Origin of the sequence: Paenibacillus barengoltzii NBRC 101215, assembly GCF_004000745.1 — a bacterium.
Classification (GTDB): Bacteria; Bacillota; Bacilli; order Paenibacillales; family Paenibacillaceae; genus Fontibacillus; species Fontibacillus barengoltzii.
Map to the genome: position 1 here is coordinate 114,899 of NZ_BILV01000002.1, position 50,311 is coordinate 165,209.

40 protein-coding genes and 1 riboswitch (1 of these 41 only partly in view) are annotated in these 50,311 nt (G+C 48.9%); of the genes, 14 read left to right on the forward strand and 26 right to left on the reverse strand.

The features are described from left to right. From PBA01S_RS01570 to xerS, 5 genes are all read left to right on the forward strand, one after another. A protein-coding gene (locus tag PBA01S_RS01570) for a 5'-nucleotidase C-terminal domain-containing protein (RefSeq protein WP_127575149.1) crosses the window boundary here: on the forward strand, positions 1-1,311 show its 3' portion. Its footprint begins 852 nt before the window's first position; 1,311 of the gene's 2,163 nt are visible here — the last part of the coding sequence; its start codon lies beyond the left edge, outside the window; the stop codon is at positions 1,309-1,311. A 186-nt stretch (positions 1,312-1,497) separates the two neighbouring features. Beyond that, positions 1,498-1,691, forward strand: a riboswitch (cobalamin riboswitch). 160 nt (positions 1,692-1,851) lie between these two features. Further along, positions 1,852-2,232: a class Ib ribonucleoside-diphosphate reductase assembly flavoprotein NrdI gene (gene nrdI / locus PBA01S_RS01575; RefSeq protein ID WP_127575150.1), complete on the forward strand. Its 381-nt coding sequence runs from the start codon at positions 1,852-1,854 to the stop codon at positions 2,230-2,232. Positions 2,233-2,242: 10 nt separating this feature from the next. Beyond that, entirely contained in the window at positions 2,243-4,297 is a 2,055-nt protein-coding gene (gene nrdE / locus PBA01S_RS01580; protein WP_255315265.1) for a class 1b ribonucleoside-diphosphate reductase subunit alpha, read from the forward strand. A 14-nt stretch (positions 4,298-4,311) separates the two neighbouring features. Next, positions 4,312-5,310 (forward strand): class 1b ribonucleoside-diphosphate reductase subunit beta, encoded by a 999-nt coding sequence (nrdF, locus tag PBA01S_RS01585; protein WP_127575152.1) that lies wholly within the window; start codon positions 4,312-4,314, stop codon positions 5,308-5,310. 134 nt (positions 5,311-5,444) lie between these two features. Next, positions 5,445-6,515, forward strand: a complete 1,071-nt coding sequence (gene xerS / locus PBA01S_RS01590) for a tyrosine recombinase XerS (protein ID WP_127575153.1) — start codon at positions 5,445-5,447, stop codon at positions 6,513-6,515. A 179-nt stretch (positions 6,516-6,694) separates the two neighbouring features. Here xerS and PBA01S_RS01595 read toward each other — a convergent pair whose 3' ends face one another. The 11 genes from PBA01S_RS01595 to PBA01S_RS01645 form a co-directional block, all read right to left on the reverse strand. After that, entirely contained in the window at positions 6,695-7,222 is a 528-nt protein-coding gene (locus PBA01S_RS01595; protein WP_028537633.1) for a GrpB family protein, read from the reverse strand. Positions 7,223-7,370: 148 nt separating this feature from the next. After that, positions 7,371-10,895: a glycoside hydrolase family 2 TIM barrel-domain containing protein gene (locus PBA01S_RS01600; protein ID WP_127575154.1), complete on the reverse strand. Its 3,525-nt coding sequence runs from the start codon at positions 10,893-10,895 to the stop codon at positions 7,371-7,373. A 35-nt stretch (positions 10,896-10,930) separates the two neighbouring features. After that, entirely contained in the window at positions 10,931-13,006 is a 2,076-nt protein-coding gene (locus PBA01S_RS01605; RefSeq protein WP_127575155.1) for an alpha-glucuronidase family glycosyl hydrolase, read from the reverse strand. A 56-nt stretch (positions 13,007-13,062) separates the two neighbouring features. Further along, a complete protein-coding gene (locus PBA01S_RS01610; protein WP_051416805.1) occupies positions 13,063-14,592 on the reverse strand; it encodes an extracellular solute-binding protein in 1,530 nt (509 codons plus the stop codon). Positions 14,593-14,627: 35 nt separating this feature from the next. Beyond that, on the reverse strand, positions 14,628-15,482 hold the full coding sequence (locus tag PBA01S_RS01615; protein ID WP_028537637.1) for a carbohydrate ABC transporter permease: 855 nt from the start codon (positions 15,480-15,482) through the stop codon (positions 14,628-14,630). A 15-nt stretch (positions 15,483-15,497) separates the two neighbouring features. Then, a complete protein-coding gene (locus PBA01S_RS01620) occupies positions 15,498-16,421 on the reverse strand; it encodes an ABC transporter permease (RefSeq protein WP_232228271.1) in 924 nt (307 codons plus the stop codon). Positions 16,422-16,494: 73 nt separating this feature from the next. Next, positions 16,495-17,256 (reverse strand): response regulator transcription factor, encoded by a 762-nt coding sequence (locus PBA01S_RS01625; protein WP_127575156.1) that lies wholly within the window; start codon positions 17,254-17,256, stop codon positions 16,495-16,497. Continuing rightward, positions 17,249-19,042: a sensor histidine kinase gene (locus PBA01S_RS01630; RefSeq protein WP_164744061.1), complete on the reverse strand. Its 1,794-nt coding sequence runs from the start codon at positions 19,040-19,042 to the stop codon at positions 17,249-17,251. Before PBA01S_RS01630 ends, PBA01S_RS01625 begins: the two co-directional genes overlap by 8 nt. Before the next feature lie 236 nt (positions 19,043-19,278). Next, positions 19,279-19,590, reverse strand: coding sequence for a hypothetical protein (locus tag PBA01S_RS01635; protein WP_127575158.1), 312 nt, complete (start codon positions 19,588-19,590; stop codon positions 19,279-19,281). Between the two features lie 98 nt (positions 19,591-19,688). Further along, positions 19,689-20,402 (reverse strand): hypothetical protein, encoded by a 714-nt coding sequence (locus PBA01S_RS01640; RefSeq protein WP_127575159.1) that lies wholly within the window; start codon positions 20,400-20,402, stop codon positions 19,689-19,691. Between the two features lie 22 nt (positions 20,403-20,424). Further along, positions 20,425-21,813, reverse strand: coding sequence for a glycoside hydrolase family 3 N-terminal domain-containing protein (locus PBA01S_RS01645; RefSeq protein ID WP_127575160.1), 1,389 nt, complete (start codon positions 21,811-21,813; stop codon positions 20,425-20,427). A gap of 176 nt (positions 21,814-21,989) precedes the next feature. On the opposite strand from PBA01S_RS01645, the gene PBA01S_RS01650 reads away from it, so the two are divergent. The 3 genes from PBA01S_RS01650 to PBA01S_RS01660 all read left to right on the forward strand — a co-directional run bounded on the left by PBA01S_RS01650 (position 21,990) and on the right by PBA01S_RS01660 (position 23,398). Beyond that, a complete protein-coding gene (locus tag PBA01S_RS01650; protein WP_028537644.1) occupies positions 21,990-22,184 on the forward strand; it encodes a hypothetical protein in 195 nt (64 codons plus the stop codon). Further along, a complete protein-coding gene (gene ymzB, locus PBA01S_RS01655) occupies positions 22,177-22,518 on the forward strand; it encodes a protein YmzB (RefSeq protein ID WP_051134907.1) in 342 nt (113 codons plus the stop codon). Before PBA01S_RS01650 ends, ymzB begins: the two co-directional genes overlap by 8 nt. A gap of 142 nt (positions 22,519-22,660) precedes the next feature. Beyond that, positions 22,661-23,398 carry an EcsC family protein gene (locus tag PBA01S_RS01660; protein WP_127575161.1) on the forward strand — a complete coding sequence of 246 codons (738 nt, stop codon included), beginning with the start codon at positions 22,661-22,663 and terminating at the stop codon, positions 23,396-23,398. Between the two features lie 3 nt (positions 23,399-23,401). Here the strand turns inward: PBA01S_RS01660 and PBA01S_RS01665 are convergent, their stop codons facing one another. The 3 genes from PBA01S_RS01665 to PBA01S_RS01675 form a co-directional block, all read right to left on the reverse strand. Beyond that, entirely contained in the window at positions 23,402-24,382 is a 981-nt protein-coding gene (locus tag PBA01S_RS01665) for an aldo/keto reductase (protein WP_127575162.1), read from the reverse strand. A 101-nt stretch (positions 24,383-24,483) separates the two neighbouring features. Beyond that, complete coding sequence (locus tag PBA01S_RS01670) at positions 24,484-26,178, reverse strand: M3 family oligoendopeptidase (protein ID WP_028537647.1); 1,695 nt, start codon at positions 26,176-26,178, stop codon at positions 24,484-24,486. Between the two features lie 150 nt (positions 26,179-26,328). After that, positions 26,329-27,054, reverse strand: coding sequence for a gamma-glutamyl-gamma-aminobutyrate hydrolase family protein (locus PBA01S_RS01675; RefSeq protein WP_028537648.1), 726 nt, complete (start codon positions 27,052-27,054; stop codon positions 26,329-26,331). A 200-nt stretch (positions 27,055-27,254) separates the two neighbouring features. Here PBA01S_RS01675 and PBA01S_RS01680 point away from each other — a divergent pair, with 200 nt between their 5' ends. After that, positions 27,255-27,767: a DUF2798 domain-containing protein gene (locus tag PBA01S_RS01680; RefSeq protein ID WP_085168890.1), complete on the forward strand. Its 513-nt coding sequence runs from the start codon at positions 27,255-27,257 to the stop codon at positions 27,765-27,767. Between the two features lie 65 nt (positions 27,768-27,832). Here the strand turns inward: PBA01S_RS01680 and PBA01S_RS01685 are convergent, their stop codons facing one another. The 5 genes from PBA01S_RS01685 to PBA01S_RS01705 all read right to left on the reverse strand — a co-directional run bounded on the left by PBA01S_RS01685 (position 27,833) and on the right by PBA01S_RS01705 (position 35,126). After that, entirely contained in the window at positions 27,833-28,927 is a 1,095-nt protein-coding gene (locus tag PBA01S_RS01685) for an ABC transporter substrate-binding protein (protein WP_085168888.1), read from the reverse strand. Between the two features lie 15 nt (positions 28,928-28,942). Next, complete coding sequence (locus tag PBA01S_RS01690; protein ID WP_028537651.1) at positions 28,943-29,704, reverse strand: ABC transporter ATP-binding protein; 762 nt, start codon at positions 29,702-29,704, stop codon at positions 28,943-28,945. Positions 29,705-29,707: 3 nt separating this feature from the next. Beyond that, complete coding sequence (locus PBA01S_RS01695) at positions 29,708-30,799, reverse strand: FecCD family ABC transporter permease (RefSeq protein ID WP_232228266.1); 1,092 nt, start codon at positions 30,797-30,799, stop codon at positions 29,708-29,710. A gap of 131 nt (positions 30,800-30,930) precedes the next feature. Next, entirely contained in the window at positions 30,931-32,409 is a 1,479-nt protein-coding gene (locus PBA01S_RS01700; RefSeq protein WP_127575163.1) for an Lsa family ABC-F type ribosomal protection protein, read from the reverse strand. 311 nt (positions 32,410-32,720) lie between these two features. Continuing rightward, entirely contained in the window at positions 32,721-35,126 is a 2,406-nt protein-coding gene (locus PBA01S_RS01705) for a polyprenyl synthetase family protein (RefSeq protein ID WP_127575164.1), read from the reverse strand. Between the two features lie 328 nt (positions 35,127-35,454). Between PBA01S_RS01705 and sleB the strand changes: the two genes are divergently transcribed. The 3 genes from sleB (at position 35,455) to PBA01S_RS01720 (ending at position 38,196) form a co-directional block, all read left to right on the forward strand. Continuing rightward, the gene (gene sleB, locus PBA01S_RS01710; RefSeq protein WP_127575165.1) at positions 35,455-36,111 is read left to right on the forward strand and encodes a spore cortex-lytic enzyme; all 657 of its coding nucleotides are present in this window, start codon (positions 35,455-35,457) and stop codon (positions 36,109-36,111) included. 127 nt (positions 36,112-36,238) lie between these two features. Then, the gene (locus PBA01S_RS01715) at positions 36,239-37,696 is read left to right on the forward strand and encodes a 4-hydroxyphenylacetate 3-hydroxylase family protein (protein WP_085168880.1); all 1,458 of its coding nucleotides are present in this window, start codon (positions 36,239-36,241) and stop codon (positions 37,694-37,696) included. 95 nt (positions 37,697-37,791) lie between these two features. Further along, entirely contained in the window at positions 37,792-38,196 is a 405-nt protein-coding gene (locus PBA01S_RS01720) for a transporter (protein ID WP_085278979.1), read from the forward strand. 136 nt (positions 38,197-38,332) lie between these two features. On the opposite strand, the gene PBA01S_RS01725 is transcribed toward PBA01S_RS01720, so the two are convergent. After that, on the reverse strand, positions 38,333-39,634 hold the full coding sequence (locus PBA01S_RS01725) for an Nramp family divalent metal transporter (protein WP_085168878.1): 1,302 nt from the start codon (positions 39,632-39,634) through the stop codon (positions 38,333-38,335). 241 nt (positions 39,635-39,875) lie between these two features. Here PBA01S_RS01725 and PBA01S_RS01730 point away from each other — a divergent pair, with 241 nt between their 5' ends. Then, on the forward strand, positions 39,876-40,469 hold the full coding sequence (locus PBA01S_RS01730) for a YjgB family protein (RefSeq protein WP_028537657.1): 594 nt from the start codon (positions 39,876-39,878) through the stop codon (positions 40,467-40,469). 70 nt (positions 40,470-40,539) lie between these two features. Here the strand turns inward: PBA01S_RS01730 and PBA01S_RS01735 are convergent, their stop codons facing one another. From PBA01S_RS01735 to PBA01S_RS22650, 6 genes are all read right to left on the reverse strand, one after another. Beyond that, positions 40,540-42,144, reverse strand: coding sequence for a DUF3502 domain-containing protein (locus PBA01S_RS01735; RefSeq protein ID WP_028537658.1), 1,605 nt, complete (start codon positions 42,142-42,144; stop codon positions 40,540-40,542). A gap of 38 nt (positions 42,145-42,182) precedes the next feature. Further along, on the reverse strand, positions 42,183-43,094 hold the full coding sequence (locus PBA01S_RS01740; RefSeq protein WP_016312166.1) for a carbohydrate ABC transporter permease: 912 nt from the start codon (positions 43,092-43,094) through the stop codon (positions 42,183-42,185). A gap of 12 nt (positions 43,095-43,106) precedes the next feature. After that, positions 43,107-44,030, reverse strand: a complete 924-nt coding sequence (locus tag PBA01S_RS01745) for an ABC transporter permease (RefSeq protein WP_036624835.1) — start codon at positions 44,028-44,030, stop codon at positions 43,107-43,109. A gap of 67 nt (positions 44,031-44,097) precedes the next feature. Further along, the gene (locus PBA01S_RS01750; RefSeq protein WP_127575166.1) at positions 44,098-46,902 is read right to left on the reverse strand and encodes a beta-galactosidase; all 2,805 of its coding nucleotides are present in this window, start codon (positions 46,900-46,902) and stop codon (positions 44,098-44,100) included. A gap of 327 nt (positions 46,903-47,229) precedes the next feature. Continuing rightward, entirely contained in the window at positions 47,230-48,276 is a 1,047-nt protein-coding gene (locus PBA01S_RS01755; RefSeq protein WP_016312169.1) for a LacI family DNA-binding transcriptional regulator, read from the reverse strand. Between the two features lie 151 nt (positions 48,277-48,427). Then, positions 48,428-48,592, reverse strand: coding sequence for a hypothetical protein (locus tag PBA01S_RS22650; RefSeq protein WP_157268743.1), 165 nt, complete (start codon positions 48,590-48,592; stop codon positions 48,428-48,430). Positions 48,593-48,979: 387 nt separating this feature from the next. Here PBA01S_RS22650 and PBA01S_RS01760 point away from each other — a divergent pair. Then, a partial coding sequence (locus tag PBA01S_RS01760) for a GxGYxYP domain-containing protein (protein ID WP_304363566.1) occupies positions 48,980-50,311 on the forward strand: 1,332 nt, incomplete at its 3' end.

Sequence of the window (50,311 nt, forward strand, 5' to 3'; positions counted from 1 at the left end):
ACTTTTGACTCCGAAGGAAAACTAACCGCTTGGAAAGGCGAGTTAATTGCGCTGGATGCCAAAGATGATGCCGGCAACTTTTTGATTAAGAGCGATGCCGCAGCGGAAGCCAAGCTGAAGGAATATGCTGCTCCGCTAGAAGATCTGAAGAAAACGGTGATCGGGAAGACCGAAACGGATTTGGACGGCGAACGCGGCAGCGTACGTAAGCAAGAGACGAATCTTGGTGACTTGATCGCTGATGGCATGCGCTCGAAGGTCATGAGCATCGTCAAAGTGCCTGATGTTAAAGGGTATGTAACCATCCAAAACGGGGGCGGGATTCGTGCTTCGATTAAAGCTGGGGATATTACCCTGGGTGATCTGCTCACCACAATGCCGTTCGGGAACAATTTAACGGCACTGAAGATGACAGGCGCTGAAATTGTGGCTGCACTGGAGAACGGTGTGAGCGGTGTCGAAAATGGGGAAGGGCGGTTCCCGCAAGTTTCGGGCCTGCGCTTCTACTACGATTCGACGAAGCCGGGTGAAGTGATCGACGATGTGACCGGTGAGAAGACGCAATCCGGACAACGCATCGTGAAAGTCCAAATCCAAAACGAAGGTGGAACCTACTCCGATATCGATCCGAAAGCATACTACATTGTGGCGACGAACTCGTTTATGGCGAGCGGCGGGGATTTTTACGCTTCGATGAAGCAAGCGAAGGACGACGGTCGGTTCTATGAGCTGAACCTCGTGGATTATGAAGTGTTCCATGAGTATCTCGACAAAGTGGGTACGGTTAAAGCCACCACTCAAGGACGGATTACCGATCTGAAAGGTGCTCCATTGCCAGCTGAAGCTGGAGGTACGCCAGCAGGCCCAAGCACAAACCCTGAAGCGCCTGCATTTACGGATATTTCCGGAGATCCCAATGCTTCGCTTATCAATGAAGCTGCAGCTGCCGGCATTGTTGAAGGATATGGGGATGGAACCTTCCGACCGCAAGCCGAGGTAATTCGTGCTGAATTTGCGGTCATGATCAGCCGTGCCTTCCAGGTATCGGAATCTTCTGAAGACACGGGATATACCGACATCTCGGAAGTGCCAAGCTGGGCTCTGCCTGCGGTAAGTTCCCTCAAGAAAGCAGGGGCGCTCGAAGTGCTTGGTAAAGAAACGTTCCAACCAAAAAGCACGCTTACCGCAAAACAAGCTGCCGAAGCGATTGCTGTTCTCTCCGGCAAAAAAGCCAATCTGGCTGGACTTGCCGCCGAGGCCAAGGTGACGCGCAGCAGCTTGGTGTTGCTGATTCAGTCTGCGTTGCAATAAAGATTGGCTTGGTGGATTTTGATCGTATTCATCTCGTCCGGGCGAATTATTCATTCGGTGAAAGGGGCCATCCTAATAAGTTAAATACTTTGCCATTTAACTACTTGCTATTCATAAATAAAAAAGGTAGACTTATAAACACAATATATAGTCCATTCCTGGATTTTTCTCACAAAATATTGATGAAATTAATATTTGAAATGATGGTGTCAACAGTGACTTAATAGGGAATCTGGTGTAAACCCAGAGCTGCCCCCGCAACTGTAAGTGTGGACGAGTTGAACATACCACTGTATCGAATCGTGTTCAGCGATGATATGGGAAGGGTTCAAGGAGGATGAAGCACAAGCCAGTAGACCTGCCGCATTTCTTTGGTTTCATATCTTCGGGGTGTGAGAGGGTGAAACGACGCAGCAGAAATCGATGTTGATTTCATGCTTTATTTGGTTGCGCCATTGCGTCGTTCCAAGAGCTCGCCTCAATTTGAGGTGAGCTCTTTCAGGTTAATATGACTAAATAGGCTGATAAAGGAGGGTGCATATGAGAATTGTGTTTGATTCCAAAACGGGAAATGTCAAAAGATTTGTTCAGAAGCTGGGTATGGTATGTGACCAAATCAAGCCGGATCTGCAAATCGACGAACCTTTTATATTGATTACTTATACAACAGGGTTTGGACAAGTGCCGCAGACAACCAAGGAATTCTTGAGCCATAAAGGACAATTACTTCAGGGAGTTGTTTCCAGCGGGAATATGAATTGGGGCAAATTATATGGACATGCGGCTGACCTGATTTCTGAACAATATGATGTGCCGGTATTAATGAAGTTTGAACTAAGTGGAACAAACAAAGATGTCGCTCGATTTAAGCAGGAGGTTGATCAGATTGTCTACTCAAATCGCCAAATGGATTCAGCTTAACAATGAAATTATGGTCCAAAAAAATGGAAGCTTTCAATTTCATAAAGATCTTGAAGCGGCCAGAAGTTACTTTGTAGACCATATCAATCAAAATACCGTATTTTTCCATAACCTGAAAGAAAAGATCGATTACTTAATTGAAAATGATTATTATGAGAAGGAAATTTTCGATCAATATACATTCGAAGAAGTGAAGTTTATTTATGAGTATTTATATGCGAAGAAATTCCGTTTTCCTTCTTTCATGAGTGCATTTAAATTCTATAATAACTATGCCTTATTGACCAATGACGGCTCGAAAGTGCTCGAGAGGTACGAAGATCGAATCGCCATCGTGTCTTTATTTTTGGCAAGGGGAGATTTCGAGAAGGCCAAGAAATATGCGGATATCCTCATTTCGCAGGAATATCAACCCGCAACGCCGACTTTCCTGAATGCAGGGAAGAAGCGTCGCGGGGAGTTGGTCAGCTGTTTTTTGCTTGAGGTTAACGATTCGATGAATTCGATTGGTTTTGCCATTAATTCTGCGCTTCAGCTAAGCAAGATTGGTGGAGGCGTAAGCTTAAATCTGAGCAAGATTCGGGCAGCAGATGAACAGATTAAAGGCTTGGATGGGAAAGCAAGTGGAGTATTGCCTGTCATGAAGCTATTTGAGGATGCATTCTCCTATGCGAATCAATTGGGGCAGCGCGATGGTAGCGGAGTTGTTTACCTCAATATCTTCCATGCTGATATTCAAGAGTTTTTGGATACCAAAAAGATTAACAGTGATGAAAAAATACGCATTAAAACACTTTCCTTGGGTGTTGTTGCGCCGAATATCTTTTTTGAGCTGGTCGAACAGGATAAGGATATGTACTTGTTTTACCCTTTGACCGTTTACAAAGAGTATGGTATTCACCTAGACGATATGGATATAAGCGCCATGTACGAAGAGTTGGTTAACAACCCAAGAATCCGCAAGAAGAAAATCGCTGCACGAGACCTTATTCTCAAGATTGCTCAGACGCAGATGGAGTCCGGATATCCATATATCATGTTCGTTGATAACGCGAATAAAAATCATGCCCTTAAAGAACTGGGGCGGGTTAAATTCTCGAATTTGTGCAGTGAAATTGCCCAACTCAGCGAAGTATCCATCATTAATGATTATGATGAAGAAGATATTATTAATCGGGACATTTCCTGTAACCTTGGCTCTCTCAATATTGTAAATGTGATGAAGAACAAGCGCATGAGAGAAACCGTTCATTATGCGATGGATGCATTGACAGAGGTTAGTGATCGTTCTGATGTCCGGATTGTTCCTTCAGTAGCCAAAGCGAACCGTGAACTACATTCTGTGGGGCTTGGTGCGATGAACCTTCACGGTTTCCTGGCTAAAAACAAGATCGCCTATGAGTCGAAAGAAGCAAGAGACTTCGTTCGCACCTTCTTTATGATGATGAATTATTATTCGATTGAACGGTCCATGCTAATTGCAAAAGAACGTAAAGAAACGTTTGTTGGCTTCGAGAAAAGCGAGTATGCAAATGGTAATTACTTTGATCGATATCTAACAACGGATTATTCTCCAGTAACGGACAAGGTCAAGGAACTGTTTGACGGACATGAGATCCCGACGATTGAAGATTGGAAGAAATTGAAAGAGGATGTGGCAAAATACGGCTTGTACCATGCCTATCGCTTAGCGATTGCTCCAACGGGTTCAATCTCCTATTTGCAATCCTCAACCGCCTCGATCGCGCCGATTACGCAACGAATTGAAGAGCGGGAATACGGTGATTCCAAGACGATATATCCGATGCCGTTCCTGAGTGAGGAAACTTATTTTTACTATAAAGAAGCCTATGATATGGATATGTTTAAATTGATTGACCTGGTTGCTGAGGTACAGGTACATATTGATCAAGCAATATCTACCGTATTGTATGTTAAAGATGATCTTACGACGCGTGATCTTGCCATGTACTATATCTATGCACAGAAGAAAGGGTTAAAGACGCTTTACTATACCCGAACAAAAAAGAAGACGATAGAAGAATGCGTTAGCTGTGTTGTCTGAGGGGGATAACGTGAATGAATAGATACGAAGCTGTAAACTGGAACTCGCCTGAAACAGAATATACTGAGCTCCTGTGGACGCAGAATACCTCGCAATTCTGGCTGGATACCGAAATTCCAGTCTCTAAAGATCTGAAATCATGGGCGAAGATGAGTGCAAAAGAACAGCTCGCTTACATGCGTGTTCTGGGCGGTTTAACGCTGCTGGATACCGAACAGGGGAATGTAGGCATGCCGATGATTGCACAATATGTAGAGGAGAAACAGAAGAAAGCGATACTCATCTTCCAGGCTGCTATGGAAGAAATTCATGCGAAGAGCTACAGCACGATATTTACCACAGTGGCCAGTGCTGAGATGATCAATGACACGTTTGAATGGGTAAAGGAAAATAAACATCTGCAGTATAAGACGTCCGTAATTGATGCCATTTATCGTGATATCAAGCCAGGAGATGGTCTTAGCTTATATAAAGCAATGGTGGCCTCGGTATTCCTTGAAAGCTTTCTGTTCTACTCCGGCTTTTTCTATCCGTTATACTTGGCCGGTCAAGGAAAGATGGTAGCCAGCGGAGAAATAATCAAGCTGATTATTCGGGATGAAAGTGTCCATGGAGTATTTGTCGGCCTGCTTGCACAAGAAGTATTTGAAGGTTTAAGTGAAGAAGAGAAGCATTTGGCAACTGAATTTGTTCCGAAGTTACTGGACGATCTTTATCATAACGAAATCGAATATTCTGAAATGCTGTACGATGATATTGAACTGACCCATGAAGTGAAGAAATATATACGTTATAACGGGAATAAAGCGCTAATGAATCTGGGGCTGGAGCCTCTTTTTGAAGAAGAAGATGTCCATCCCGTCGTCTTGAATGGCATTCGTACGGAAACGAGCACACATGATTTCTTCTCTACGAAAGGCAATGGTTATCAAAAGGGGAAGGTGGAACCGTTGCAGGACAACGATTTCATCATTCTCAATGAAAGAGTCAAGCAATCGAATATCTTTGAATAGAAATAACCGAGTTGATTTCAGGTATTTGTTACAGGGATCAACTCGGTTTTTTTAAAAATTATAATTACGTAAAATAATAATTTGACGAATAATTAGATATGGATTATTCTAGAAACAGGAGGTGCGCGTTCCACATGGATAAAACGACCAAAGCTCATTATATGAGCCGCATTGATGAGAAATTAACGGATTTGCCTTGGTACGTGACTGAATATATCGATACGCGCAAACGGAAACTGTCGCATACCACATTACTGAATTATTGTCATGATTACATCATTTTCTTTGATTGGCTCGTGGCTGAACGATTCGCAGCTCCCAGTCGGAAAGAAGTTGAACTGTCTGTACTCGAAAAATTGACGGTTCGAGAAATCGAAAGCTTTCTGACGTTCCTAGAATATCAGTTAGGCAACTCCAAATTAACGATCAACCGTAAGTTATCAGCGCTCAAATCACTGTTTGATTATTTACAGAATAAAGCGGAAACCGCGGATCTGAAGCCTTATCTTGAGCGTAATGTGATGGCCAAGATTGAATTTAATGCACTGAAAGAAAGCCAAGAAACGATCGCTAACCGGATTGAAGGCAAAATTTTGCGGGCCGATGATTTTGAGCTGTTTCGGCAGTTTGTGGCTTATGATTTTGGTGAGCAAAACCGGGAGAACAAACGATTGAATCAATTTCACGAATTTAATCGCGAACGGGATACTGCTATCGTATCCTTAATTCTGGGATCCGGATTACGATTATCTGAAGTAGCCGGCATCAACCTGGAAGATCTCGATATGAACAAAGGCTTGGTACGAGTCATTCGCAAAGGGAACAAGGAACAATACGTCTATTTCAGTGAACAAGCGAAGTTGGATCTGGAAAATTATTTAAATATTCGTGAAGCGCGGTATAAACCGGAAAAATCCGAAACCTACTTATTTATGGGCGCGCCGATCGGACGTAAAGGCAAAAACCGGCGATTAACGCCAAGATCAATTGAGAAGCTGATCGAGAAATATGCGAAGGCTTTTGGGAAGCCGGCATTAACCGTACACGCACTGCGTCATTCTTTCGCAACGCGTTATCATCAGGAGAATAACGATGTGCCGCGGCTGAAGAACCAGTTAGGCCACGCCTCGATTCAAACTACGATGATCTATACACACTTAACGGATGAAGAGATGCGTAAAGCTGTCATTAATATGGATAAGTAAAATCCAAGCATACAAGATCGCCGGGAAGCAGTTAATCAGGCTCCTGCGGCCTTCTCGTTATGACATCTTCACAAAACCCGTATTTTGTACATATGTATATCGATATCATAATGAACTCTGTCAAAGCTCATGATTAGCTCTTGATTGTCTTTAGTTTGTAATATTTACAATCCAATCACTTAGATTCCATTTCGATTGAATTCTTCTTTCGCCAATGCAATTACGTTCTGAATAAACGGTGCTTTACGCAACGTATACGTTTGTCGATCAGAACAAATCTCGGCTAATTCACGCTTTAAGTTCAAATATTGAGCCGCAACATCCGGATACTTAATTAAATAGTCTCGAAACAAAATCATGTTCTTCCAATCTTCACTTTGATATTCATACACATGGAGATGATGCGTGCCCTTCCCCCACTCGCCTCTTCGAAAGAACAGCCGATAGGGGAACTCCTCTTTCGGAACGTATTCAAAGCCGATCTGGCTAAGCAGCGAGATGGCACTATCATCGATTATAGTCAGTCGCTCTACCGCCACCGCAATATCTATAATCGGCTTCGCCGCCATGCCAGGAATTGATGTGCTGCCTACATGTTCAATTCGCTTCACCTTATCCCCCAGCAAAGTCAGTATGCGATGACGATCTTTCTCAAATTCCTGAGGCCAAAGGCAGCTATAGTTACTGAGTGTGACTTTGTTTGTCATCAATATCCCCCCTCAACGGACAGCAATAAAAAAACGATGGATCGGCTCCACCGCTAACTTTAACTCATTTTATAGGATGAAATCAATCTTTATGAATTGTTCTGCAAAAGTCGATCCATTGTTAACATAATATATATTCTGTTATCTTCTACTTTACAAACTGAAACCAACTGAAATCAAAATGACTGCCCGGCAAAAAGATAAACGTCACATCCTGAACGCCTGTCACGCGCTCTAACGGGAATTCTTTGATCTCGTACCCGTCCGTTTGTGTAAATTCGATTAACTGACGGTGTTCTTTGCCATTTGCAGTGAACTGCACATGGATCGTATTTTTATCAATGGGTGAATGTCCGCAAATCAACAGCTTTGTTGCTCCTTCTTCCTCAAAGTCTAGCTGCTTCATCTCCAGCGACACATTGTTCCCAATCCCTTCCACGTTGGTCCCTTCGATTCGGAAGCTGTCCCCGTAGATATGATCACATTCCGCAGCCGCGTTCTGTTGAAAAGCCCGATTTTGGCGAGTGAATGAGAACCCTTTGAGATGAATTTTCTGCTGCAGCACAAAGCAAATGGAAGAGATGCCGCGAAGCCGCTTCTTCAAACGAAACGTCGCTTCCTGATACACATTCCACCGGGTTTCCTTCTGATATATCACTTCTGCAATCTTCTCGCTGCCCTCTTCATCTGGCATCCCTTCCCAGATTTGAATCAGATAAGGCTCGCTGGTTAATGCAAAGATCGGCAGCGTAATTTCATCCGACCCGTGTAGGCCGAAATCAAGATTCCGGAAGCCGACCCGAGATTCCCCGTCTCTGCTGGTTGCCACGCCTCTTTCATTGCCGTTTCCGATCTCGCCATAGTGATAATCGTACAATCCTGCCGAGATAAAGCCATATGGATCTTTCTGCGCCTCACCCAGCCCCGCTGCTTGAAACTCCAGCTCGGAGATCAGCTTGGTTTTGTCTGTACCGTTGCGGCTCGTGCAACGAACGCGGAAGCGCCCGTCCCCCAGAGCATGTAGTCTCGCTTGACGTCCATCCGCCTCGATTTGAGCAAGGTTAGATGGAATCCCCGCATCGTTAACAACGCTCCACTCCACTTCCGTGTAGGTGGTATTCGCCGGGTAAAGCTTGGCTTCCAGTTGGATTTCGGAAAGCCTGGCCGTCAGCTGTTGTCCGGATAACGTGAGGATCTCGATTTTTCGCAGCGGAATTTCATCCCTATCCCCCATCACAATCGGCAAATTCTGATTTCCAAGGTGAGCGGAAATCCCTGTGATGGAACCCGGATCTACCGGCCGAGATTCAAGACTGATGCTCTGACTTTCCATCCCTTTCGAGCTGACTTTCACGACGATCGTGCCTGGAGTTGGGTTAGCCGCTACGATGGCCATCGCTTTTCCGCTGAACAATCTCCGGCTCGTGCCTTTGTACGGATCGTAGTCCGTGCTGTCTCCGTTATCCAATCCAATGAGCCGCCCGGCTCCCGTGACCTCTACAGTCACTCGGTTGTTCGCATTTTGCACTGGATTAGCTTCTTCATCCTCCATAGAGATTTCAATGAATGCCAGATCAGTACCGTTGGCCAGTAACCATGATTTATCGGATTTAAGTTTGATGCGTGCAGCATCTTTAAAGGATCTTTGTACGTCCGTTGCAATAATTTCGCCCTGCTCATTATAAGCAATCGCTTTAATTTCCCCGGGTTGATAAGGGATTTTCCATGTGGGAACAAGCTCGCGTCCGTGCTGATGATCAATCGTCCTGCTTCCCTGAGAGACCCCATTCCAAAACAACTCGACGTTTGGGGCATTGGAGCAAACTCGAACATCAATGAGTTGACCCGGACTAAAATCCCAGTACGGAAAGAGATGAACCATCGGCCGCTCCCTGTAATCCGTCCATGCCGATTGATAGATGTAATAGGAATCTTTCGGAAAAGTCGCGGTATCCAACTGGCCAAAATAAGCGTTTTTCGTATGATAAGGGGTCGGTTCCCCGATATAATCAAACCCCGTCCACAGAAATTGCCCCATCGAGAAAGGCGTATCCCGTTCTGCCACGATGCAGGCCTCCGCGGATTTGGCTCCCCAGCTGGTTGGGCTGTTGCCTAACGCGGAGCATTGTTCATCGTCATCCGCCAGAATCGACTGCTCCAACGGGAAGTGATAAATCCCCCGGCTCTGCACCACCGATGATGTCTCACTGCCATAAATGATCCAGTCCGGATGTTCGGCATAATGGCGTTCATAGTATTTTTCCGCATAATTATATCCGGCCACTTTCACGATATCCGCGCATTTCTGGGCATTTTCCCAAGGCATGTAGTTTGAACCGATGGTCACCTTCCCGTTCTGTTTAGGGTCGTGCTTATGCACTTCTTCCATCAACATCCGGGTGATTTCCTGCCCTCTCTCATCTGCATGGGTATCATAGATTTCGTTCCCAATGCTCCACATCAACAGGCTGGGGTGGTTCCGATCCCGTCTGACCCAGCTCTCTACATCCCGCAAGGCCCATTCCTTAAAAAAACGGGCATAGTCATACGTCGTTTTCGGTCGCTCCCACGTATCAAACGCTTCTGACACCACAAGCAGCCCCATTTCATCTGCCAGATCCATCCATTCTGGGGCAGGCATGTTGTGAGCGGTACGGACCGCGTTCACGCCCATCTCCTTCAACAGGCGAAACCTGCGTCTTAACGCCTCTTGGTTAAAGGCGCTTCCCAACGCTCCAAGATCATGATGCTCGCAGACCCCGTTAAGCTTCAAGGGAGCTCCGTTGATGAAAAGCCCCTTCTCTGGATCCATGATCACTTCGCGGAACCCCACGGGTTGGGTCACCTTTTCAATAACTAAAGACGCTTCCCTCCCTGCGCTCTCCCCTGACGTTGGTAAGGAAAGCTCCGTAATGAGCGTATACAAATGAGGATCATTAGGGCTCCAAAGCCGAGGAGCAGCCAGCTTCAGGGTTTGAACGTTTTGAATCCCCGTCCCCGGCTGAATTGCAGGTACAAGTGTTGCTGATGAGGTTTGCACGACAACCCCTTTGTAAACCAGGTTGTGTGTCAGCATCAACTCTGGATAGCGCTCTGGTTCGATCCGCACCTCCGTCTCGATTTCCATATGCCATTCCTGCCCCGCGCGTCGGGTAGATACATAGATCCCGTTCGTTTCGATATAAGCGCTGCGGCTGCGGGTCTTCAGCCAAACATTACGGTAGATCCCCGCCCCGGAATACCACCGGCTGTTGGGACGTAAGTGAACGACTTTAACCAGGATTTCGTTTTCCCCAAGCACAAGCGCTTCTGTCATCTCATGTTCAAACGAGGAGTACCCGTACTTCCATTCCCCGATCCGCTTACCGTTCACATAGAGCGTCGAATCCATATATACGCCGTCAAAAGCGAGCACAACCTCCTGTTCTTCCGTACTGCCGGAATAAAAGAAGGTTTTACGGTACCAACCGATGCTGTTCTCATAAAGGTTCAGCGTATCATAGATCAACCAGTCATGGGGCAGATCAACCGGTTCAAACGTAAGCCCCTGCAGCTCCGATCGATTCAGGGTCTCTTGAACCTCAGTTGCCATTGCCGTTTGTTGGACCTCGGAAGGTTCCACACTTCTTTTGGCAAAAGTCCATCCCTCATTAAAAAGAATTTTTGAGTTCATCCCATCTGCTCTCGCTTTCTTATTGCATCATGAATTTAATAAATTGTTCTCCCCTGCTCATCCGGAATCCCGGATTTACGGTAAAAATACGTATTGATCTGATCCCGCCACTCCCGGGCATGCTCCGCTTGTTCCAGAAGACGGCTCCGCCCGTTCTCAAACGCTTCTTCATCCATCTGCCCTTCCAGCGTCAACCAAGCGTCCAGAAACTGTTGCGCCTGCTCCGCGCCAGCGAAGCGGGTGTCATAGATGTGCTGGATCACCGTTTTGCCGGAATGCAGCCGATGGGTATAAGGGACATGGTGAAAAAATAACAGCAGTTCATCCGGGCACGTATCCAGCGATTCATAGCGGCTCGCATTCGGCTCACGATATTGGGCCGTATAGCCCGTGCCTGACTTCACCGTGCGGTCCACCCCGATCCCGTCCCGATCTGCAAAATGGTACGTCCCCCATCTGGAGTATTCATATCCGTCCACATTCGGCCCATAGTGATGATGGGGATTCACCATCCATCCCACGCCAAGCGGGGCGGTATATTGCTCATAAGTCAGCCACGAGGTCATCAAGAGGTTGAGGATCACCTCTGTTCGTTGAGTAGACCCGCTGCCAAACGTAAGCGCAATCCATTCTCGAGCGATCTGCTCCGCTGATAGGTTGCAATTCCAGACCAAACGTCCATACCCGTATAGATTGGCTTGAGCCAGAATATGCCCCGTCCAATTCCGATCATCGCCGATATTGGAAACCGCCGCAACACCGCCTAATTTCCGGCCATACAGCGAACCGGATACGATTTTGGCAACTTCAGATCCTTCGCCTTGAGCATACGTATCAAACGCGAGAATTTCCTTCCATTGCGGAACCAAATAACAGACATGTCTGGCTTGACCCGTATACTCCTGGGTAATTTGCAGCTCCAGCATCTGGTTAGTATCCGGCATGGCACCAAACAGCGGCGATACCGGCTCTCGAACCTGAAAGTCCATCGGACCGTTTTTGATCTGCAAAATCACGTTGTCCTCAAACTGTCCGTCCAGCGGCTTAAAATGGTCATACGCTGCTTTGGCCCGGTCGGTTGTACGGTCTCGCCAATCCTGGAAGCAGTTATAGACGAAGCAGCGCCAAATGACCAGGCCGCCATACGGCTTCAGCGCTTCGGCCAGCATATTGGCTCCGTCGACGTGATTCCGGCCATAGGTGAACGGACCAGGGCGGGACTCAGAATCGGCTTTGACCAGAAAACCACCGAAATCGGGAATGACCTCGTAAATGTCATCGGCTGCCTTTTTCCACCATGCGATCACATCCTCGTCTAGCGGGTCGGCGGTTGGCAGATGTCCCACTACGATCGGACTGGCGAAGTTGATGCTGAGAAAGGTGGTGATCCCATATTTCCGAAAGATGTCCGCAATTCTCGCCACCTCGGCTAACATTGGCTGCTTGATTAACCATGATTCACGCTCATGCACATTCACATTGTTGATGGCGATGGCGTTAATTCCCGTAGAAGCTAGCATCCGGGCATACTCCTGCACGCGAGTCAGGTCCGATTGAATCTCGTTGTTCTTGTAAAAAATAGAGCCTCCCGCATACCCGCGTTCAATGCTGCCATCCAGGTTGTCCCACTGATTGATCATCCGCAGACCGTTATCGGGAGATTCCTGAATATTCAACGCTTCAATCGATTCCCCCATTTGCATCAGGCGAAGCAGATGGAAAGCCCCGTATAAGGCACCCCGCTCAGAAACACCTGCAATAAGCAGGTGTTTCCTTCCGTCCTGAGACAACGTTTTGATCACATAACTGTCTTCGGATGCTTCAGCCAGCGGGGCTAGCGCTTCGTCGAATTGATCCGATTGTCCTCTGACTCCAAGCCATACCGAGAATTTTTCGGCGGGATCGTGGACGCACTGAGGTTTCATATGCAACATCGATTCCATCCCCTTCTGAAGCTCGTAGATCACACTTGTCAGAAGTGGACTTGGATTTGTAGGCGTGACCAGCTCCCTGCACCATTTCTGGTATTGCTCTAACATTTCCGGGTGATCCACAGCCGCATATCGCAGCCAGCAAGGATCTGCTTGTCGTTTTTGCGCCTCAAGTTCCATGAGTATTTCCCTCCAAAGCATTTTTCCGATTTCCACTCATCCCGCAGTTTCCTTGATTAATGAGCTTTGGCGAAGGCTTGCGCATATTCTTCAGCCACTTTGTCTCCGCCAGATTGCTTGAACTTCTCGACTTGCCGTTTCCATTCGTTTTCATCGATTTTCCCCATAATAAACTGAACTTTGGCATCCAGCAGAATCTGCGTGAGCTCTGCGCCTCTCTCTGCCCATGTATCAGACACTAAGCTCATGGTCGGATCCTTGATCGCATATTGCTCATTGTCCTTCTCGACCTGCAGCACTTTCTCAGAGATCGGATCCAAATCACCAGGAGTTTTGATGTCCGTTAATGGAACGGTCACCAGCGGTTTATTGTAAGGGAACGATACTTCATTGTCGTACTGCTCTTGATTCGTGCGAACGGGCTTGCCATCTTTCATTTCGTAATGCTTGCCTTCAATCCCCCATTCCAGCAGATCTGCCATGGGCTTATCTGCCAGCTTGTCGAAGAAGGTGAGCAGCTGCTTCAGTTCGGCTTCACTCTTGACGCTGGATTTCGGGAACATCAGAATCCCGTTGGAGCCGCGGTCGGCGGCAACTCGTCTTCCGTTTGGTCCTTCCAAAGCGCTGACAAAATTGAGCTTAGCATCCGGGTTTACTTTTTCAACGCGGGTCTGGAAGCCTAATACGTTATTGGTCGTAGCATTAATCACGCCCGCTTTGCCATTCTCCAAGTTCCCTTCGTTTTGACCTACATCAATCGTAGCAAAATCCTTGTTCATCAAGCCCTCCTCAAACAGCTTGCGCATAAACTTGAGATAGTTCAGATACTCGGGTGTCTCTTCGGCCTTCACGAACTTTCCATCCACTTCGCCCCAGTTGTTTGGCGCGCCGAAGGCAACCCCAAGATCAAACGACAAGGACGTGTTGGAGATCATGGCCGTTAAGCCGATCGTGTCCTTTTTGCCGTTTTGGTCTGGATCCTGCTCGGTAAATGCCTTAAGGACCTCGTACATCTCATCAATAGTTTGCGGCGGCTGTATCCCGAGATTGTCGAGCCAATCCTGACGGAATACCGAGGTGTACCGGGAGACTGGACGGAAACGCGGAATCCCGTACAACCGGCCGTCAATGGAGACGTTGTCATAGACAAGCTGCGGCATGGAGGACAGATTTTTGTACTCCTTAATCAGATCCGTAATATCCCAGAAGGCGCCGTTTTGGGCCGCCGTAATGAGATAGGATTGATTGGGCGCACCGCAGCTGGCAAGCACTTGGGGCAATTCGCCGGAAGCGATCATCACCGGGAGCTTGGTACAGAAATCGTTGCTTGAAATATGAGTGATATCTAAATCCGTATTCGTATATTGCTCGATCGCTTTCTCAACTTCATTATCTTTGGACGGAACCTCTTTGCCGTCAAAATTCAGGGTCATTTTGATCTTCAGCGGTTGATCGCTTGATGCGGCGCTGCTGCTCGAATCTGCGCTGTTTTCCTTGGAGCCGCACCCTGCAAGCAGCGAACCGGTCAGAATAAGGGCGAGCGCCCCGAGGCACCAGCTTTTCCAACGAAGTGGTTTTTGCAACATATCGATATCTCCTCCCTTTTGAAGAGCTCTGCCGGTTATCCTTTTACCGAACCTAACAGAGCCCCTTTCGCGAAATGTTTTTGCAGAAACGGGTACACGATCATGATCGGCAGCGTCGATACGACGATGACCGCCATTTTGACGCCTTGGCCATAATAGGCCACACTTTCTCCGCCATCCCCCGCCCCTAAGCCAGCAGAGGCCAGAATGACGATCTGTCTGAGAATGACCTGAACAGGCCATAAATCCGGTTCATTGATGTACAAAATGGCATTAAAGTATTGATTCCAGATGCCTACAGCGTAAAACAACCCAAAGGCAGCCAACGCCGGCAGGGATAGCGGGAGTACAATCCGCAACAGCACCGTTAATTCATGCGCACCGTCAATTTTCGCCGATTCGATCAGCTCCATCGGCACGGTTGAGAAGAAATCCCGCATCACAATCAGATAAAAGGCGCTGATCAGCCCTGGAATCATTAAAGACCAGGTGCTGTCGAGCATATGAAGATTTTTTACAACGAAATAGGTTGGAATCATCCCGCCCTGAAACACCATGGTGAACAGCACCATCAGCAGGATCCCGCTGCGCCCCGGCAAAAACTTAAACGACAGCGAATAAGCCATCAGCGCCGTGGCTAACAAACTCAGAAACGTTCCCAGCACGGTAATGTACACCGATACGCCGATACTGCGGATAAACGTTTGAGTGGAGAAGATATACCGATAGGGTTCCAAGGAGAATTGCGTGGGCCATACGACATTTTGATTTGAAAAAGATGTGATCAGCACATACACAAACGGCAAAAACATCGCCAGCCCCACGAGCCCCAGCAGCACATAATTGAAGCTGTCAAACAACCGGCTCCACTTGGTTGGATGCGTATGCATTTCCTTGCCTCCCTTCTAGTAGATGCCTTCTTCGCCAAACCATTTGGCAATTTTATTGGCGAGGATGACCAGAATAAATCCGATCACGGATTTAAACAACCCGACCGCCGTGCTGTAGCTGAACTGCCCCTGCATGAGGCCCACGCGGTATACGTAAGTGTCAAACACCTCACCCACCTCGCGGTTGATCGCGTTCAGCATCAGAAAGATTTGTTCAAAGCCAAGATCCAGGAACGTGCCTAATCGCAAGATGAACAGAATCACGATCACACTGCGGATGGACGGAAGCGTAATATGCCAGAGCAACCGGAACCGGTTCGCCCCGTCCATTTTCGCTGCCTCATACAGCTGCGTATTTACTCCAGCCAAAGCAGCCAGGAAAATAATCGTTCCCCACCCCGCGTCCTTCCAAATGAGCTGAAGGATAATCAGCGGGCGAAACCAAGTTGTACTCGTCAGAAACTCTACCGGTTGTCCGCCCAAACTCGTAATCCAGCTGTTAATGATACCGTTTTCAGTGGAAAGCAGCACATAGGTAATCCCAGCGATGACCACCCAGGATAGGAAATGCGGAACATATACCAGCGTCTGGACAAATCTTTTGAACAGCTCACTGCGAATTTCATTAAGCAGCAAAGCAAGAATGATGGTGACGGGGAAAAAGATCACCGTATTGTACAAGCCCAGCAGAAGCGTGTTGCGGAACAACTGCCAAAACTCATCCATGCCAAAAAATCTTTCAAAATGCCTTAAACCAACCCACTCGCTCCCCATCAGACCCGCATATGGCTGATAATTCTTGAAAGCCATGATCAGCCCCCACAGCGGGACATATTTAAAGAGAATGAAGTACACGATTCCCGGGATCATAAAGAGATAAAGCCAGCGATACTTCCACAGTGCGCGAAAGCGGTGTCCGGTTTCGATTCTCCAGTTCACGGTACGCTTTTCAATTTCTACTACGTTCACATGCCTCACCCTTTGTGTCTGGAAGTCGGTTTGCTAAGAAGTTCTACTGTTGCATCGCCCGGTAGTCTCCCGGCGTCACACCACATTCCTGCTTGAACACTTTGTAAAAATGAGCCTGACTTTTAAAGCCGATCGCATTGGCAACCTGCTCTAACGGAAGATGGGGCAGTTCCCGCAATAGCACTTTGCCCTTCTCAATCCGCAGGCTTCGCAAATACTGAACAAAGGTCTGATCCGTCTCCTTCTTTAGTAGACTGCATACATAACTCGGATGAAGGTCCAGATATTCCGCGACGTCTTCCAGCGAGATATCCCGCATATAGTTGCTTTGGATAAAGTTCTTAAACCTCCGGATGTTGTAATTGCTTCCCGAATGATTGACTTGGCCGGACTTCTGCTTCGGGTTCTCCTCCTTGAGCGTTTTCCGCTCCTCAACAATCTCCATCGACAATCGATTTAAGAGGTTGGACAGCTCCAGGTGATCCACCGGCTTCAGCAAATAATCTTTGACCTGAAGACGGATCGCCTTCCGGGCATATTCAAAGGTTTCATAGCCAGTCAAAATCACAAAACGAGTCGCCGCCTGCTTCTCGGTAACGGCCAGGATCAAATCCAGTCCGTCCAGCTCCGGCATTTGGATATCGGTAATCAGGACGTCCGGTTGGAACTCTTCTGCGATCCGCAGCGCTTCGACACTGTCGCTAACCCCTACAATATCCGTGAATGGCGTCTTCATTTTACGAATCAGATGCTGCATGCCTTTGACAATAATAGCCTCGTCGTCCACGATCATCAGCTTAAGCATGGCGTCCTCCTTCACGTCCAAGAAAGGTCGTTATCGTCGTTCCTTGCCCTTCAATGCTTTGAATCGCAAGCCCGGCTTCATTTCCATAGAAAGCTTTCAGCCGCTCGTTCACGTTATGCAAGCCAATCCCGCCGGAAGAAGAGAGTTGGTTGACCGCCAGAACGCCCTCCAATACTTCACGAATGCGTGACAACCGTTCTGCCGGGATCCCGGTTCCGTTGTCCGCTATTTTCAACACCACACCGGCTGCCTGCTGGGTCATTTCCAAACGCAGATTTGCCGGCCCTCTAAGGTTTTTGAACCCATGGAGAAGGCTGTTCTCAACTAAAGGCTGCAGGATAAATCTTGGGCAAGGAATCTGAAGCGCTTCCATATCAATCTGGAAATCGATTTGAAGCTTATCCCCCATCCTCACTTGATGGATATCGAGATAATGTCGAACGTTCTCCAGTTCCTTGCCTAAGGTGCTGACGTCCTTCGTTTTGGACAAGCTGTATCGGAGAAGCTTCCCCAGCTTTTGGCCAATTTCCGCGACCTCATGATCTTCGTTCAGCGCAGCCAGCATACACATCGTTTCCAGCGTGTTGTACAGGAAGTGGGGATTGATTTGCGCCTGCAGCATTTTGATCTCCGCTTCCTTCTTGAGCAGTTCCGTTTGCTTCACCATCTGTGTCAATTCATCCACCCGGCCGATCATCAAGTTGTAGGAAGAAATCAGAAATCCGATTTCATCCGAACCCCCTTCCCCGGAGTATACGGCTTGCTTCGGATCCTCCACTCTTCTTAAGTGGCGGGAGAACCGGACAATTCGCAAGGTAATCGACGTGGCGATCGTAAAATAGACTACGGATAACCCGGTAAGCAGGAGGATTCCCACACCAAGCGAAAGTCCAGTCGTCTGCCAGAAATCCAGAGCATCTCGCGTGTCATACACCTTTACCACCGTCAGGTTAAAACGTTCTATTTTCGCGGCACCTATCAAGTATCGATGATCTTTCGTGAAGAAGGTGGTTATCCCCGCTTGTGGCAGCTGATGGAGAATCTCCCTTTTCTCCCGTTCCTTCAGCTTGCTGTCCGGTTCTTCATACAGCAGGTTCCCGCTGTCATCCGCCACGATCTTCCATACGTCTTCCGGGCTCTGCTGGGCATCGAAGAACTGTTTAAAGAGGCCATCGTTTAACGAGATTTGCAAGACGCCGATGGAACGGGTGTAGCTGTTATTGTACATCTTGTGCAAATAGCGGATCGCGGGAAGCACGTTCAGCGAATTCGATTTCTCGTATGCCCAAAGCCCCTTGTTCGGAGTAAGAAGCTGAACTTCCTCAGCCTGCGGTGTATCGGTAAATCTGGCGATATCCTGAACTTCAGGGGAAAGAATTGGAAGATCCGGATTCGCTTTATACATGGTAATTTTGTCGACCAGCTGGTTGGAAATGTAGGCAAAGGAGAAGGTTGGACTAATCTCCCGCTTGTACCTGTACGCCTCCGCCCAATCGGTTGCGCTGAATCCTCCCAAGTAATCCGTCAGGCTGGTGTTGTTTTGAAACAGGGCATGCATCGCTTCGATTTTCGTCAGATCGACCTCCAAGTTCCGGTAAGACTGCTCTAACATCTGAGATTTCCCGCTCTTCAAGTGATCCAACTGATTGTTGTACATCTGTCTATAAAAGATAAATCCAAATACGGCAAACGGAATGCAGATCAGCAGGATATAGCCGATAAACAATTTGTGAACCAGGCGCAGATTGCGCAAGCGTGCTGTAATCGGTTGCAAAATGGAGTTCATGAACTTTTCACCTTCGGCTTCCATTTAGTTTCGCCCTATTATAGCACGTCATTTTGAGAGACAAAGCTGGTGAATCTATCGTTTTCGAAAACTTACCTTCATTATAAAATTGCCTCGTTTGATCCGGTACTTTCGATTTTTTATGTTTGACTCCTTATTTTTAAGGAGCTTGTTGTTGCGGCTGGAAAAACAAAATAACCCGCGCACATGCACGGGTTATCCATCCTCAATCTATCTCAAAGCAAGGTCACCTTCTGAAAAGTGTTATCCTTCATCGTTCGCACGACGCGAATATTTTTGATGTTCGTAGGATGCCCAAGTACGGTTTTGAACACCCAGTAGGGAGCTAAATCTCTGATTTCAACTTCTTCCCCTAGCTCTGTTTTGATGAGATGGATAAAGTCTCCCATGTTTGGAGCTTGTCCAACCTCTTTAAAGAAGGAGATTTGTCGAAAGGTTCGCTCCCCAGATAAGGAGGTGATTTCCAGGGTTGTGGTATATTTTTCCTTGGATATGATTTCATTCTCCTGATCCTTGTGCTCTGCCATGTTAATGATTTCCCTCTCCACAAAATTTTTTCTCTATGATTTATATCGACCGAGGGTAGAAAATAAATTATCTCTTTCTTTTCATTTCTTAAATTTTTTCATTTTTGCCTCGATTGCGCGCCCACTGGCAAGACTCCCTCTGCCTTTAACTGACCAAGCAGCACCTGGATCGCCGCTTGAGTGTTGGGTTCCTGTTTTCCGTAAACGGCAAGCGCTGAGCGCACATTCTGCACATACATCGTTTCGTACGGATTGCCCAGGGATAAGAGCACGTACCGCTTATTCGCCTTGTTTAGCGTATCAACCACCGTTTGAATATCGGACCATCCGAACTCACTAGCTACGTTACGGAACTGATAGGAGGCTAAGATGACATAATCCGCTTGCTCCATCGTCTGAAGCGCCCCTGATGTATTGCCTTGACTCATCACGGCAATCTCCGTTTTTAGCGACAGGTTGCCGGCAGCTTGGGTCAGCTGTCTTTGGAGCTGCTCCGCTTGCTCCTGATCGGATGCCGCAATAACAACCCTGTCACTTGGTTGAATGGAATCAGGATTTGCACCATCACGGCTGGCGAGGACGGTGACGGCTCGCTCTGCAATTTCCCGCTCTACCGCCCGATGTTCCTCAGAACCAATCGTTTTGAGCGCGCTGAACTTCTGAGTAAGGGGATCCTCTTCATCAAATAATCCGTATTTCGCTTTCAACTCCAAGATACGTTTCACTGACTTGTGGATCGTTTCCACCGGAATACGCCCCTTCTTCACTGCTTGAACCAACGTTTTATGGGCAGCTTCCGGATCCTGCGGCATCAGAATAATATCAACGCCCGCATTAACAGCTCGTTCGACCGCTTGCTTTTCTCACATGCTCATTCTCAATCGCCGGAAAGGCAATATGTGCGGTCATGATCATCTCCACACCGCCTTCAATCGCGGTCCGAAACGGCTTCAGCTCCACCGCATCAAGCCGCTCTCGGTTATGCGTCAAGACGGGCAAGCCCAAATGGGAGTCCACGGTCGTATCCCCATGCCCTGGAAAATGCTTCACAGCTGCGATCACCCCAGCTTGACGCAGCCCTTGAATCGTGTCGAGACCAAGTCGTGATACCAAATCCGCGTCCGCACTAAAGGAACGCATCCCGATGATGGGATTATCTGGATTACTGTTCACATCGAGGACCGGAGCAAAATTGACCTGCAATCCCAGCGCCCGCAACTCCTCCCCTGTGAGCTTTCCCGCCGCTTTAGCCAGTTTCGGATCTCCGGATGCGCCCAGCGCCATCTGACCTGGCAGATTCGTTCCCCCGGGGATGCGCTTAATCACGCCGCCTTCCTGGTCAACGCCAAGAAAGAGCGGAAGTTCTCCGGCTTCTTTTTGCAGATCATGGGTGAGCTGTACGACCTGACGGGCATTCACGATGTTTTTATCAAAAAGAATCATCCCGCCTAAATCCAAGTCCTGTACGGTGCGTTTCAATCCTTCATTTACGGTAGTGGTCGGTTGGCCATTCCATTGCCTCATGTCAGGCATCAGCATTTGGCCCACTTGTTCGCTCAATGTCATATAGGAGATCAACTTGTCCCAGTCCTGCAACGCGATGGCCGCTTCACGTTCAAAGCGAATCACCCGGGCCAGAAACACCGAAAACTCCGCTCGCGTAACGGAACGATCTGGCCGATACGTGCCATCGGTATACCCGCCGATCAGTCCATTGGAGCTCATGAGTTGAATGGGCTCAGCCGCCCAATGGTGCTGAACATCTGTTAAGCTAACCGACATCCCCCCTGTCGTAAGCGCATATGCGCGAGTTAAAAATGCAGCGGTCTCCGCACGACTCATCGCTGCATCTGGATGGAAGGAACCATCGGGAAACCCGCTGGCCAGCCCATAGTGCTCGGCAATGCCAATTTCATGATAAAAAGGATGGGTTGATTGTACATCCGTATAGCTTGGGCTTACCGCCCCGGATTGCAGTTGCTCCGGATACAGCTCTCTTACGAGAAAAGTTACGGCCTGCGCCCGAGTCACTGGTTTCTCTGGTGCAAACTTCCCATTTCCAACTCCAGCAACAGTTCCCCTGTCCGCCATGTAGGTAATGCTGTCTTCCGCCCATTTCACATGCTGGAGATCCGAAAACCGTTCTTCAGCTGCAGCACTCCCTGCCAAAATAAACATGGAGCTGAGAACAGCACCTACCATCGTCATCATTTTATGTTTCATCTGTCTACCTCTCTAGTTGTCTTTTAAAAGGTTAGACGCTTCCGTTGTTTGTATAGTTGCGTTACGTCCGTTGTTGAAACTGCTGGAAAAAGACAAAGGATAAGCTCGGCAACCAAAGGTCATACTACGTACATTCCGTATTATCCTTTATAGATGGTGGAAGGAGTGCAAATAAGATGAGCAAAGCCGGCAAACGCGGGCATGTGGAGTTTCGTCCGCCAATGGTCCAACTGGCAGCGGATCTGCCGGGGGATGAAGACATGCGCGAACACTTGAATGATCTCAAAATGAATGATGGTTTTCAGGGATCCTGCGGCCCCCTCATGTCAAACGCAAACAGCAAACGAAAGGAAGCCGATGCAGATGAATGAGCAGCTTCAACCTGTGATGGATTGGCTTGAGGCGCATATCGGCGGCAATTTGCATATCCGCAAGCTAGAACAAGGCGATCTCGACGAGATCAAACTGAAATTAGAACAGAAAGGGATCCATGACGATCACAGCCATATGTTTGATGATTATACAGGCGGGCCTGTCTTGTATTTGCGGGGTGAAGGTTGGATCATCCAACCTGGCGGCACGGAGGTTCCTCTTCCCCAGGATACGTATCTCATTCCGGTAAAAGAGTTGAAGCAAGCCCATATCGACGGTCACACCATATCAGTAGAGACGGGACGTGCCCGTTATGACATTACGGATGCCTAGGCTTATTATCATTACCCCCTAAAAAATCACCTTGATATCCTGGACTAAAGTCAAGGAACCCAAACCGCCTTCGGTCCATACAATTTCAAGATGATCTTCGATACACTAAACATAACTGAGATCTTTTGAAGGGGGCGATTGGGTGAGTTACGAACAGCAGGTGCGGAAGGAAATCGCCGTATGGGAGCACAACATGTTTAAGCCGGCGGGATGGTTAGAGAAAACGTCAAAGTCCATCAGTCAGCGAGTGAATCAACTGATCCCTCCGAAAATGCACCAGATCATTACGACCACCATACGCACCATCGTGCGCACGGCGCTATTTGGGGCGGAATATACGCCAAAGCGTCCGGTCCAGCGCGGAATTAAACTGGAAACCGCGGATCAAGAAGCGAACCAACTGTTTCGCTTATATCAAAAAATTGCGGTAGCCGAAGGCGCTGGAACCGGAGCTGGCGGTCTAGTGCTGAATGCGGTAGATTTTCCGGCTTTCATTGCCATAAAAATGAAATTTCTTTTCGAACTGGCTCATGTCTATGGATATGACACGAAAGTATTTTCCGAACGTGTGTTTACTCTCAAAGTATTTCAAATGACGTTCGCCAGCCCGCATAACCGCGCTAAGATCCTACACTCCATCAAGCAGTGGCATATCGAACAAGAGCAATGGGCAAGCGATACCCCATATGCCAACACATTGGACTGGGAGACCTTTCAGATTGAATATCGCGATGCAATCGACTTCCGAAAAATGCTCCAGATGGTACCTGGAATCGGAGCACTTGCGGGCGCATGGGCGAACTACACCATCCTGGAAGAGCTTCGTGAATTCGCGATGAACGCGTATCGCTTGCGTAAACTAAACGATCCGGAGAGATAACTTTTACTCTGCCCCTACCACCGGATGCGGTACGTACGGTTCTTCGAGATAGGCCATTTCCTCTTCGCTGAGTTTGAGCGATAACGCCCCCACTGCATCTTCCAAATGCGATACTTTCGTTGCGCCTACGATGGGTGCAGCGACCTGTTCCTTCTGCAGCAGCCAGGCCAGCGCAATATGTACTCGAGGAACACCGCGTTTTTCCGCCAGCTCTGCTACACGCTCAATAATAAAGCGATCCGCCGCTGCGGTGGGATCATACTTGGATTTTTGAATCGCATCGGTTTCCGAGCGTTGGGTGGTGACCGAGGCATCGCGAATCAAACGTCCGGAAGCAAGCGGGCTGTAAGGCGTTAGGGCGATATTTTGATCTTGGCAGAGCGGCACCATCTCCCTCTCCTCTTCCCGATAAATCAAGTTGTAGTGGTTTTGCATAGAAACAAACCGGGTCCAACCGTTCTTCTCCGCAATATACTGGGCCTTCTGGAACTGCCAGGCATACATGGCAGAAGCACCGATATACCGGGCTTTCCCCGCCTTCACCACATCGTGCAGGGCTTCCATCGTTTCTTCGATTGGCGTGTTGTAATCCCAGCGATGGATAATATAAAGATCCACATAATCGGTACCCAACCGTTTCAAGCTTTTGTCGATTTCACTTAAAATAGCTTTCCGCGATAACCCGGCCCCGTTTGGCCCCGGATGCATGCGTCCCCATACTTTGGTTGCGAGGACAATCTCGTCCCGGTTCGCAAACTCCTTAAGAATGCGCCCTGTGATCGCTTCGCTGGTTCCCGCTGCGTACACGTTGGCTGTATCAAAGAAATTGATGCCCAGCTCAAGCGCTCTTCGGATGATCGGGCGCGCCTTCTCTTCATCCAGCACCCAGGAATGCCATCCCGGCACCACTTCACCAAAGCTCATACAGCCCAGGCAAATTCGGGAGACGTCTAATCCTGTATTCCCTAGTTTCACATAATCCATCGTTCATTCCTCCAGGCGATGAAGTCTTATCACTTTATTATCTCTCAAAGAAAAAGACGTCTGCAAATCAAATCGTTTGCAAACGTCGAATAGGTAATTTATTAGAGTGCGCTATCGTCCACCCCGTCCAGCCACGCTTCAATGCTGCCGATCACCGAGGTGACGCAACCGTCTTCAAACGGAGAAATCAAGCCGGCCGTTTGAACCAGCTCCGTAAAGGATTGACTGCCGCCTTGCTGGCATAAGCGCAAATAGTCAGCCCACGCCGCTTCGCGGTCTTCATGCATCTTCTTCCAGAACTGAAACGCGCAAATCTGCGCCAGGGTATAATCGATATAATAAAACGGCGAATTGAAGATATGTCCTTGTTTATGCCAAAATCCGCCCCGTTCCAAATAGGCGTTATCCGCATAGTTTCGGTAAGGAACGTACTTGCGCTCAATTTCCCGCCAAGCTTGCTTGCGTTCCGCCGGCGTTGCCTCCGGATGCTCATACACGTAATGCTGGAATTCATCGACCGCCACGCCGTAAGGAATGAAGATGACGGCACTTGCCAAGTGATCGAACCGGTACTTATCGACTTGTTCTTCAAAGAATAAATCCATCCAAGGCCAGGTGAAAAATTCCATGCTCATCGAATGAATTTCGCAGGCTTCCAGCGTTGGGAATTGATACTCCGGCACCTCAAAGCCGCGGCTCTCGTACATTTGAAATGCATGCCCCGCTTCATGTGTCAACACATCGATATCGCCGGATGTGCCGTTGAAGTTGGAGAAAATAAACGGTGCCTTATAATCGCTAATAAAAGTACAGTACCCGCCGGCCCGTTTCCCTTGCTTGGCGACCAGATCCATCAACCCATTTTCCGTCAGGAAGGTGAAGAATTCATCGGTCTCCGGAGACAACTCGCGATACATCTTCGCCCCGTTCTTCACAATCCAGTCCGGATCGCCCTTCGGCACTGCATTCCCGGATTTAAAAGCAAAGCTCTCATCATAGTACAGCAGCTGGTCCACGCCGATCCGCTGCTTTTGCCGTTCCTTCAGCTTGGTGGCAACCGGCACAATATGCTTGAGCACCTGGCTTCGGAAGTTCGCAACCTTCTCGGCATCGTAATCCGTCCGCGATAACCGGGCATAAGCAAGCTCTACGAAGTTGCGGAATCCCAGCTTTTTGGCGATCTTGGTCCGTACTTGCACCAACTCGTCATAGATCCGGTCAAGCTCATCCTCATGCTCGGCCAAGAAACCGTACGCCGCTTCGGCTGCACGCTTGCGAACCTCTCGGTCCGTGGATTGCTGGAACGGAATCAGTTGGGAAAGGTTGCGTTCTTCCCCTTCAAACGGGATTTTCGCGGAGGCGATCAGTTTGGCGTATTCGGTGGTCAGTTTGTTTTCCCGCTGCAGATCCTCGATGACTTCAGGGCTAAACGTCTTTAACGACAGCTCGGCCAGCCGGAACAGCTGACGCCCCCATTTTTGCTCCAGTTGGGCACGGAATTTTGAGTGAACTAAGGCCCGGTAGTAGTCTGTAATCGATTCCTGTACAACCGGGCCTGCTTCATCATAGAAGTCCTGTTCCGCTTTATAGAACTCATCGTTCGTATTGATCGTGTGCCGAACACCGGCGATCTCCTGCATCGTATCGAAGCCGCTGCGAAGTTGATTGATTTCCCGCATGATCCGGTCTTGCTCTTCGTAAGACTCCGCACTTGCAAATCCTTGAAGAAGCTCCTTAAATCTCTGTTGGAAAGCTTGGACATCGGGCCGTTCATATCGGTATTCACTAAATTTCATGGCATGCACCTGCCTTTACGAGGATTAGATAATTTTGGAATTTACAAGAATACGAACATTATACTAAATCCTCTTTCCTGATCGCAATCACGACACGCTATGTCAGCTGTGTACGCCACGGTACATTGGTTTAAGTCTGACGAAACGAACTTATCTTTCTCCCTGACAAGCTTTCACAAACGCTGTAAATAGTTTAAAGCTAGGTTCATCTTCCTGATACATAAATTCAGGATGCCACTGTACCGCTATCATAAAGCGTTGATTTGGCATCACCACCGCCTCAATTAAACCGTCTTCCGCTGTTGCTGCGGCAACCAGCGGCTTCGCCAGCTCTTTAATCCCTTGGTGATGGTAGCTGTTGACTCGCAGCGAATCCGTCTGGAGAATTTGGTGAAGCTGCGTGCCTTCCGCCAATTTCAACTGGTGGACGGGCTGAGAATACGGCGGCTTTTGCTTATGTACAATCGAGGAACGGGTCTCGGGCTGAAACTGCAACGGAAGATCTTGGTATAACGCGCCTCCCAGCAGGACATTAAACAACTGCAATCCGCGGCATATCCCAAATGCCGGCTTGTCCATTTGAAGAACATGTTGAAATAGAACGGATTCCATGGTATCTCGGTCTTTGCAGAGGGTTCCGCAAACCTCCATGGTTTCTTCGTGATAAAGCTCGGGATTTACGTCATGACCTCCAGTGAAAAGAAAGCCGTCCATCGTTTGGGCCAGGTTCCAGAGGATCTCGGAGTCTGTCGTTAGGGGCAACATGACGGGGATTCCGCCGCTCACTTCGATACCTTTCATATAACCGGGGAGCATCCAATAACTCTCTTTGTGTTCATCATATAAGGGCAATACACCAATCATCGGTTTTTTCATTTTGATGGCCTCCACGCTGCGATTATCGAGTTTTAGAACTACGATACAAAATTGAACATTGATCATCCATTCACAAAATGCTAAAATATTTGTATCAGTGTGCAGCAAAAACGCAGGGCCATCTGAGGTGGCTGTGCGTTTTTTTGTGCAAAATCTGCTCGTCTGCCATCTGAAATACTTGAGATTTGGGAGATGAAACCATGCCTAATGAAATAAGAGTACCTTGGAACGCAAAGGAAGGCCTAATTTACATGTTGATCGTATCGATTTTCTCGGTCAACACCATCGCTCCGCTGATTATGGGGTTTGAAATGGGGTTCTCGAAGACAAATTACCTGAAGACGCTGCAAATCCTCCCGTTGATGTGGATAATTGTGCTGTGTTTGGTCAACTTTGTAGCAAAACCTCTTGTAGGCAAACTGATGGCTAAATTTACGAAACCGACGGACAGCTTTAATGCGAAAACGTTGTTTAATATTTTCTTCAGTGTCTCTGTATTGTCGATCTGCTTGACGGTCATTGGATCATGGGTTGGACAACGTCATATCAGTCTCGATCCGATCCAAGGGTTCTTTCATCATTGGCCTAAAAACTTCTGCATCGCTTTCTGGATTGAGATGTTGATTGCTCAACCGATCGCCCGTTTCGTGATGAAGAAAATCCACGTCAAACAAGTTGCCAAAGCAGCCAAAATGGAAAAGGTTGAAGCGTAATATACCAAGAATAAAGAAGGCAAACCGCAAATGCGGATTGCCTTCTTTTTGCATCTCCCTATATTTTATTTAAACAAATCCGGATACATTTCTTTCGCCAACTGCTCCATGCCATCAATCGTGTTGTAACCATAACCAAACATATAGTTGTAGTCAACTGCATAGATCTGTTTGTTCTTGATCGCTTTCATGTTGGACAATTTCGGATTGTTATACAGCGCCTCTTTGAGCGTGTTAGGATCCGATCCGTCATAGGTTCTCCAATCTGGTACGATCAGAACGTCCGGATCGGCCCCGATCAGCGATTCCACACTAACCTCGTCGCTGCTGTTATTCTCGAAGACGTTCTCCAGCTTCACCATATGGAACGCATCGTTAAAGAAGCTTTCCGCATGGGCGGCGTAGACGCTGACTTCATTCGGATCACTCATAAATAATAGAGCGAAGGTTTTTTTCTCGGTAATGCCCGCCAGTTTGGTGCTGATCACTTCTTGTCTTGCTTTTAATTCTTGTATAAATGCATTGGCTTTATCCTGCACATTGAAGATTTTCCCTAAATTCTCGATATCCTTGTAGACCGATTCATAGGTCCCCCCGGTAATCGAAGACTCTAAGACATACGTATTGATGCCCATATCATTTAACACGTCAACGGTGCCGACACCCCAATCGGCGTTCTCAAACAAACCGCCGCGCCCAAAGACCAAATCCGGATCCGTTCCCAGGGTCACTTCTTTCCCAACGTATCCATCGCTCAGAATATTCAGTTTGTTGTATTCCTCTTCCACTGCAGGGTCCGGTGCACCGAAGTTTGCGCCAACCCCGACAATTTTATCGCCTAACCCTAAATGCAACAGAAATTCAGCGGCGGGTCTTGTGTTTGCCATGATCCGTTCAGGAGCTTTGTCGAAGACTTGCTCCTTCTCTTTCCACTCCGTACCGCCTTCCGCTTTTGTGTAGTTCACGATCGTTAAGGGATATTGCGTGGCAGCTGCTTCTTGATTCTGAGCTTGGTTTTGAGCTTGATTTTCAGTTTGATTTTGTGCGGACGCCGAGCCGTTGCTTGTACTCGTGCTGCCCGTGCTCGTGTTTCCCCCACCACAAGCCGTTAATGCCAGCAACAATGTTAAACTTAAGGCAAACCATACTCTCTTCTTCATCCTTTGTTCTCCCCTTTAAATTCCATATGCGAAGCTTAATCCGTTCGTAATCGGATTGATATAGGTCTGGCATTTGATGTGATAAAGTGATTCAATCACTTCCGGTGTCAGGACTTCTGCCGGCTTGCCGTGCGCATAAACCTCGCCGTCCTTGATCGCGTACAGGTAATCGCAATAATGCGCGGCCATTTCCAAGTCGTGCAGCGCTGCCAACACACCGATTTCAAGCGATTTTACACAAGATAAAATCTCTAGCTGATAACGAATATCCAAGTGGTTCGTCGGTTCATCCAAAATCATGAATTTGGGCTGTTGCGCAATCGTTCTAGCTAGAATAACCCGTTGCTTCTCGCCCCCAGAGAGCGATAAATAACTGCGGTTTTTGTAATCGAGCAGATTCGTTCTCCTTAAAGCATCGTCTACGATTTCGTAATCCGTTTGCTTATCCGACTCCAGCAATTTTTTGTGAGGTGTCCGGCCCAACATCACCATTTGCTGCACCGTTAGATCGAAATGCATCTCATTAAATTGACCGACCACGCCTAAATGTTGTGATACCTTTTTCTCTGAAGTCTTTAATACATCCATATCATTCAGAAAAATGGTGCCTTTCTGCGGGACCAAGCTCTTGTAGATGCTTTTGAGCAGCGTCGATTTACCGCATCCATTGGGGCCAATTAGTCCGACAAACTGTTTGTTTTTAACGTGGATTGAAACATTTTTGACGATTTCTCTTTTTCCGATCTTGATCTCCAAGTGTTTCGCGGTCAATTCCATGCTTTAACCTCCGAAATTGTAACCTTTTTTCACGATCATATAGATAAATAAAGGCGACCCGATTACCGACGTGATGATCCCGATGGGTAATTCCACATTATGGATCAACGTTCTGGACAAAATATCCGACCATATCATGAACAGTGCGCCTAGAAGCAACGTCCCCGGCATCAATCGCTTGTGGTCCGCACCAAATAGACCACGGGCGATATGCGGGATGATTAACCCGACGAATCCGATCATGCCCGCGTAAGCGACCATCGTACCCGTAATTAACGCAGTTAAGATCATGTACAATTTGCGAAAGATGCTTAAGTTGATCCCAAGCGTTATCGCAGATTCGTCGCCTAACAGCATCGTGTTCAGCACGCGGTGTTGAAACAGGAACAGCCCGCAGCCTAGAATCACGATCACTGCCAAGATCGGTGTTTTGTCCCAACTGGAGGAAGCCAAGCTGCCCATCGCCCAGAAGGTCACGGACTTGATCCCTTCGGCATCGTTGGCGATGTAAATGATCAAGCTGGAGAAGGAACTGCACAATGCGCCGAGCACGACCCCGGATAACACGAGCTTCACCGATGTCGCTTTGCCTCCAATGCTGGAGAGAATCAGCACGGCGATCGACGCGATCATCGCACCAACAAAGGCACCAAAAGCAACGCCGAACTGAGACAACAGCGCGCCGCTGCCAAAGCCGATTAGAATGGCGAATGTGGCCCCCAGCGAAGCGCCGGACGAGATGCCCAGTATGTATGGATCCGCGAGCGGGTTTTGCACCACGGCCTGCATCACGGCTCCGCACAAGGCGAGTCCCATGCCGATGAGAAGAGCAAAGATGACACGAGGCATCCTAACTTGCAAAATAATGTTCAGGTAGGATTGGTTATCGATATGCTCCAGCGACCCCCATTGACCGTGTGACAAGAAGTTCAGCATAATGGTCATCGCTTGCTTAAATGGAATATGGACTTGACCAATGGATACGGAAAAAACCGCAGACACCCCGATTAAGACGAGTAATAGGAGGATAAAGGGGTAATAGAGACTCCCCATCTTTTGATTCGCAGCGGTAGTATTCAGAATTTCACCTCCCATTCAGCGATAATTCTGATAATGAGAATCATTATCATAGATATGATAATAAGATATTGTTCTTAAAATTACAATTCGGAATTTGAAAATTTTTAAATAAAAAAACCGCGATGAACGCGGTTGAAAGTGTTTCTTTAGAGTTGTACGTGTTTGGTCGCAATCCGCTCGCAAAACTCGCGGTCATGCTCCACAAACAAGATCGTCGGCTCATAGCTCAGCAGCAAGTCTTCGATTTGCATGCGCGAGATGACGTCAATGAAATTCAGCGGTTCGTCCCAAACCAGCAAATGCGCTTTTTCGCAGAGGCTTTTGGCGATGAGCACCTTCTTCTTCTGTCCCCCGCTGTAATCCGCCATATCTTTCTCAAACTGCAGTCTGGAGAAGTCTAATTTCCGCAAAATAGCCTTAAACAAGCTTTCATCAATGTCATGCTCTCTGGCAAAATCGGTTAAATTCCCCTGCAGCCACGAGGTTTGTTGGGACACATAGGAGATCTTCAATTGGCTTCCTTGGCGTACCGTACCGGAATAAGAGATGTCCTCCCCGCAAAGCAGCTTCAGAATGCTTGATTTCCCGGAGCCGTTGCGGCCCGTCAGCACAATGCGATCGCCTCGTTCGATCGTAAAGCTGATCTCTTGGCACACTTGCTTCTCACCGTAGTGGATCGAAACACGGTCGAATTCGGCAAGCTCTGTTTTATGGTAAGGCAGCTGGGCGATTTTTAAGCTTTCCGAGGTTTCGATATTTTTGAGCAGCTTCGACTTTTCCTCTATCGCATTCTGTTGTCGTTGCTCAATCGATTTGGAGCGTTGCATCATCTTAGCCGCTTTATGACCGATGTACCCCTTATCTACCTTGGAGCCGGAATTTCGCGTGCCATTTTTCGAGCTTTCCACCTTATGCGACCAGTTGCTCGTCCGTTTAGCCGCTTCCGACAAGCGTTTGATGTCTTTCTGCAGCCTTTCATTTTCGGCTAGCTCATAGTTGTCCTGGCGCCTTTTATTTTCCCACCAATCGGAGAAATTGCCCTTCTGAATTTCAATGTTCGTCTTGTTGATAGACAGGATGTGATCCACACAACGATCCAGAAAAGCCCTGTCATGAGAAACCAGGATAAACCCATTCTTGCGGTTTAAATAATCCCCCACAAGCTCTCGCGCTTCCATGTCCAAATGATTCGTTGGTTCATCGATCAGCAGGAAGTGATTCTCCTTCAAAAATAAGGCGGCAAGCATCACCTTGGTCTGCTCCCCATTGGACAAGGTTTCGAAAGGACGGTACAGCACATCATCCGACACCTGCAGCAAAGAAAGCTCACGCATGAGCTCCCACAGCTCATAGTACGGAACAATTTCCTCTACGACATCCAGCGTATGCTTCTCCGGATGCTTGACCTCAAACGGGAAGTAATCGAAGCTGACATCCGCGGAAATTTGTCCGCTGTATTCGTATTTTCCGAGCAGCAAATGTAGAAAGGTCGTCTTCCCTCGCCCGTTCCTCCCGGTAAACCCCAGCTTCCAATCGGTATCGATACGAAAGCTGACATCCTCAAAAATGTTATCGTAACTGCCCTCATAGGCAAACGTTAGATGGTTCACATGAATTAATGACATGAACAACATCCCTCCTGCATAAAAAAATGGACTGCAAGAAAGATACCTTTCCTGCAGCCCAAAAATATTCAAAAAATCCTCCCCTGCCATCGGGGGATGGATTCAGAATATACGATTGGAGTGAAAGGATGAGATATCTTTCTTGCATAAGAAATAAACCATGCGAATGACGCTCGCATCACGGTTCCATCTTCTTAGCAAGAAATATCCATCCGTTTCAGCTCCCTCATTAAAGATAGTCGTATTTTAACATAATGAGGATAGGAGTTCAAGGTTTGACAGCAATGCAAATGGCTCTAATGACAACTGGCTTATGCTTTCCGGTTCATGATGTAATGCAGTAATTGCTTAAGAAAAGACGGAGGTTCGGGAAGCTCCTGGAGCGCTTCCATCGCCAAACAATAATGCTCCCACATCGCTTTGTTGGCCGCAGCCGTCCCCAACACAGTCACATAAGTCGAGTTGCCGTTTTCGATGTCCTTCCCGGTCGGTTTGCCGAGTAAACGCGAATCCCCTTCCCCATCCAGCAGATCATCTTTGATTTGAAAAGCGATGCCAGTGTGATAAGCAAATTTCTTGAGAACGGCGATTTCCGTTTCGTTCGCCCGTGCCAATATGGCCGGCGCCACCAGACAGGCTTCAAACGCAATCCCCGTCTTGTAGAAGCAAATGCGGTCAAGCTCCTCTACGGTTAATACTTTGCCTTTGGCGTTTAAATCCATCGCTTGCCCCATGCAAATCTCTCCGGCTTTCCGGGATAGGTATTGCAGCAATACCAGCACAGATTCATTGTCAAAACCTTTCAAGGATGCCTGCTCTTCCACCGCCTTCTGAATTAAGAAGATGCCTGTTAGCTCCGCAATGGCACTGTTATGCACTTCATGCAGCGTTGGTTTGCCGCGGCGGGATGGAGAATTGTCTTGAGACGGCAAGTCATCAAAGATGAGAGAAGCGGTATGCATGTATTCGAGCGCCCGGAACAACGGGGATAATGCAGCCGGATCTAGTCCGTAGACCTGCACGCCCATCACCCAAGCGATGATCGGTCGGAGCCGTTTCCCGCTTCCTTCCAGACTGTAATTGGCCGTCTCCACCAGAAGGGGATCTTCTCTATTTGAAGAAGATGCGGCACTAGGGATTGGCAATATCGCATTTACGTGCTTGCGAGCCATTTGAACAAGCTCAGCAAACGCTTCTTGCTCTTGCCGGCTCGTTCGCATCGTAATCAGCAGTTGGTCTCGCAGCCATTTGTCGTAGAAATCGACATCCACCGCACGATGAACCAGAAGCTGAATCAGCCCCTCCAGCTCCGGATGTCCAAGCGTAAATATCGCCATCACTTCATGAAATCGGTCCGCTCCAACCCGTCTTTGATATCGTTTAAGTCCATTAATGGCGCGTGCCAAAATGATCTCGCGAGTTTGGGGTTCCGAACGGTAGACATGGTGGATCAAATGCGAAATGACCACCCAATACAACTCAAACGGATTGATCAAATCCGGTCGTTCATGCCGGTAGGTCAAATAATACGTATAAGGCGTGACCGCACCCGCTTCAAGATCAGCGGCCATGTCTGCAAAATCGTCAGCCAACTGATTGTAAAGGCCATAATAGAAGACACGCTGGTCAAACCCCTCATCTTGCGGAGCGGAAATCACAGAACGAACGATCAATCGTGACGAGGCGGATTTTAATATGATAGGCAGGTATAGTTCCTCGTTAGAATAATGTGCATCATCCAATGTCTTGCAGCGATCGGCGTCTTGAGATTCAAAGAAGATATTGGATTGCTCGAAAAATACGTTCTGCGTGTCCGGATTCTGATAACCACGGATAAACTCATACGCTTCTCGAAGCTCCGTATGAATATATCGAACGAGCTCATGATGGCGACCGCTCCACTCCCCAAGCTCAGGGACAATCCCCGTTCGGATCGTCTTGCGGATCATCCGCGAATATTGGTCCTGCTCATCAGCATTTAAGGCTCCGGAATCAAGCAGATCATCAATAAACGGGTAGGTCAGCCCGTAATAATATCCCAGCTTGATTGCCTCTCCGAGCCGGCGTGAACGTTCTGCACAACCTGTCTCAGTCTGATCATCCATTTCGTCCATCACGTGTACGAAGACGCCCAAGATGATTTTGATGAGCTTACGCTCGGCTTCCTCGGCGTTCATTTCCGGTGGGAGATAGGTTCGCACCCCCTTCAACCGCTCCATTACCCAAATGACCGCTTCCTCGACGCCCTCTCGCTGCGCCCAGCGATAGACGGAAGCGAGGCTCATCATCTCTTGCGAGAATCCGGTTCCGCCTGTTGCTTCTTCCGGTGAGACAAGCGTCTTCTTTAACCTTCCTACCATGCGTTGGATCTTGGTACGGGTTCGGGGATCGGATAAATCCTGACCGAGATCCCGCAGATACATATAGGAAACGCTACGCTCCAAATAATCATCCAGCTTCCCTGCACGGGCCAGCCATGCGAAAAACCGGGAACCTTCCGATGATTCGGGCGATTTGACACCGCGTCGCCAGATCGGGAGCCATTTCTGACGCGGAAGGTGCCTTTTTTTCCACCCTATGAAATCATCAAGCAGTCTGGACACATAACTCTTCGATCGGATTTGATTCTGCAACACGTCCAAGTAACGTGCGGCTTGATTTTCGGCCCGTTGATACCACCTGTCCGCTTGTTCCATGTTTGCCTTCATTATCGTCATCCATGCATCCCTCGGCTTATTTGGGTCTTCTTTCAAGACCATTATCTTTTATAATAGTATAAACGACAGAACGACCAAAACCTGCATTAGTCTGTATCCAACCTAGACTTAAGTCTAGGTTGCGGGGAAAAGAAAGGGGCGTGGGCTCCGGCTATTACAAATCGAGAAGACACAGCTCCAGCTAGTTGGAACCGGTTCTCCCCTTCAAGGTTTGAAGGGGGTTTTTATTCTCACTCCTTCCCTGACTTCCCGCTGAATGCCAAAAGTTGTAGGTTGTCCCGCCCTGCGCTCTTCCCTACAATGTTGTAGGGAAAGGAGGTCACCCGAAATGAAAAAATTCCGAGGATTCCTTTTACTCTTGGTGATCATGCTCTCGGCAGGCTTGTTGGGCGGAGCAACACCAACACCAGCGGCCGCAGCCTCCGGTACGGTGAAGCTGGGCTCCACGAGCGGCGATGTTTGGGATCTTCAATATCGACTGAAGGCGTTGGGCATTTTCAATGAGCAGCTTACTGGATATTACGGGACAAAAACGCAGCAAGCCGTGCGTACGTTCCAGTCGCGTTATGGGCTCCAGGTAGATGGTGTGGCGGGGCCCCAAACGTGGAAGGCGCTGAGAAAATATTCTCTGAATCAAACCGAAATGGATCTGTTGGCTCGCGTGATTTATAGTGAAGCTCGAGGTGAGCCATATACTGGACAAGTGGCGGTAGGTGCCGTCGTTATGAATCGGATTCAATCGTCATTATTCCCTGATACGATCAACGGGGTTGTGTTTCAACCGGGCGCCTTTACGGCGGTCGACGACGGGCAAATCTGGCTAACGCCGGATCGCACAGCCTATCTGGCTGCACTGGATGCGGTTAGAGGTTGGGATCCGTCCTACGGTTCGCTATATTATTTCAATCCAAAAACAGCGACAAGCAAATGGATATGGTCGCGTCCGCAGAAGCTTCAAATCGGAAACCACATCTTCACCAGTTAACGGAAAATGAAACAGGGTCTTGCGAATCGCGCAAGATCCTGTGTTTTTTTAGGAGGCACATTCCTAAACTTCTCTGCACTATATATACAAACCACACTCATTACGTGTAAAGGGGACAAGGAAGACGATGCCCATCAAAAACGGAAAACAGTACATCGAACGGATCAACCGCAAGCGCATCCGGCTATGGTACAACGGCGAACGTGTCAACGTTCCGTTATCCGAGCACCCTGCCTTTCGGGGGTTGATCCGGACGCAGGCTGCGATGTACGACAAGCAATGCGAGGACGACCTGCGAGACATCATGACTTATGTGTCACCGACCAGCGAGGAGCGAGTGGGTCTTTCATTTTTGCCGCCGACCACACCCGATGACTTAGTTCGCAGAAGGAGGATGTCCGAGATATGGGCCGGTTTGCATCATGGATTCCTCGGTCGTTCCCCCGACTATATGAACACGGCATTGATGTCGTTTTATACGGCTTGCTCCTTGTTGGAGGCCGCCATGCCAGAGTATGGACGGAATCTGCGCACGTATTACGAATATTGTCGGGAGCATGATATCACGTTATCCCATGCCTTCGTGCAGCCGATGATCAGCAAAATGTCCGGACCGGTGGATCATGAAGAATCCCTGGCCGCCAAGGTGGTGGAGATCCAACCTGAAGGTCTTGTCGTTAGCGGAGCTTTTCTGATGGCGACCCAGGGACCTACCTGCGAGGAAATCCTCGTCCTCCCCACGCCAACGTTCATGTTGGGAGACGGGCAGGTCAATCCCAGCGCGTTCGCTTTTGCCGTGCCTAATGATGTGGAGGGAATTACCTTTATATGTCGAGAGAGCCATGCGTTTGATTCAAGTTATGATCATCCCCTCTCCAGTCGATTTGAGGAAATGGATACGATGGTGATTTTTGATCGAGTTCTCGTACCGCGGGATCGGGTATTTTTCTTTGGGAAAGAGGAGCTGTGCGATCGGTTGTTTCGTGAAGGGCACTTCCATGCGTACGTTGGTCACCAGATCCTCACACGGTACATTGCGAAAACGGAGTTTTTCCTAGGGCTGTTGCAAGTGTTAGCCGAGGAGCAGAATGCGGATAGCGAGCCTACGTTCCTCCAATCCATCACCAAACTCATGGCGATGCTGGAGAATCTAAAAGCATTACGGGTGGCGGCTGAGACTGACGGGACATTCACCTCATCCGGCTACTTCGTTCCAGCACTGGCCCCCCTGACCGCCGCAGGCATCCAATTTCCCGATCTGCATGAAGAAGCGCTGCGGTTGATCCGTACGATTAGCGCCAGCCAGCTGATCATGAACCCGTTTGGGGCAGACTTCTTTTCGGAGAACGAAGCGTACCTCAATGCCTATTTACAGGGGATTTCCAGCCCGGCCAAGGATCGCATCGCCCTTTTCAGACTGGCCTGGGAGCTGGGCGGCGGAGCGTTTGGAGGCAGACAAAACCAGTTCGAACGCTTCTTCTTCGGAAATGGAAAGACGATTGCCAACCGGATGTATGGCTGCTGCGAGAGCATGGAGCAATACAAATCGCGAATTTACCAGTTTCTAGAGTTAAAAGGAGAATAAAGAAAATTTAATTCCTTTCCTCGGCATTCGCCCAGCCGCCTTCTCCGCATTTGCATATGATGATTATGCCTATACATTGAAGGGAGCGATCACATATGGGATTTTTTCCAGTGCCGGGACCTGGCGGAGGGATTCCAGGAATACCGGGGGGACCTAGCGGGCCGGGGTTTCCAGGGGGATTTCCAGGAGGAGGTCCGGGAGGATTCCCCGGTACTCCGGGAGGGGCGCCGGGAGGAGCACCTGGAGGTATTCAACCGCCAACCTCTCCACCACCACAATTTGTCCCACAAATGCAAGTCGGCACGTTTGCTATCGATCCCGGCGGGATCAGACGCTGCTTGTTCCGTAATACCTATGTCTGGCTGAACAATGGGGAGCAATTCTGGTTCTTCCCGGTATTCGTCGGACGGAATTCGATTGCCGGATTCCGGTGGTTTGGGTTCTTCTGGGGATACTTCGGCATCGATTTAAATCGGATTCGCTCGTTCACGTGCTTCTAACGCAGACGGCGAAAGAGACCACACACGCAGTCGGTACTCTTTCGCTTTTGTTTTTTTCTAGCTTGTCCCTGTGAAACAAGAAAAGGACCTCTATCCCCGCCTCAACGTGGAAATCGAAGTCCTTGCGGCTACCCCTTTACAACAGCATCTGAGCAACCAGGAACAGGTTCAGGCTTACGACCAAAGCGGAGATCATCCATCCCAGCGTGGTGGTCACCCGATGATTCACCAGGGAGCCCATAATTTTGCGGTTGGAGGTGAACAAGATCAAAGGAATGAGTGCAAATGCAATCCCAAACGACAATACCACCTGACTCATCACCAGAGCATTCGTTGGGTTCACGCCAGATATAATAATTGCCAGCGGAGGAATGGTTGTAATCGCCCGCCGTACATACAGGTTAATGCGTTTGTTAATGAACCCTTGCATCACCACATCCCCAGCCATCGTCCCCACCGAAGAACTGGACAGGCCTGCGATCAGCAGCCCCAGCCCGAAGGAAATGGCAGTAACCGGTCCGGCGATTGTGCCAAATTGATGGAAAGCGACATCCAAATCTTCAACGACGAGACCGTTTTTGAAGAGCAGCCCTGCAGAAACCACAACCATCGCCATATTCACGGCCCCGGCAATCAACATCGCCAAGACGATATCAATGAATTCCAGCTTGAAAATCTTCTTCTTCTCTGCCTCATTACGTCCCACAATCCGATTTTGGGTTAACGAGGAGTGCAAATAAATCGCATGAGGCATCACGGTTGCCCCTAAGATCCCTGCAGCCAGCAGAACGCTGTCCACCCCATCAAAGCGGGGAGTTACCATGCCTGCTCCAACGGCTGCATAATCCGGATTCGCCGCAATCACTTGAAAGGCAAAGGCCAAAACAACGATCAACACCATGGCAGCGATACCCGCTTCCAGTGCACGATATCCCCGACGCTGCAGCTCGAGGATGGCGAAAGAGCCAATCGCGGTGATCACGGCCGCCGGCAGCATCGGAATACCAAACAAGAGATAAAGCCCTAACGCCGCCCCAATAAATTCTGCCAGATCCGTAGCGATAATGACCAACTCACTTTGAATCCACAGAAAGATCGATACCCCCTTCGGAAATCGATCGTGAGCAACTTCGGGCAGGTTCTTGCCCGTGGCAATCCCAAGTTTCGCTGATAACGACTGAATCAGCACCGCCATCAAATTCGAAGCGAAAATCACCCATAACAACAGATAGCCGTACTTCGATCCTGCGGTGATGTTCGTAGCAAAGTTACCGGGATCGATATAAGCAACCGCAGCGATAAACGCAGGTCCAAGAAACGGAAGAAGCCGTTTCATCCCTTTCGTTCTGCCGTCTAGTGCGGCATGTGCGGACGTTTGATGATCCAATCCTTTCGAGGTGACTGGAGTCGTTTGTTGCGCAATACTTTGTTCCATCATGTGAATCCCTCCCTTGCGCTTGCGTCTACTAAAGTTGTCTATATCCATTAAAGTTTCCTGTGTGCAACTTTATAGTTTTAGTATATGCCTCATTTTGAAAAATGTAAATCCATTTTCTTGCGAAATTGCAATCTCTATTTAACGATATCGACACTTGTTCACTCGCAGTTTGTCCTATGATATGGAATGTGGATGAACGATATACCTCGTCATACTTCATTGGACCGGAAGGAGTTCTCTAATGTACCATAAAATCATCCAACCTAAAGTCGTCCTCGCGCTTCTTGCCGTAGGAATCTTGGGTGCTGCCACTTGGGCGACCTCCAGCAGTGTTGTCGACGCACAGCCAACGCTACTCAAGGCAGCTCAGATTCAACAGGAAGAATCCGCTCATGCCTTGGAAACCTTAAACAGCTTCTATAAACCCGCATTAACAGGTCAGTTCCCCGGGGCTGTTGCCGGCTTGACAGTGGGCAAAAGCAGCAAGAAGGACGTCATTAGACTGTTCGGTGAGCCTTCCATCGAGGGCAAAGGAAACTTGGCTTTTGACTTGTACAGCGCGAACATGGGCAATCCGGGATACGCTTTTTCCTATTCACATGGGACGCTTCAGGAAATGCGCTATTTCGGTACCAACGTGGAACGTCAAACGAATATCGGTGGCATCACCATAAAAATGTTAAAGCAAAACTGGTTTACCCCCGACGCGAGCAGTACGATCCACAACGGGAACCTGGAACAAACCAAGCTGACTTATATCCGCGGCGATTACAAGCTGGAATTTATATTTAACAGCAGTACAGACCTCGATCATATTAATCTGCTCAAAAAATGAAGTTGTTATTTGCAGCACAAAAAACAGACCCGCGATTTTGCGGGTCTGTTCTGTTTTTTTCTTCTAACAATTATTCACCGATCTGAGCTTTATAAGCGTCCAACTGCTTTTGCAGCTCGGCCAGCACTTTATCGTATCCGGCCTGCTTCAGCTTGTTGCGGAACTCTTCAACCGCCTTCGCGGGGTCTCCGGCTTTCCCCATCACGATGGCCGGCCCAAGCTCCCCGGTTACCTGCGAGATTGCGGTTAGTTCGGCTTCTACCGGTGTTTTATCAAATACGAAGCGACCGTACACATATGGCTTCTTGATCTTATCGTATTCCGCATACAACGTCTCTTCGATTTGATCCCACGTCGTTTCGCTAGGAATCTCAAACTTGTCGACGCGGCCGCCCCAGAAATCGGAATAAAAGCCGTCTCTTGCTTCATCATAACCTTCAGGACGAGCACGTTTGCCATCTTTGATCACGTATTGCACGCCTTCGATTCCATAGTTGATCAGATGATAAATCTCCTCATTATTACGAATCAGATCATAGGCCATCAGCGCGCGTTCCGGGTTTTTGCTGTGCGCGCCTACGGAGGTGCCGCCATGGGTAATCGACAGCTCCATCAGGTTTGTGCCGCGTGTCCGGGAGAAGGGGAACATCTGCAACTCTGAACCCGGCTGTGCTTTATCCATTTCGACGCGAAGTCCAGAGAACGTCTGTGTATGGTGTTGATCCAGCCCAGACAAGCCGGCTTTCAACGCATCGCGGTTGTTATTTTTGTTATTTAGGGCGTCTTCACGCCAGAAGCCTTGATCCGCCCATCGTTTCATCATCGTGGCGTAATCCAAGAATACGTCCTCAAAGATGGGACTTACAGCAGTAAAGCGCTCTTCATAGGATTTGGTCGTAAATACCGGCATGAAGCCCGTCGAGATCGGAAGCTCCAGTTCATCCGTATACGATTGGATAAATCCCCCCCAGGTTTGCGTGCCTGACGCTGCGTCCCACGGAATCACATCCGGTTTGTTGTCTTTAATGTACTGCAAGTACTTCTCAATGCCTTCCCAATCCTTAATCGGCTCGGTAATCCCAGCCTCCTTCGCCCAATCGCCGCGGTAGAAGAAACCGTGGTTAACCCACTGCGTGTAATCGTTTTCAGGAATCAGAACGATTTTTCCGTCATATTTACTTTCTTCCCAATCCTCTGCCGGGATGGAATTCCACGTTTCCGGCGCGTATTTCGGCAGGAGTTCATCCAGGTTCATGAAGGCGCCGCGCTGCGCATTGCCCCAGGTGTCCAACCAGTCCGTACCGATCGTAATCAGATCAATCGGTTCCCCGGAGGCTAACGCGAGATTGTACTTGGTCTGCCAATCCGCCCATTCGATCCATTTCCATTCCAGCTCGGCGTTGATTTTTTCCTTCATGATTTTGTTGACTTCGGCAAGCACCTTTTCGAACTGCCCGTTCTTAGGCTTATCCCCCAAAACGAGGTAACTGATCTTCACGAACTTGGACGTGTCGATTCCCGTATCCGTCTCTTGACCAGTATTCGCCGCATTGCCCCCATTGTTTGGCGCATCGCTGCCCGCTCCTTTATTGTTGTTAGAGCCGCCGCAGGACGCCAACAGCAATACCAGCAGGCTTACCATGACCCAAATTGACGCTTTCTTCCATCGAACCATTCACACAACCTCCCTCATCTATTTGAAATTGTGAAGCCTTAGCCTTTGACAGCGCCAACGGTGATGCCTTTGATAAAATAGCGCTGCACAAACGGATAAAATAATATCACCGGCCCCGTCGCCACGATCGCCGTCGCCATCTTCATCGATTCAAGCGGCACATCACGCAGTTCCACGTTCGACGCAGCGGCTGAATTTCGGATGAAGTCCGCACTGGTGATCACGTTATATAGGAACAGCTGCAACGGGCGGTACTTCATGTCCGGGGATAAGAACAACATGGAGTTATACCATTCATTCCAATACCCCAAGGCGATAAACAAGCCGATTGTGGCCAAAGCGGGCGTTGTCATCGGTAAGATCAGGCGGATAAAGATGGTGAAATCCCCCGCCCCATCGATTTTGGCTGATTCCGTGATCGCATGAGGTATGGAACGAACAAAGCTTTTCATCATGATGATTAAGAATGGACTAAGCAGACCAGGCAGCAAGACAGCCAAGTAGTTATCCTTCAGGCCCAAATACTGTGTCACTAGTAAGTAAAACGGAACCAGTCCGCCGCTGAACAGGGTCGTAAAGTAGATAAAGAAAGAGATGCGGTTCCGGTAAGCAAAATCGGGCCGTTGCAGTGCATACCCCGTCATCGCCACCAAGAATAACCCCAACGCGGTACCGCAGATCGTGATACCGATGGTGACAAGATATGAGCCGATGATGAGATCCGGATTTTCGAAGACGATTTTGTATGCGAAGGTGCTGAATTCCCGGGGCCAGAAATTGAAACCAAACCGTTTGATCGCCGCTTCCGACGTAAAGGATGTGCCAAGGACCAGCAGGAAGGGCAGCAAACAACATAAGGCGAAGAAGCCGATAAACAAGTAGCCGACGATTTTGACGATGATACCGCCGAGATCGGTGCGGATACTTCGCGTTTCATGAACGTCATCCATGCCTTGCACCTCCTAGAAGAGTGAGTTGTCGGGCGAAACCTTCTTGACCAGCCAGTTGGCGGTAATCACCACCACAAATCCAAACACGGATTGATAGAGGCTGACGGCGCTCCCGATCGAGAAGTTGAAGTTGGTCATAAGAGCGCGGAACACATACGTTTCGATGATATCGGTCGTCGCGTACAACGCGGTGTTGTTGGCTCCCACCAGGTTGAAGAATAAGCCGAAGTTCCCGCGCAGGATGCCGCCCAGCGAAAACAGGAGCAGAATGATAAAGGTGGGCTTCAGCCAAGGAAGCACAATATATCGGATGCGCTGGAAGGCGCCGGCCCCATCGATTTCCGCTGCTTCGACAATTTCGTTATCCAGCCCCATAATGGCTGCAAAATAGACGATCGATCCATACCCTGTCGATTGCCATAAGTAGGTCAGCACGATAATAAACGGCCAGATCGTTGCGTTCGAATACGTCTTTACCGGATCAAATCCCAGCGATGTCAAAATGCTGTTGAGCAGACCATAGTCGTAGCTCAGCACGTTATAAGCGATCAGACCAATCAGAACCGCCGAAATAAAGTGCGGCAGGAACATCAAGGTTTGAGTTAGCTTTTTAAACCATTTGAGACGAAGTTCGTTCAGGAACACCGCAACGGTAATCTGCAAGACGTTCCCTAGCAGGATGAAGGCCAAGTTATAAACCACCGTGTTAAACGTCAGCCGCCACAAATCCCCCGTCATTACAAGAAATCTGAAGTTATCGAACCCCACGAACGGACTCTTAAATATCCCATCTGTATAGTTGTACTTGATAAAAGCCAGATACAAGCCGGGCATCGGCAAATACGCGAAAATGATAAAGAAGATGATCGCCGGCAGACACATCAGAAGCAGCGTTTTATTGCTCCATAACCGTTTGAACCATCCTTGTTGACGCATCCGATAAAGCTGCGGCCGCTGGCGAACCTCTGTTGGTGTCGGGATTTCCATAGGCCTCCCCCCCTTTCTATACGGAAATAAACTCCAGCTTCTCTAAGCTGCCTGCATCCTGTTCATCCACGGCTTCGAGAAAAATTGACAGCTGCGCTTGGCCTGCCTGAAACCATGGACCCGGCAAATAAAAGGAGTCCGCGCTGCCGCCGGTCATCATCGGCCTTCCTTCCCCTCCTGGCAGCCACAGCCTGCCGACGATCCGCTCCTCCATAAACACCGTAAGCTTTAATCCCGAGCCTGCGGCACGGACCCTCCAACCTTTGCCTTGTGCAGAATTCGGAATGGAAGCGAATAACCATCCGGCTTCACCGGAGGTCAGTGTCAACGGTAATTCAAGCGGAGTTGCGTTGGCAATTTCTTGATCGGCTGCAGCCTTCAGCTCAGCTTCCTCCGCTGCCATGATCGTATACGCCGAAGCTTCAATCCCTTCATAGACCAACACTTGACCGGTGTGATGTCCCATCGTTCGTTCCAAATAGACCTCTAGGAGCAGTTCCTGTCCCGGGGTAACAAACGGCTTCAAATCGATAAATGGATCCAGCGGATGGATAAGGCCGACATCAATACCGTTCACCCAAAGCCGCGCATACCCTTGAAAGTTCTGAAAATGCAGCGTCCACGAATCTCCGCCAGCCCCGGGAATATACGTTCTGCGGAAGATCATTTGGGACGGATAGTCCGCAGACAACCAGCTTCCAAAACTAACGACGGGCCATAGCGCTTCGTCCGGCTGTGTGAGCGTGTCTTGCCACGAACGGTCGACCTTCGGATGCACGCGCCAATTCGAGGTAATGTTGTGGACAGCGGTGATGGTCGCAATCCCCTTGAACCCTTTCAGGGAAGGCAAGCGCAGTGCCGGGAGCCGGAGGTCATCGAAGTTGCTGTGGCCCCAAATCTCCACTCGTGCTTGCAGCTTCTTCGCTTCTCGTCCGCTTGCTGGGACAAACATGCTGGCTCCACCGGGAGTAAATGTACCGAGGTACGTCCCATCCGCATACAGCGAAACGACATCACTTGCCTGACGCACCAGAAATCCATGCATCTGGTGCTTATCGGCATCCCAATTGGTCTCGGCCTCATACCAGGCGTATCCGCGGTAAACGCCAAGCCGTTCCAAGAATTCGGCCTTCGCCCCTTTCGTCTGTGCCGTCGCAGCTTGGATTGGCGCCTTCCAGCCCTTCCTCGCCACAAACCGCCAATCGAGTGCTGCTGGCGCAGGGTCAGGTTCATTCGAGACCGGTGGATCCTCGGTTATGGTGATGCTCCCATCCAAATAAATCGCTTCGGTCCGAAGCGCATTGAGACGGCTTGTGACAATGACCGTACAACGTTGCCCTTCCTTCAGTTCAAACCGACATAACGCCGTCTCGGCTCCAGACAGTTGCAAGATCAGCTGACCCTCGCGATGAATGACCTGCATCCCCTCAGTCATTGGATTATTGGCAACATCAACGGATAGGATGATCTCCGCGTTATCCCCCTCCTTGTGAAACGCGAGAACCACCCCGTCCTTCTGCTGTTCTGCCATGTAAAGCTCTGCTGTGGAGGATACGAGATGTCCTGGAACTCCCCAGTTCGATAGCGGCACCATTGCTGGCAGCGCCAAGGATCTCGAAGCAGCCAAGGTCAATGTCCCCGTAGATGAAGCCTGGCTCGCATCCTCATGGTGCAAGCTGATTTGCTTGGACCGCTCTTCACCATTGGTCACAAAAATCAGCTCTCCGCCGCCTTTCAGACGCAGCACATACGGACCAAATACCCCCTCCTTCTCGCCAGCAACAGACCATTTGCTCTCGGAATCCGGCTCAGATTCCGCAATCGCACGGCCATAGGCACGAATTAACCTGGAGAGAAGCTTCGCCTCCTTCACTTCTTCACGGAGATGGCCTTCCGGCGAAATCATGCCTCCGAAATCATAATCCGAGGTCAAGAAAGCCAGCGGCTTCCCCCAGTTATTCGTCGCATTGGTGAAGCCGAAATTGGTGCCCGACGCCTGCAGATAAGGACCTAACAGCTTGGCTCCAGCGGACAGCAGTCTGCGCAGCAAGTAATGGCTCCGGTTCGTTTCGGTAACGAGCAGCGGAAGACCCAGTCTGTGAAGCACCTCCCGATAATGCAACACCTTGTGCTCGAAATCAGGATCCCGATCATTCGGATAGAAGTTACAGGTCGGCACAATGCCTTCCGTTAACCCGGATGCCTGCACTAAGCCGCCTTGACCGGCACAAGCAATCAGCGGAACGGTTAAACCATGTGTTGCAGCCATGTCTCGCAGTGCCGCCATATAACCTGCCGGGTCGGAGCAATCATAGAAGTCGAGTTCATTTTCAAGCTGAACGAAAATAACGCTGCCTCCGTTCGTCACTTCATGACGATGAAGGATCGGTAATATCTGCGCATACCACCTAGCCACATGCTGCAAGAACGCTGGATCATTATCTCTGATTCGTAGAGCCGGCTCTTTGGCGTACAAATACGCAGGCAGGCTGCCGCCATCCCATTCAGAGCAAATATACGGTCCAGGGCGGGCGATCACCCATAATCCCGCCTCACTGGCTAGTTGCAAAAACCGATCTGCATCCCGCATCCCGGTGAACTCCCAGGTCCCCTCCTGAAGCTCATGGAAATTCCAAGGAAAATAGACGTCGATGCAGTTATAGCCGGCTTCTCTCACCTGCTGGAGCCGTTCTTGCCATAACTCGGGGGGAATCCGGAAATAAAAGAGTGAAGCACAAAGCAGGATCACGCTCTCCCCACGGATGTTAACCGCTTGGCCAGATAGACTTACAACGGATTCGGATTCGATACGCGTACTCATAGCGACCACTCCTAGCGTCTGTATTATTAAATTTTAATGAATCCCATTTCATGAAACCCGTTACATTTTAAGCGATTAAATTAGAGTGAAACGGGTTTCACATTGAATCAAACGCAAAGATTCGGTTGTTACGCCAAGAATTGTTCGGATTGATGCTTCTCTTCGGAGTTGATAAAAGAAGTAAAGTTTCGTTGCATTTAGTGGAGGGTGAAAAAAGGAAGAATTACCTGCGAATGAAATGTAAGGGCTTTCTTGCAGTTATTCTAGCCCAGCCTAATTTAAGTTGTCAATTCCTTTTTTTCGGAGGCGGGTGCAAAGCTCCTAACCCTAGTTAAGAGCCGCAGTAGACTCGCGAATAACCAGTTCCGGCTTCAGCAAGGTCGTTTTGTTCACCTTGGACTTCGTAATCATCTGGTGCAGGACTTCCCCCGCCGTTCGACCGAGCTCATGAGCATGCAGTGAAATGGTCGTCAGTTCTGGAGTGCTGTAGGAGGCAAACGGTGTATCATCATATCCGATAATCGAGAGGTCTTCAGGGACACGCAACCCTGCTTTAACCGCCGCCTTTAACACGCCGATCGCAACTAAGTCGTTCAGACAGAAGATCGCCGTCGGCCGCTTAGGCATCTGAAGCAATTGATTCATAAACATCATGCCGCTGTCGACGGAAAAACCACCATGCATCACCCACTCTTTGCGCACCTCGAGCCCCGACTGCACCATTTTCTTCAAGAAAGCGCTCGTCCGCTGCTGGGTGTTGGACATCTGACGGTAGCCGCCTACAATCGCGATGTCGCGATGCCCGAGTTCAATCAAATGCTCAGCCGCCAATTCCGCGCCATGCCGTTCATCCACGGCCACACGATTCAGGCCAGATTTAGGAAGTCGGCCGTTGACCAACAGAACCGGCAGCCTTTTGCCGATCTCAGCTACCTCCTCAACCAGTTGCGTGTCAGGTTTGGCCAAATCTACCCGTCCTCCCATCATGACGATCCCGTCCACCTGTTTCTCTGCGAGCGCATTTAAATATTGCGATTCGCGGACATATTGCTCTTCGCTGTCCACGCTGGCTGAGACCGTGTCGCACAGAAAGTAAGTATACCCTTGCTTACGCGCTTCCAGATCAAACCCGGACAACACTTCGGGAAAAAACGGATTTGTAATATCCGGAAGAATAATGCCGATCATCCCCGTTTCCTTCTTCGACAAACTTCGTGCTAGCGCATTAGGTTGAAACTGGTATTTGTTAATGAGTTCGTTGATGCGTTCCCGGGTTTCCTTTTTCACAGGTGCGGTATTGTTCAGGACGCGTGACACGGTAGCAACGGATACATTCGCTTCTTTGGCAATATCGTAGACTGTAATCGGTTTCATAATTTCACCTGCCCATAAATTAGTAGCCCAGATTACCCCCAGTATATCAATATTTCCAGCATTTGAGAATAGAACAAGCGAATACCGTTCCCTCCCGCCCAGATCTCATAACAAAACAGGCCCTCTCCTTTTGGAGAAAGGCCTGTTTCCATTAAGACTGCGTTTGATCTTGCTCCGAATTGCTGTTTTCGGGCTCGGCGGAGGTCACATCCGACTGCCCCGGCAGAAAGCCAGTTCGGATGTGCGGGCTCGTATCTTCATAGATCGTGCGCGGATCCCCATCCGTTTCGATGTTTTGGTGCTCCTGATTTGGCATATTTATATCCCCCTTTTCGCTAAAATAGCGTCTCCTGTATCTCCATTTTTCATGCAATTTCGATCAAACCAAGCGATTTCAATCCAGGTGAGATTCATCCATAGGATATATTTGCTATATTTAATGATTGGTGTTTTGAATGACGAAGATTTGACTCTAGGATGACGGATAACGCATTAGAATGAAGTCAACTCATCGCTGAATATGCAAAGTTTTATCGATCCTTATGAAGTTTTGTCAAAGCTATTGAAATATACAATAACATATATTAAATATAGCTTGTAAGCCCTTCCAATCCCATCCAAATCGATCAGGAGGTGGTATATCGAAGGATTGATTGGGACAAGTCACTTCGCATTTTATCCTAAGAAGAGAGGTGTCGAAATAATGTTGCGCAAATGGATCACGCTTGGTTTAGCAGTCGTATGTACGTTAACCCTGCCTTTAGGAGCCTCCGCAGACAGCTCGGTTTCAGCGGATCTAAACAAGAAGAGCGGTATCGTATGGCCGAAGAATCAGGAGCTCCCTACCTTCGCCAAAGTTAAGCGCTTGGATGTAGCTCAAGTGTACAACAAGCCCGGGGACATCGAGCTTCTGCTGACAACGCTTCAAGGGATCGTTAACCGCAAGGAACCCCGAATTTACGTGCAGCAGAATGAGAAAGATCCTTGGTTAAACGATATCAAGGTGCCTTATCAGATTCATGAAAACCCGCTGGACATTGTCAAGGCGTATGCCAAGGAGGTTAAGGGTATCATCATCTATGACCCGGCCGTGCCCGATTCAATTAATGTAGCGACGACCCTCGCCGGTTTGAAAGACGCTGTTGTAGCGAGCCCAGAATTGGCCCAAGAACTGGCTGCAGCCCCCTATCGTTTGCGCGTCGTTGAGGACTTGCAAGGGAAATTCGAAGATCGGATGGAGGCTTATACTTGGCAGTACGAGCATTTATGGAGTCAAACGACAAAGCGGATGCTGGTAGGTCTCAGTCCGAATACGTCCATCCCGCTCCCTCCGGATAACTGGGATTCGTTCCGCACGGTGCTCACCGAACCGGAGCAAATCCGGGATGCCAGCAATCGGAGAACGTATGAACTGGATTTGACCGAGTTCTTAGGCGGAGAGGCTGTCTACCTGCGGTTCCAGGATGCATACACCCAGGACGGTTGGGGCCCTGCCGTTCATGAGATCAGCGTATTGGCAGACGGTCAGGAGATTGTTCATTTTGAGACCGGTACGCCGGAAGAAGAACCGTATTTGTATGACCGTCACGGCTCCAAGTTTTTGCCGGGAGCAGACCACCGGTTTGCCGACAACGGCAACTATTTCGTCTACGAATTTATTCCACCGGCGGGAACCCAGCATTTAACCGTTAGCGTCGAAATGTGGAATCAATTTAAAGTTTCCGCCAGCCAAGTGAAGCCGCTCTCCTCTGAAACGAAGGAGCCGTTCGGTTACCTCCGCGATTACGCGGTAGCCAACAAAGCGATGGTGTTCTGGCTTTCCAGCGGAGTACCTGAACAAAGGGCGTTGTTCGAACGGATTTTAGCGGATGTGGAACCAGGAACACCGTATTTGGGTTGGTTTGATAATGATGTGGAAGGCGAAATCGCCGGGGTTGACCTGACCTCTAGTTATGGCGTTTATGTCCTGCCTTCCGACTGGTTCCATAATATGACGGTCATGGCGGGGACGAAAGCGAAGCCGGCCAAGCCGAAC

Coding starts and splice junctions, on each gene's coding strand:
- xerS (WP_127575153.1), top strand. CDS start 5,445: ATGGATAAAACGACCAAAGCTCATTATATGAGCCGCATTGATGAGAAA.
- PBA01S_RS01755 (WP_016312169.1), bottom strand. CDS start 48,276: ATGAAACCGATTACAGTCTACGATATTGCCAAAGAAGCGAATGTATCC.
- PBA01S_RS01615 (WP_028537637.1), bottom strand. CDS start 15,482: ATGCATACGCATCCAACCAAGTGGAGCCGGTTGTTTGACAGCTTCAAT.
- PBA01S_RS01635 (WP_127575158.1), bottom strand. CDS start 19,590: ATGGCAGAGCACAAGGATCAGGAGAATGAAATCATATCCAAGGAAAAA.
- nrdE (WP_255315265.1), top strand. CDS start 2,243: ATGGTCCAAAAAAATGGAAGCTTTCAATTTCATAAAGATCTTGAAGCG.
- PBA01S_RS01595 (WP_028537633.1), bottom strand. CDS start 7,222: ATGACAAACAAAGTCACACTCAGTAACTATAGCTGCCTTTGGCCTCAG.
- PBA01S_RS01605 (WP_127575155.1), bottom strand. CDS start 13,006: ATGGAACTTGAGGCGCAAAAACGACAAGCAGATCCTTGCTGGCTGCGA.
- PBA01S_RS22650 (WP_157268743.1), bottom strand. CDS start 48,592: ATGCCAAATCAGGAGCACCAAAACATCGAAACGGATGGGGATCCGCGC.
- PBA01S_RS01730 (WP_028537657.1), top strand. CDS start 39,876: ATGTACCATAAAATCATCCAACCTAAAGTCGTCCTCGCGCTTCTTGCC.
- PBA01S_RS01740 (WP_016312166.1), bottom strand. CDS start 43,094: ATGGATGACGTTCATGAAACGCGAAGTATCCGCACCGATCTCGGCGGT.
- PBA01S_RS01650 (WP_028537644.1), top strand. CDS start 21,990: ATGAGCAAAGCCGGCAAACGCGGGCATGTGGAGTTTCGTCCGCCAATG.
- PBA01S_RS01725 (WP_085168878.1), bottom strand. CDS start 39,634: ATGATGGAACAAAGTATTGCGCAACAAACGACTCCAGTCACCTCGAAA.
- nrdI (WP_127575150.1), top strand. CDS start 1,852: ATGAGAATTGTGTTTGATTCCAAAACGGGAAATGTCAAAAGATTTGTT.
- PBA01S_RS01685 (WP_085168888.1), bottom strand. CDS start 28,927: ATGAAGAAGAGAGTATGGTTTGCCTTAAGTTTAACATTGTTGCTGGCA.
- PBA01S_RS01670 (WP_028537647.1), bottom strand. CDS start 26,178: ATGAAATTTAGTGAATACCGATATGAACGGCCCGATGTCCAAGCTTTC.
- PBA01S_RS01705 (WP_127575164.1), bottom strand. CDS start 35,126: ATGACGATAATGAAGGCAAACATGGAACAAGCGGACAGGTGGTATCAA.
- PBA01S_RS01715 (WP_085168880.1), top strand. CDS start 36,239: ATGCCCATCAAAAACGGAAAACAGTACATCGAACGGATCAACCGCAAG.
- PBA01S_RS01690 (WP_028537651.1), bottom strand. CDS start 29,704: ATGGAATTGACCGCGAAACACTTGGAGATCAAGATCGGAAAAAGAGAA.
- PBA01S_RS01695 (WP_232228266.1), bottom strand. CDS start 30,799: ATGGGAGGTGAAATTCTGAATACTACCGCTGCGAATCAAAAGATGGGG.
- PBA01S_RS01640 (WP_127575159.1), bottom strand. CDS start 20,402: ATGCCGCAGGATCCGGAAGCTGCCCATAAAACGTTGGTTCAAGCAGTG.
- PBA01S_RS01750 (WP_127575166.1), bottom strand. CDS start 46,902: ATGAGTACGCGTATCGAATCCGAATCCGTTGTAAGTCTATCTGGCCAA.
- PBA01S_RS01630 (WP_164744061.1), bottom strand. CDS start 19,042: ATGAACTCCATTTTGCAACCGATTACAGCACGCTTGCGCAATCTGCGC.
- PBA01S_RS01735 (WP_028537658.1), bottom strand. CDS start 42,144: ATGGTTCGATGGAAGAAAGCGTCAATTTGGGTCATGGTAAGCCTGCTG.
- PBA01S_RS01645 (WP_127575160.1), bottom strand. CDS start 21,813: ATGAAACATAAAATGATGACGATGGTAGGTGCTGTTCTCAGCTCCATG.
- ymzB (WP_051134907.1), top strand. CDS start 22,177: ATGAATGAGCAGCTTCAACCTGTGATGGATTGGCTTGAGGCGCATATC.
- PBA01S_RS01625 (WP_127575156.1), bottom strand. CDS start 17,256: ATGCTTAAGCTGATGATCGTGGACGACGAGGCTATTATTGTCAAAGGC.
- nrdF (WP_127575152.1), top strand. CDS start 4,312: ATGAATAGATACGAAGCTGTAAACTGGAACTCGCCTGAAACAGAATAT.
- PBA01S_RS01720 (WP_085278979.1), top strand. CDS start 37,792: ATGGGATTTTTTCCAGTGCCGGGACCTGGCGGAGGGATTCCAGGAATA.
- PBA01S_RS01610 (WP_051416805.1), bottom strand. CDS start 14,592: ATGTTGCAAAAACCACTTCGTTGGAAAAGCTGGTGCCTCGGGGCGCTC.
- PBA01S_RS01675 (WP_028537648.1), bottom strand. CDS start 27,054: ATGAAAAAACCGATGATTGGTGTATTGCCCTTATATGATGAACACAAA.
- PBA01S_RS01745 (WP_036624835.1), bottom strand. CDS start 44,030: ATGCGTCAACAAGGATGGTTCAAACGGTTATGGAGCAATAAAACGCTG.
- PBA01S_RS01665 (WP_127575162.1), bottom strand. CDS start 24,382: ATGGATTATGTGAAACTAGGGAATACAGGATTAGACGTCTCCCGAATT.
- PBA01S_RS01680 (WP_085168890.1), top strand. CDS start 27,255: ATGCCTAATGAAATAAGAGTACCTTGGAACGCAAAGGAAGGCCTAATT.
- PBA01S_RS01700 (WP_127575163.1), bottom strand. CDS start 32,409: ATGTCATTAATTCATGTGAACCATCTAACGTTTGCCTATGAGGGCAGT.
- PBA01S_RS01600 (WP_127575154.1), bottom strand. CDS start 10,895: ATGAACTCAAAAATTCTTTTTAATGAGGGATGGACTTTTGCCAAAAGA.
- sleB (WP_127575165.1), top strand. CDS start 35,455: ATGAAAAAATTCCGAGGATTCCTTTTACTCTTGGTGATCATGCTCTCG.